Below are 48,442 nucleotides of genomic sequence, written 5' to 3'. Positions count from 1 at the left end.
CCCGTCTACACCCTCGATTGTGAAGAGCCCCTATTGATGGCCCGGGGCTGGACCCACGGCCCATCGTCCCCTACCCACGGCCCATCGTCCCGGACCCACGGCCCATCGTCCCGGACCCACGGCCCATCGTCCCGGGCCAACACCCCACCGTCCCCCGGACCGACACCCCACTCCACGGTGACGAGGGCTGGCAGGCGAGGGGCGTCGTCGTGATTCCACAGGCCATCCGCCCTTGTCAGACCCCCGTCACCGTCCCGTAGCGTCGCACTCATGACGAATCCGAAGCCTGCAGGCACGCCCGCGACCGCCTCCACCGCCCGCCAGTGGGAGGGCGACGACCCGCGCGCCCGCCACCCGCGGCATCACGCCCCGGAGCAGCACCAGCCCGAGCCGGGCCTGGACGTGAAGACCGATCCGGTCCCGGACATCGGCCTGGACTCCTATACCGGCCTGGGCCGGCTCGAGGGCCGCAAGGCGCTGATCACCGGCGGCGACTCCGGCATCGGCGCCGCCGTGGCCGTCGCCTACGCCCGCGAGGGCGCGGACGTGGCCATCGCCTACCTGCCGGACGAGCAGCCGGACGCTGACCGGGTGATCGCCGCGATCGAGGAGGCTGGCCGGAGGGCCGTCGCCCTGCCCGGCGACCTCACGGACACCGACTACACCGCCGGCCTCGTGGACGCCGCCGCCGAACAGCTCGGCGGGCTGGACATCCTCGTGAACAATGCCGGCAAGCAGCTCGTGGCCGACACCCCGGAGGAGCTCACCGACGAGCAGGTCGCCACCACCTTCCAGATCAACGTGCTCGCCATGTTCACGCTCTCCCGTGCTGCCCTGAAGCGCATGGGCCCCGGCTCGGCGATCATCAACACCACCTCGGTGCAGGCATACAACCCGAACCCGCTGATCCTGGACTACGCCGCCACCAAGGCCGCCATCAACAACTACACGAAGGGCCTGGCCCAGGCCGTCGGCCCGCGCGGCATCCGCGTCAATGCCGTCGCCCCCGGCCCGGTGTGGACCGTCCTGCAGGTCTGCGACGGCCAGCCCAAGGAGCGCCTGCCCGAGTTCGGCCACGATTCCCCGCTGGGCCGTGCCGGCCAGCCCATCGAGATGGCGCCGGCCTACGTGTTCCTCGCCAGCGGCGAGTCCAGCTATGTCAACGGGGACACCCTCAACGCGAACGGCGGCACCCCCACGCCGTGACCGGCCCCGTGACCGGTCGCATCGCCAGGCCGCCTCACCCGGCCCGCCTCGCCCGCCTCGACCGGCCCCGTGACCGGCCGCCCCGCCCGCCGCGCCCGGCCACCCCGCCCGCCGCGCCCGGCCGCCTCGCCCGGCCCGCCTCGCCCGGCCCGCCTCGCAGCAGTCGCCACTGCGGTCTGTGACGGATCCCTCACCGTGAGATGACATCCTTCACACCGGCCGCTACGGTGGACGAGTTTGCGCTCCGCCCGGCCCTTCCCACCCGCCCACCAGCGCGGGGGAGAGGGGCCGGGCGGTGCCCTGTCATCCGACCGCACTCCCGAAGGGACTCTGCACATGGCCGCTGACTCGGCTGGCTCGCGCGGCACCACCGCCGCCGACGCCGCGGAGACCGTCACCACCCAGGACGGCTCCGCCACCCACGCTTCCGACCAGAACGCCCCCGACCGTCCGCGACGGGGCGGCATCGGCAACCGGGCGCTCGACTTCGTCGAGAAGGCCGGCAACGCCCTGCCCCACCCGGCCACCCTGTTCGCCGCGCTCGCGGTGCTGGTGGTCCTGCTGTCCTGGCTGTTCTCCACGCTCGGCGTCACCGCCGAGGATCCGGTGGAGGGCGGCCAGATCGAGGTCTTCAACCTGCTGTCCCCGGAGGGCGTCCAGTGGATGTTCTCCTCGGCCGTGGACAACTTCGTGGGCTTCGCCCCGCTGGGCGTCGTGCTCGCCACCATGCTGGGCATCGGCATGGCTGAGCAGTCCGGTCTGATCGGCACGGTGCTGCGCCAGTTCATCCTGTCCGTGCCGAAGTTCCTCATCACCGCGGGCATCGTGTTCGCCGGTGTGATGTCCTCCGTGGCCTCGGACGCCGGCTACGTGGTGCTCCCGCCGCTGGCCGCGATCCTGTTCATGGCCGTCGGACGTCACCCGCTGGCCGGCCTGGCCGCCGCCTTCGCCGGCGTCTCCGCAGGCTTCTCGGCGAACCTGCTGCTCTCCGGCACGGACGTGATGCTCGGTGAGCTGACCATCGAGGCCGCCGCCACCGTGGACGGCGCCTACGCGGACGGCATGAACCTGGCCATGAACTACTGGTTCATCATCGCCTCCACCTTCCTGCTGACCATCGTCGGCACCCTGGTCTCCCAGTTCATCGTGGAGCCGCGCCTGGGCCCGTGGAAGGGCGAGGGTCGCATCGAGGACGAGGACGTCCAGCTCTCCGCCGTGGAGAAGAAGGGCCTCGTCTGGGCCACCGTCTCCGGCGTGGTCACCGTGGCGCTGCTGGCCCTGCTGATCGTCCCGGAGTGGGGCCTGCTGCGCGGCGAGGACGGCGGCGTGGTCCAGTCCCCGTTCATGGACTCGCTCGTGGTGGTCATCATCATCGCGTTCTTCGTCCCGGGCCTGGTGTACGGCATCGTCACCAAGGTCATCCGCAACGACACCGACGTGGTGGACCAGCTCTCCCAGACCCTCGCCGGCATGGCCGTGTTCCTGGTGCTGGCGTTCACCGCCGGCCAGTTCATCGCCTACTTCAACGAGTCGAAGCTGGGCCTGCTGCTGTCCGTGCTGGGCTCGCAGTTCCTGGAGTCGATCAACCTGACCGGTATCCCGCTGGTGGTCGCGTTCATCGCGTTCGTCTCGGTCGTGAACCTCTTCGTGGGCTCCGCCTCGGCGAAGTGGGCCATGCTCGCGCCGATCATGGTGCCGATCATGATGCAGCTGGGCATCTCGCCCGAGTTCACCCAGGCGGCCTACCGCGTGGCCGACTCGTCCACGAACATCCTGTCTCCGCTGATGACCTACTTCGCGCTGATCATCGCCGTGGCCCAGAAGTACGACAAGAAGATGGGCATCGGCTCCCTGATCGCCACGATGCTCCCGTACTCGATCGCCTTCCTGGTCACCTGGAGCATGATGACCATGGGCTGGTACTGGCTGGACCTGCCGCTGGGTCCGAACGCTCCGGTCACCTACACCCCGTGAGGCACTGACGGCGCCTCCTGACGGGGCCGCCTGACCTGCTTCCCGACGTCGGCCGCCCGCCTTCCGCACCGAAGGCGGGCGGCCGTCGTCGTTCCTCCCCGTCCTCTGGCAGGGGTCGAGTGGGCAGCTGTTCCACGATGTCGCTCGATTCCGTGGAACAGCTGCCCACTCGACTCGGGGCGACGCTCTCAGGGGCCCTGTGGCAGGGTGACTGACATGAAGACCACGAACCCCAGCCGTGTCTCCGAGCAGCTGGCCCGCCTGATCTCCACGGTCAAGGAGGATCGCAACGGGGCCCCGTCGGAGTACCTCGAGGACGTGGAGGACCGTCCGGTGGACGGCTTCGCCGTGGCCGTGTGCACCACGGACGGCGTGGCCGTCACCGAGGGCGACACGCAGCAGGCGTTCGCGCTGCAGTCCGTGTCCAAGGCGCTCACCTACGCGGTGGCCCTGCAGGAGCGCGGCATGGACGCCGTGCTCGAGCGTGTGGGCGTGGAGCCTTCCGGGATGGCGTTCAACGAGCTGTCCCTCCACTCGGACGGCCGCCCGTACAACCCGCTGATCAACGTCGGCGCGATCATGACCCACGGGCTGATCCCCGGGGACGACGAGGACGCCCGCCTCGAGCTCCTGCTGGACCGCTACTCGCAGCTGGCCGGGACGGACCTGACGATCTCCGAGGACGTCTGGGACGCCGAGACCGCCCGTGCCCACCAAAACCTGGGCCTGGCCCACATGCTCGCTGCTTCGCAGATGCTCCCGGACGACGCACACGAGGTGGTCCGCGGCTACCTCGGCCAGTGCTCGGTGGAGGTCACCGTGGAGCAGCTGGCCACCATGGGCGCCACCCTGGCCTCAGGCGGCGTGAACCCGGTGACCGGCCGGCGCGTGCTGGCGGAGTGGGTCTGCCAGCAGGTGATGTCCGTGATGCTCTCCTGCGGGATGTACAACGCCTCCGGGCAGTGGATGGCGGAGGTCGGCATCCCGGCCAAGTCCGGCGTCTCGGGTGCGCTGCTCGGTGCGGTCCCGGGCGCCCTCGGCATCGCCAGCTGGTCCCCGCGCCTGGATGAGCAGGGCACGTCGGTGCGCGGCATCGGCGTGTTCGAGGCGCTCTCCGCGGACTGGGACCTGCACGTGCTGCGCCACCGCGACGCCATGGCCGGCCTGCGCGAGGCCGCCGGCGACGGGTCCTGACACCCCGGACACCCGTGTCCCGACGGCGGCCCCCGCCTCATGCCCTGACCCACCCGTCCGCTCGGCCGGGTGAGGAGGAGAAAGCGAGGGGCAGTCGTCGTGACAGGACACACGTGGATGGCCGATCTTCGGCTCATGCCCTGGGTGGAGGCACAGTGCTAGCGTGGAGCCGACATCGCTGTGCAGTGGCGCGCCCTGACGCACCTGCGCAACCCGAAACGACCACGCCGACCCAGGAAGGCACCCACTGATGGCCCCCACGGCAATCCCCGTCTCTGCGCAGACCCGCGCGAGCTCGCTGTCCGACCTGCTCGCGGCCCTGATCCGCCTGCTGCCCCTGCAGATCAAGGACGAGCTCACCCTCGCCCTGAACCAGGCCAAGTCCAAGGGTGTGAAAGTCGGCGTCGCCGCCGGTCTGATCCTCGCGGGCCTGTTCATGCTGTTCTGCATGCTGGTGTCCCTGATCGTCACCCTGATCGGCGCCTTCGCGAACCCGTCGTTCTGGTTCCCTGCCCTCATGGTGGCCGCCGCGTTCCTGCTGCTCGGCATCATCCTCGCCGCCGTCGGCGGTCTGATGATCAAGGGCGCCATGCCGCTCATCCCGGCCGAGACCGTCCGCAACATCGAGTACGACCTCGGCTACCTCAAGGAGGGCAACGCCTTCGACCCGGCCGAGTACGACCGCGTGAAGGCCGAGCGGGCCGAGCAGAAGCGCATCGAGAAGCAGCGTGAGGCCGAGCGCAAGAAGCTCGAGAAGGAAGAGAACAAGAAGGCGGTCAAGAACGGCGAGGCCGCCCCGTACCCGGAGAAGGAGACCGCCTCCGAGGACGAGATCCGCCGCCGCGCCGAGCTGCGCCGCCGCCACCTGGCGGACATCCGCTCCGGCCTGGGCGAGCGCGCCTCCGTCAAGGGCCAGATGAACGCGTTCGCCGCCCAGCGCAAGGGCCGCGGCGCCACCCCGGAGTCCGCCGGCTCCACCGACGTCACCGCCCCGTACTCCGGCGCCGCCCGCGCCGGCGAGAAGGCCGGTGCGGCCGAGGACTACGTGAAGGAGCGGTGGCAGCCGCTGGCCCTGCTCGGTGTCTCCGGCACCGCCTTCGCCGTCCTGGGCTCCATGCTCGGCAAGAAGCGCAAGGGCTGATCCGGCCGCACGCCGACTGCCCGTCCACGGCGCCCCGTCCCTCACCGAGGGGCGGGGCGCCGTGCTGTGCGCGGGCGGGGGAAGCGGTGGTGAGGACGTCCGACCCACGGCGACATGCCACCGTCCGGCCACGTGGCCTCGCCCGAGGCCTGTGCAGGCCACAGACGCCGGTAGACTGGTCCGGCCCCCGCAGTCCCCGCCTGTGCCGCCCCGAAGGAGCCCCGTATGCGCGTGATCGATGTCGGCCTCCGCGAGGGGTACGAGTACACCGTCCGGGACACCTTCTGGACCCTGCCGAACGTCATCACCCTGGCCCGGTTCGCGCTGATCCCGGTGTTCGTCTGGCTCACCGCCACCGAGCAGTACCTGGCCGCGTTCTGGGTGCTGGCGGCCCTGTCCAGCACGGACTGGGTGGACGGGTTCGTGGCCCGCCGGTGGGACATGATCTCCACCACCGGCACGTGGCTGGATCCGCTGGCGGACCGGCTGTCCATGATCATCGTGGCCGCCACCCTGGTGCTCACCGGCGTGGCCCCGGACTGGATCGTCTGGGCGATCGTGGTGCCGGACCTCGTGCTGAGCACGGTGTCCCTGGCGCTGTTCCGCGGCAGCCCCGAGCTGGACGTCTCCGTCCTCGGCAAGGTCCGTACCGCCCTGCTGCTCGTGGCCGCACCCGTGCTTCTGCTGGGTAACGTGCCGGGCCTAACGGACACCGCCTGGGGCAGTGCCGGCCTGTGGCTGCTCTCCCTCGGTGCGATCGCCCACATGCTCGCCGCCGCGGACTACCTCCGCCGGTTCCGGGCCAAGGCCGCCGAGTTACGGGCCCGCGGGATCGATCCGCGGGACCGGACCGCCTGGTCCGAGCAGTCGGCGGAACGGCGCGAGGCCTCCGGCGCCGTCCGCGTTGCTAGGCTGAGCCGGTCTGAGCCTCCTGAGGGCCGGTGTCCACGGGGCGCCGGCGACGGGGGGAGAGGCCCCAAGACCACCCACCACCCAGGAGCACCGTCCTCGTGACCGACGCCCCGCAGGCGCATGACGCCCGTCCCCTCACCGTGATGATCGCGGCGGACACCTATCCGCCGGACGTCAACGGCGCCGCAACCTTCTGCTTCCGCCTCGCCACGGCGCTGCACGAGCGTGGCCACGACGTGCACGTGGTGGCCGCCCGCAACGACGACGGCCCGGACTTCGTGGAGCACCGCCCCGAGGCCACCGTGCACCGCCTGAAGTCCTGGCGGCCGCCCACGCACGAGTACTACCGGCTGGTGTTCCCGCCCCTGGCCCGCCGCGCGATGCGCCGCATCATGGCCGAGGTACAGCCGGACGTGGTGCATGTGCACTGCCACTACATGATCGGCGCCGCCGCGATCACCGAGGCCGAGCGCCGCCGTGTCCGCACGATCTCCACCAACCACTTCATGCCGGAGAACCTCGAGCCGTTCCTGCCGTTCCCGCAGTGGTTCCTGGACCGCTACTCCCGCTACTCCTGGTGGCAGATGGGCCGCCTGATGGGCAAGGGCGCCGTGGTCACCACCCCCACCGCCCTGGCCGCGCGCGCCATGGCCGAGCGGGCCGGGCTGCAGAACGTGCTGCCGGTGTCCAACGGCATCGACGCCTCCAAGTACGAGCAGGCCGCCGGCGAGGTCATCACCCCGCACGCGCACCCCACCGTCCTGTTCGTCGGCCGCCTGGCCGTGGAGAAGAACATCGACGTGCTGCTGCGAGCCGTCGCGCACCTGAAGGACACCCGCCCGGAGCTGGACGTGCACGCAGAGATCGTCGGCGACGGCGAGCAGCGCGACGTCCTCCGCGAGCTCGTGGCCGAGCTCGGCATCGAGGACCGTGTGGCGATGCGCGGCCACGTCACCGAGGAGGAGCTGCACACCGCCTACCTGCGGGCAGACGTGTTCTGCCAGCCCGGCACCGCCGAACTGCAGTCGCTGGTGTCCCTGGAGGCGATGAGCGCCTCCAAGCCAGTGGTGCTGGCCGACGCGCTGGCCCTGCCGCACCTGGCGGACGACGGCGTGAACGGCTACCTCTTCGTCCCCGGCGATCACGAGGACCTCGCCGAGAAGCTGGCCCGGGTTCTCGGCGCGAGTCCCGAGGAACGCGTCCGGATGGGCGAGGCCTCCCACGCCAAGGCCCTGCGTCATTCGGCGCAGAAGACCGTGGACATCTTCGAGGCGCTCTACCGCGGGGCCACACCGGCCGAGGTCCGGGCGCGGCTCTGAGCGACTCCTCGCTAGACTTGACCGACGCGTGCCACGCGCGCGGGGCGTTAGCTCAGTCGGTCAGAGCAGGGGACTCATAATCCCTTGGTCACGGGTTCAAGTCCCGTACGCCCTACCTCTCTGTGGCCTTCGGTCCGGTCCACGCCGGCACGGGGGCCGCAGCCATGACCGACCTCTCAGGCCCGCCGAACCGGGGGCCGCGGCACCGCAGACGACGACGGTCCGGCACCTTCCGTGCGGAAGGTGCCGGACCGTCGTCGGGCCTGGGCCGTGGACGCCGTGACCGGAGGGGGCCGGCGCGTGTCTGCGGCTCAGTAGCGGCCGGCCACCGAGAGCATGTTGGCCGGCATGTAGTCCACCGAGGTGATCATGAGGCCGCGGTGCGGATTCAGGGCGTGGGCCATCTTGCCGTCGCCGATGTACATCGCCACGTGGTAGACGCGGCCGGTGGAGGAGTTGCGCCAGAAGAACAGGTCGCCGGGCTGGGCCTGGGACTTCGGCACGAAGGACTTGGCGTTCCGGTACTGGTCGTGGGAGACCCGCGGCAGGGAGAAGCCGGACTTGGCCATGGCCTCGCGGACCAGGGCGGAGCAGTCGTAGCCGTACGGGCCGTTGCCGCCCCACTGGTAGTAGGTGCTCGGGTCGTTGACCTTGGAGACGATGTGCTTGACCGCGGCGGTCTTGGAGGACGGGGCCGGGGCCGGGGCAGGAGCCGGGGCAGGGGCCGGAGCCGGGGCAGGGGCGGAGGAGGAGCCCGAGACCTTCAGGACGTCGCCCACGTACATCGGGCTGTTGATGGTCTTGCCGTTCAGCGAGGCCAGGGCATACATGTCCATGCCGTGGTTGTTCGCGACGCGCCACCAGCTGTCGCCGGCCTTCACGGTGTAGGTGCCGGTGGACGGGGCAGGGGCAGGGGCCGGAGCCGGGGCAGGGGCCGAGCTGCCGTTGCTGACCTTGAGGACGTCGCCGACGTAGATGGTGGCGTCGATGGTCTTGCCGTTCATGGCGGCGAGGTCGTACATGTCCATGCCGTGGTTGTGGGCGATGCGCCACCAGCTGTCGCCGGCCTTGACGGTGTAGGTCGCCGGGGCTGCGACGGCCTCGGTGGCGGTGGAGACGGCGCCTGCACCGACGACGGTGCCGGCGCCCAGGGACAGGGCCAGGGAGGCGACGAGGGGACGACGACCGCGGCGAGCGGTGCGGGGGTGCTTCTGGGTCTCAGACATAGCGAATCTTCCAGTCGGGGACCGGCAGGTGGCATGGAGCCGCCAGGGCTTTCCGGCAGGAAGGTGCCCAGGGGTGGCCGGTACGAGAGTGAATCGGTGTGGTGAGGCCGGGAGCCGCGGGAGCGGACGGGGAAGGTCCGGGATCCGGACGATGTCCGCATCGTTATCGAATATACATGTTCGTTATCTAAACGCAACTATTGCTGTGACGGGTGTCTCCGGCGTGTCGCGCGGGGCGGGCCGCTGTCCCGCCGGCGCGATCCGGCCGGTAGCGTGGGCACCGTGACAGACCGCCCCCTGCGCCTGCTGATGGACGCCCGTTACACGCGCACCGACTTCCATGACGGCATCTCGCGCTACGGCGCCAGTCTCATCGCGGCCGTGCACCGGCTGACGACTGCGGGGGAGTGGGCCGGCCGTGTTCAGATGCACATGCTGGTCAGTGACGAGGCGCAGCTGCGCCTGCTGCCGGCCGGCGTCCCGTGGCACCGCGCCACCGGGCCCACCTCGCCCCTCGAGCCGACGCTTCCCGTGCAGGTGAACCGGCTGCGTCCGGACGTGGTGTTCTCCCCGATGCAGACGATGGGCTCCGCCGGCCGCCGCTACGGGCTGATCCTCACGCTCCACGACCTCATCTACTACGAGCACCGCACCCCGCCGCGGAACCTGCCCGAGCCGGTGCGTTGGCTGTGGCGGCTCTACCACCTCGGCTACGGACCGCAGCGGCTGCTGCTCAACCGCGCGGACCGCGTGGCCACCGTCTCCCAGACCACGGCCGGGCTGATCGCCGAGCACGCGCTGACGCGACGCCCCGTGGACGTGGTGCCCAATGCGCCGCAGCCGGTGGCCGAGCCCCGGGACCCAGACGCGGCGCCGGCCCGCTCGCTCGTCTACATGGGCTCCTTCATGGACTACAAGGACGTGGACTCGCTCGTGGCGGCCATGCCGCTGCTGCCGGGGTACACGCTGCATCTGCTCTCGAAGGTGCCGGCCGAACGCCGGGCGGAGCTGGAGGCGCTGCTGGCGCGGCGGCGCGCCGAGACGGGGGCCGGGACAGCGACCGGAGCGCACGGCGCGGGGGCCGGAACCTCCGGTGAGGTGGTCTTCCACAACGGCGTCACCGACGAGGAGTACATCGCCCTGCTCCGCGAGGCCACGGCGCTGGTGACCCTGTCCCGGGCCGAGGGCTACGGCCTGCCCGTGGCCGAGGCGATGTCCCACGGCACTCCGGTGATCGGCTCGGACATGCCGATCTTCCGCGAAGTCGCCGGGGGAGCCGAGCCCGCCTTCCTCCCGGTTCCGCTCGACGGCGACCGTCCCGCCGCCTTCGCCGCGCAGGTCCGCACCCTCACCGCGCCCGGCGCCTGGGCCGCGGCCTCGCGGGCCGCCGTGGGGCGTGCCGCCCGCTACCGCTGGGAGGACTCGGCGGCGCGGCTGCTCGCGGCAGTGGAGTCCGTCGCCGATGAACGCGCTCAGTCCCGCTCCCGCCGCGGCTGAGCCCCGTCCTCACCGGCATCGTCCTCCCTCCCGGCGCCGCCGTCCTCGCCGAGCGGCCACAGCACCGAGGGGCCGGACAGCCCCAGCAGCAGCGCCGGGTCCAGATAGCGATCCCGCAGCGTGCGGCCCACCAGCCAGCCGTCCAGCACGCGCACGCCCAGGTGCACGCACGGCTCGGCGCAGTGCTCCGCCGCCGGGTCCAGCCGGCCGACCGGCTGTCCCGCCGTCACCGTCTCCCCCTTCCCGACGACGGCCACCACCGGCTCCATCGAGCTCACCACCTCCTGTCCGTGGTCGATCGACAGCACCGGCCGCCCCGCCACCATGCCGACGTGCCGGACCGTCCCGTCCGCCGGAGCCAGCACGACGTCCCCGCGCAGCCGCAGGTCCACGCCGCGGTGACCGGGATCCCAGGGCTGTTCGGGGGCGTCGAAGGCGCGCAGCAGGTCTCCGGCACCCGCGCCGGGCGCGGGGGAGGACCAGCGCAGCCCCGCCGGGATCGGTGTGGGGTCGGGTGCGGAGGCGGCGGTGCCTGCAGCGGACGACGCCGCCGGTGGGCCGGCACCGGCCGGTGCGGCGCCGAGCAGCACGGTCAGCAGCAGCACCGTCGCCGGGCGGCGCAGGCCGGGGCGGCGGAAGGGCGCCCGCCTGCTCGGGCGGGGCGAAGCGGTGAGTGACGTTCCCATGGGGCCAGGGTGCGCAGAAGACGGAGGCCGGTGCCGTCGTCGAGAAGCGAACTGTGGAGGGAACCGGGCAACCGGTCCGCTGTGCAGGAGGGGACGAGCGGGCGGAAGAGGTGCCGGGCGGGCTGGGGTACGATGGTCACAGCGGTGACGTGTGCTGTGCCCGGAAACGGGAGGCGACGTCATCGACTACGCACACCACGGTGCGGCTGCGGGGCCCCGGTCCCACAGCGGCAGACCCCACCGACGGTCCCGTCCCCACGGACGGGTTTCGGCGGCGGTCCGGCGGCACCGCCGTCGTGGTGTCAGGGACCGCCCGGCCGGGCGGTCGAAGAACCGTGAAACAACGATCGGCAGCCGCCTGCGCACAGACGCGCGGGGTCCTACGGCCGCCACAGAAGGGATTCGACATGTCGTCCGTCGTGACCATGCGCCAGCTCCTCGACTCCGGTGTCCACTTCGGCCACCAGACCCGCCGCTGGAACCCCAAGATGAAGCGCTTCATCTTCACCGAGCGCAACGGCATCTACATCATCGACCTCCAGCAGTCGCTGACCTACATCGACCGTGCCTACGAGTTCGTCAAGCAGACCGTCAAGCACGGTGGCACCATCCTGTTCGTCGGCACCAAGAAGCAGGCCCAGGAGGCCATCGCCGAGCAGGCCAACCGCGTCGGCATGCCGTACGTGAACCACCGCTGGCTGGGCGGCATGCTCACCAACTTCCAGACCGTCTCCAAGCGCGTGCAGCGCATGAAGGAGCTCGAGGAGATCGACTTCGAGGACGTGGCCGGCTCGGGCCACACCAAGAAGGAGCTCCTCCTGCTCTCCCGCGAGCTGCAGAAGCTCGAGGCCAACCTGGGCGGCATCCGCAACATGTCCAAGACCCCCTCCGCCGTGTGGGTCGTGGACACCAAGAAGGAGCACCTCGCCGTGGACGAGGCCCAGAAGCTGGGCATCCCGGTGGTCGCCATCCTCGACACCAACTGCGACCCGGACGAGGTCACCTACCCGATCCCGGGCAACGACGACGCGATCCGCTCCGTCGCCCTGCTGACCCGCGTGGTCGCCGACGCCGTCGCCGACGGCCTGATGGCCCGCTCCGGCAAGGGCGGCGACGCCTCCGCCGAGCCGATGGCCGAGTGGGAGCGCGAGCTGCTCGAGCAGCACAACGCCGAGAAGGCCGCCGAGGCCGAGCAGACCGAGGGTGAGGCCGCTGAGGCCGCCGCTCCGGCCGCCTCCGAGGACGCCGCCAAGGGCGAGTGACCCCGGACCGCCCCGGCGGGCGCCCAGCCGCACCCGCCGGGGTGGACCCCAGACATCAGCATCCCGCAACCACCCCATCCAACGGGAAGGACCGAACGAGCATGGCGAACTACACCGCTGCCGACATCAAGGCCCTGCGCGAGCGCACCGGCGCCGGCATGATGGACGTCAAGAAGGCCCTCGACGAGGCCAACGGCGACACCGACAAGGCCATCGAGATCATCCGCGTCAAGGGTCTCAAGGGCGCCACCAAGCGCGAGGGCCGCGCCGCGGCCGAGGGCCTCGTCGCCGCCACCGTCGAGAACGGCGTCGGCGTGATGGTCGAGCTGAACTGCGAGACCGACTTCGTGGCCAAGGCCGAGAAGTTCATCACCCTGGGCGACGTCGTCCTGAAGACCGCCGTCGACTCCGGCGCCGCCGACCTCGAGTCGCTGCTGGCCGCCGAGTACGAGGGCCGCACCCTCGGCGACCACGTCACCGAGGAGGGCGCCCTGATGGGCGAGAAGGTCGTCGTGCGCCGCATCGCCCGCGTCGAGGGCGCCTTCGTGGACGCCTACCTCCACAAGACCTCCAAGGACCTGCCGGCCCAGGTGTCCGTGCTCCTGGCCGTGGACTCCGACTCCGACGAGGCCAAGACCGCTGCGCACGACATCGCCGTGCACACCGCCGCCTACTCGCCGACCTACCTCACCCGTGAGGACGTCCCGGCCGAGACCGTGGAGAACGAGCGCCGCATCGCCGACGAGACCGCGCGTGCCGAGGGCAAGCCGGAGCAGGCCCTGCCGAAGATCGTCGAGGGCCGCCTGACCGGCTTCTTCAAGGAGATCGTCCTCGAGGACCAGCCCTTCGCCAAGGACCCGAAGACCACGGTGGGCAAGGTCGCCTCCGAGGCCGGCACCAAGGTCACCGGCTTCGCTCGCTTCCGCGTCGGCAACTGAATCACGCCGCGGCGCCTGCCGCTCGGTCCGCCCCTGATTCGGGGGTAGGATCGTAGCGATCCGAGCCCGCGCCGGTCCGCATGCACCGCATGCGGCCGCCACCGATGGCGGGGTGGTCACCAGCTCGGTGACCACCCCGCCGTTGTGTGCCCACACCTGGACAAGCCCGAGACGACGCCCCGAGGAGTCCCGCACATGGAGACGAACACCCACACCCAGTCCCTGCCGACCGTGACCGACGCCGCCACGGGACGCCGCCGCGTGCTGCTCAAGCTCTCCGGCGAGGTCTTCGGCGGCGGCAAGGTCGGCGTGGACCCGGACACCGTCCGCGGCATCGCGGAGCAGATCGCCGAGGCCGCCGAGTCCGTCGAGATCGCGATCGTGGTCGGCGGAGGCAACTTCTTCCGCGGCGCCGAGCTGTCCGAGAACGGCATGGACCGCCGTCGCGCCGACTACATGGGCATGCTCGGCACCGTCATGAACTGCCTCGCCCTCCAGGACTTCCTCCTCCAGGCCGGCGTCTCCACCCGCGTGCAGTCCGCGATCTCCATGGAGCAGGTCGCCGAGCCGTACATCCCGCTGCGCGCCATCCGCCACATGCAGAAGGGGCGCGTGGTGGTCTTCGGCGCCGGCACCGGCCTGCCCTACTTCTCCACGGACACCGTGGCGGCGCAGCGCGCCCTCGAGATCGGCGCGGACGAGGTCCTCATGGCCAAGTCCGGCGTGGACGGCGTCTACACCGCCGACCCGAAGAAGGACCCGAACGCCGAGCGTCTGGACCACCTCACCTACGACGAGGCCCTGCAGCGGGACATCCGCGTCATGGACCTGACCGCCATGACCATGTGCAAGGACAACGGCCTGCCCATGCGTGTGTTCGGGATGGAGGGCCCCGGCAACGTCACCGCTGCTCTGCGCGGCGACGGCATCGGCACCACCGTCACCCCCTGAGCCGGGGCCCGCCCGAGTCCGAGTCCCTGAATCCCACGTAGGATGGAGGGCAGCCACTCACCCACACGTCAGGAGACATCGTGATCCAGGAGACCCTGCAGTCCGCCGAAGAGCAGATGGGCCGCACCATCGAGGCCACCCGCGAGGACTTCGCCTCCGTGCGCACCGGCCGCGCCAACCCGGGCCTCTACTCCAAGGTGATGGTGGACTACTACGGCGCCATGACCCCGCTGCAGCAGCTGGCCTCCTTCACCACCACGGACGCCCGCACCCTGCTGATCACCCCCTTCGACGTGTCCGCGCTGCGCAACATCGAGAAGGCCCTGTCCGAGTCGGAGGTCGGTGCCAACCCGTCGAACGACGGCAAGGTCATCCGCGTGGTGATGCCGGAGCTCACGGAGGAGCGCCGCAAGGAGTACGTGAAGCTGGTCAAGCAGAAGGCGGAGGAGCACAAGATCTCCGTCCGCAACGCCCGCCGCAAGGCCAAGGAGGCCATCGACAAGGCCGTCAAGGACGGCGACGTCGGCGAGGACGAGGGCGCGCGCGGGGAGAAGGAGCTCGACGCCATGACGAAGAAGCACGTGGACCTCATCGAGGACATGGCGAAGAACAAGGAAGCCGATCTGCTCGAGGTCTGAGGCCCCGCCCGGGCCCCAGCGACGCCCCACCGGAAGCATCCAATGACCACAGCCGCGGAGACCCCCGCACCCCCACGCGGCGGCCGAGACCTCAAATCCGCCGTCCTCGTGGGGGTCGTGCTGTTGGGCGTCGCCCTGGCCGGCCTGATCCTGTGGGACTGGCTGCTGGCGCTGCTCATGGTGGTGCTGCTGGTCGCCGGCGTCACCGAGGTCGCGAATGCCGTCCGAGGCATCGGCCTGGACGTCCCCAAGCCCCCGCTGTGGATCGCGGCCGTCGCCCTGCCGCTGGCCGCGCTGCTGTGGGGAGTGGAGGCGCTGTTCATCGCCCTGCTGGGGTCGTTGATGCTGGTCTGCCTCTGGACGGAGGCCACTCGCCGCAGACCCACCGGCCAGATCATCCTGGCCGGCGTGTTCGCCGTGATGTGGGCCCCGTTCCTGCTCTCCTTCGGCGTCGCGCTGCTGGACCAGCCGCGCGGCAACTTCATGGTGGCCTGCCTGCTGCTGATGGTGATCGCCAACGACACCTTCGGCTACATCGTGGGCTACCGCTTCGGCAAGAACCCCATCGCGCCGCGCATCAGCCCGAAGAAGTCGTGGGAGGGCCTGGTGGGCTCGCTCCTCGGCGCGGTGCTGGTGGGCGTGGTGGCGGTGCCACTGCTGGTGGGCCAGCCCTGGTGGGTCGGCCTGCTGCTCGGCGTGTTCGCGGTGGTCGCCGCGACCGCCGGCGACTTCTCCGAGTCCATGGTCAAGCGTGAACTCGGAATCAAGGACATGTCCTCCCTGCTGCCGGGCCACGGCGGGGTCATGGACCGCCTGGACTCACTGGTGTTCGCCGCACCGGTGGCCTACACCCTCTTGGCCCTGCCCATCGCCTGAGCGGCGCCCCTGCCCAGGCACCTTCCCCTACGGCCGCCCCAGCGGCCCCTGACACCACAGGAGTGCGGATGTCGAAGAAGTCGCCTGATGACCTGAAGACCACCGTCGACCAGCCCTTCGAGCGCGTGGAGTCCGACGAGATCGGCTATGAGCCCAGCCACGTGGACGCCTTCATGGTGCGTGCCCGCAAGGCCTACGAGGGCGCCGGCGAGCTATCCGTCGAGGACGTCCGCCAGGCCCGCTTCGCCACCGTCAACGGCGGCTACGCCACGGACCAGGTGGACGACGCCCTGGACCGCCTCGAGGACGCCCTGGCGGACTCCGAGCGCGAGGCCTTCGTCTCCGAGCGCGGCGACGAGGACTGGGCCGTGATGCTCACCGAACGCACCGAAGAGCTGCTCGGCCGTGCCGACCGCGCCCCGGGCGAGCGGTTCCGCCGCCCGTCGCGCGCCGATGCCCAGTCCTATGACGTGGACCAGGTGGACGAGTTCTGCGACCGCCTCGCCGAGGCGCTGCGCGCCCCGGAGGGGGAGTCCGAGCTCGATGCGGACGACGTGCGCCGCGCCGCCTTCGCCGCCGCGGAGGGCCGCAAGGGCTACGAGGAGGGCCAGGTCGACGCGTACCTCGACGCGGCCGTGGACGTTCTGCTCCGCCGCGGCTGAGCCGCACACGAACTGTCCGGCAGCCCTACGCGGAGGGCTTCCGGCTGCCTCCGCGCGTGTTGTCAAGTCCTGTCCATGTGACTAGACTCACCCGGAGTCATCGGAGGTGACTGAGGCCACAACCGCGCCCGTGTCACCCGCCCCCGGACGGCGCCGAACACCTCCGGTGCCCGGTCACGAGAGTTGAGGACATGACGCAAGTCGATCTCCCCGCTGAGGCGGACATCCCGCAGTCAGAGCACCGCGAGTACCTGCAGGTGCTGGACGCCCAGGGCGTGCGCAGCGCCGAGCCCGAGTTGGACCCGTGGCTGGAGGACGTCGACGACGACGCCCTCTCCCAGCTGTACCGGGACATGGTCCTGATCCGCCGCCTCGACACCGAGGCCACCCACCTGCAGCGCCAGGGGCAGCTGGCCCTGTGGCCGCCGCTTCTCGGCCAGGAGGCCGCGCAGGCCGGCTCGGCCGCAGCGCTGCGCGAGGACGACTTCGTCTTCCCGTCGTACCGGGAGAACGGCGTCGCCCTGCTCCGCGGCGTGGACGCCCTCGGACTCATCCGCCTGTGGCGCGGCTCCACCTTCTCCGGCTGGGACCCGAAGGCCCACAAGGTGGCCGCCCAGCAGATCATCATCGGCGCGCAGGCTCTGCACGCCACCGGCTACGCCATGGGTGCCGCCATGGACGGGGACAAGTCCGCCACCATCGTCTACTTCGGCGACGGCGCGACCTCCCAGGGCGACGTCAACGAGGCCATGGTGTTCGCCGCCACCTACAAGGCGCCGGTCGTCTTCTTCTGCCAGAACAACCACTGGGCCATCTCCGAGCCGGTGACGCTGCAGTCGCCGCGGCACCTGGCCGACCGCCCGTGGGGCTTCGGCGTCCCGTCCCTGCGGGTGGACGGCAACGACGTGCTCGCCGTGCTGGCCGCGACCCGCCGTGCCGTGGAGCGCGCGGCGAACGGCGGCGGCCCGACCTTCATCGAGGCCGTCACCTACCGCATGGGCCCGCACACCACCGCGGACGACCCGACCCGCTACCGCTCGGACGAGGAGGTCGAGTCCTGGAAGGCCAAGGACCCGATCGACCGCGTGGCCGCCCACCTGCGGGCCAACGGCGTGGACATGGATGCCCTGGAGGCCGAGGCGACGAAGGAGGCCGACGCTCTCGCCGCGGACGTCCGCGCCGCTCTGGAGGTTCTCGAGGAGGCCGGCCCAGACGCCCTGTTCACCGAGGTCTACGCCGAGCCGCACCAGGAGCTCGCCCGCCAGCGCCGGGAGTCCGCGCTGTACCACGCCATGTTCGATGAGGAGGGCCAGGCATGAGCACCGAGAAGATGACCTTCGGCAAGGCGATCAACCGGGCCATGCACCGCGCGATGACGGACGACCCGAAGGTCGTCCTGATGGGCGAGGACATCGGCACCCTCGGCGGCGTCTTCCGCATCACCGACGGCCTGATCGACGAGTTCGGGGCCCAGCGCGTCATGGACACCCCGCTCGCCGAGTCCGGCATCATGGGCACTGCGCTGGGCCTGGCCTACCGCGGCTACCGCCCTGTCGTGGAGATCCAGTTCGACGGCTTCGTGTACCCGGCCTTCGACCAGATCGTGTCGAACCTGGCGAAGATGCGTGCCCGCACCGCCGGCAACGTGCAGCTGCCGGTCACCATCCGCATCCCGTTCGGCGGCGGCATCGGCTCCCCGGAGCACCACTCGGAGTCGCCCGAGGCCTACTTCATGCACACCGCCGGCCTGCGCGTGGTCTCGCCGTCCACCCCGCAGGAGGGCTACGACCTGCTCCGCGCCGCCATCGCCTCGGACGACCCGGTCGTCTACCTCGAGCCGAAGCGCCGCTACCACGACAAGGGCGAGGTCGACCTGGACGCCGAGATCCCGCCGATGGCCCCGGCCAAGATCGTGCGCGAGGGCAAGGACGTCACCCTGGTGGCCTACGGCCCGCTGGTCAAGACCGCCCTGCAGGCCGCCGAGGTGGCCGCGGAGGAGGGCATCGAGATCGAGGTGATCGACCTGCGCTCGATCGCCCCGATGGACTCCGGCCTGGTGGAGTCGTCCGTGCGCCGCACCGGCCGTCTGGTCGTGACCCACGAGGCCGGCCGCTCCGGCGGCGTCGGCGCCGAGCTCGTCGCCACCGTCACCGAGCGCTCCTTCCACTGGCTGGAGTCCCCGCCGGTGCGCGTGACCGGCTTCGACATCCCGTACCCGGCTGCGAAGCTGGAGGACTACCACCTGCCGGACCTGGACCGCATCCTCGACGGCGTGGACCGTGCCATGGGCCGACCCCACTCGCTCGACTCCGTGGACATGTTCGCCGCCCCCGAGACCGCCGCCGACTTCCTGGCCGCCCAGGCCCAGCAGGAGGGAACCCGATGACGAAGAAGATCTTCACGCTCCCCGACCTGGGCGAGGGCCTCACCGAGTCCGACATCACCTCGTGGCGCGTCTCCGTCGGTGACGCGGTCGAGGTGAACCAGGTGCTGGCCGACGTCGAGACCGCCAAGGCCGTCGTCGAGCTCTCCAGCCCCTATGCCGGCACCATCGCCGCGCTGCACGCCGAGGAGGGCGACACGGTGGACGTGGGCGCCCCGGTGGTGACCTTCGACCTCGGCGGCGACGACGGCGGCGACGACGCCCCCGCCTCCGACGGCGCCGAGGAGTCCGGCTCCGGTGACGGCCGCGTCCCCACCCTCGTGGGCTACGGCGCCGCCGCGGAGAAGGGTCGCCCGGCCCGCCGTGCCCGTCGTGGAGTCGGACAGGCCGCTTCGGCCGCCGCCACAGCCTCGGCCCCGGCCGCTCCGACCGAGGCCCCGGCCACGGCGCCCGCAGCCCCGGCCGCTGCCTCCGGCTCCGGCGAGCGTCCGCGCTCCACTCCGCCGGTGCGCCTGTACGCCAAGCAGAACGGCGTGGACCTGGAGACTGTGACCGGCACCGGCGCCCACGGCGTGATCACCCGTGCCGACGTCGAGGCGGCCATCAACGGCGGCTCCGCTGCCGGCCCGGCAGGCCCCGCGTCCGCCGCCGCACCGGCCGCCGCTGCCGCCGTGGGCGCAGCGGCCGGAGCCGTGCGCACCCTCGGCGGTCGCGAGCGCGAGGTGTCCGTCCCGGTCAAGGGTGTCCGCAAGGCCACCGCCGCGGCGATGGTGAACTCCGCGTTCACGGCCCCGCACGTGACCGAATTCCTGCAGGTGGACGTCACCGAGACCATGGAGCTACTCGCCGAGCTCAAGGCCTCCCGCGAGTTCCGCGACGTGAAGCTCACCCCGATGACCCTCACCGCCCGCGCCTGTGTGCTCTGCATGGAGCGCACCCCGGACGTCAATGCCCGCTGGGACGAGGCGGCCGGCGCCATCGTGCAGCAGAACTTCGTGAACCTGGGCTTCGCCGCGGCCACCCCGCGCGGGCTCATGGTCCCGAACGTCAAGGATGCCCAGGCCATGGACCTGCGCGGCCTGGCCGATGCGATCCGCGACCTCACGGACAAGGCCCGAGAGGGCACGCTGGCGCCGGCCGAGCTGACCGGCGGCACCTTCACCCTGACCAATGTGGGCGTGTTCGGCGTGGACGCCGGCACCCCGATCATCAACCCGGGTGAGGGCGCGATCCTCGCCCTCGGCCAGGTCCGGAAGATGCCGTGGGAGCACAAGGGCGAGATCGCCCTGCGCGACGTCATGACGCTCTCCCTGTCCTTCGACCACCGCTTCGTGGACGGCGAGCAGGGCTCCCGTTTCCTCGCGGACGTCGGCGCCATGCTGCGCCGCCCGGGCATGACCCTCGCCATGGTCTGACCCGCACCGACTGCGCTCCATCCCGCGCACCGTCAGAGCGAAGGGCCCCGGAACCGTGTGGTTCCGGGGCCCTTCCGTGTCCGTTCCGGCCCGCCAGGGTCGGGGAGGAAAAGCACGACGACGGCCGCCCGCCCCGCGCTCCCGCCTCACCGGGGTCGGAGGGCGGGGCTCACTCTCCGGTGAGCTCGAGGATCTCCTCGGTGACGATTTCGGCGCGGGCGTTGGAGAAGACCTTCTCCTGGCCGACGACCTCGAAGCCGCGGCGCTTCAGGACCTTCTGGGAGCCGACGTTGTCCGTGGGCACGTGGGCGCGGACCGGGCGCTCTGCGAAGTCGGCGAGGAACTCGTCCACGGCCGCGGTGGTGAGGCCTCGGCCCCAGTATTCGCGGGCGGTCCAGAAGGACAGCTCCGGGATGCCGTCCTCGCGGGAGCAGACGAGGGCTCCGGCGGCGCGGCCCTGTTCGTCCTGGATGGTCTTCACCTGCGTCTTCTCGTCGTTCAGCAGGTGGTCCCAGTGGTAGTCGAACACGCCCCGATCCTTCGGATTGCGCGGGGCGAACGCGGACATCACGTTGGCCTCGTCGTCCTGCTGGTGGGCGAAGAACTCGTCCAGGTCCTCGGGGCGGACATCTCGGAGCGACACGGCGGTGGACCTCTCTGTCACGGTGCGGTCTGCGGTCGCCGTCCGTCGGCACGGACGGGTGCGGCGGGTGCTGATCACGCTACCACCGCGGACCGGGCGCGCAGGGCGCCCCAGGCCATGGCGATCAGGGCCGGGCGGCGGGTGCGGCGGTCCGCGGGGGAGCGGCGCACAGAGCGCGGGGTGGAGTTGAGCAGGCCGAAGACGGCCTGGGCGCGGAAGACGGCGGCGGCCTCGTCCTCGTCCGGGTGGAGGACGCCGATGTGCTCCGCCCAGAGGTCGATGTACGCGCGCTGCACGCGGATCAGGTCCTGGCGCTCCTCGTCCGGCACCGAGCCGAGGTCCCTGTCCTGGACGCGGATGACGTCACGGCGGTGCAGGGCGAAGTCCGTGTGGAACTCGACGAGCGCCTCGAGGGCGTGCTCGCCGGGGCGGCGGCCGGCCACGGCGGCGCGGCCTCCGTCCAGCAGGCCGTGGGAGGCGCTCTCCAGGATCTGCGTCAGCACGGCGGCCTTGCCGCGGAAGTGGCGGTAGATGCCCGGGCCGGAGATGCCGCAGGCCGCGCCGATGTCCTCCAGGCGGACGGACTCGAAGCCGCGCTCGGCGAAGAGCCTCGCGGCGGCGTCGAGCAGGTCCTGGCGTCGCTGGGCCTTGGCCGCCTCCCGGGCGGTGACGGGCTCGGCGACGCTGGAGCTGCGGGGCGTGGGCATGCGGACCATCGTAACGGGCACGTCGGCGCGGCCCGGCGGGCGACGGTCGGGCGGTCCGGCGGTCCTCACGGGCCCGGCGCCCGGCATGCTGTGATGTGGACGACATGGGCATCGGGACAGTAGACTCGACCCTGGTCTTCCAGTTAATCGCAATTCACTGAGTTGGAGGTCGGGCATGTCCGTCCTGTCCACGCGCGCCGTCCCCGAGTCCGCGGAGTTCGCGGACAACGTGGCCGGTCACGCCGAGCTCGAGAAGAGCCTGCGCGAGATCGTCGCGCGCACGGCCCTCGGCGGCAGCGAGAAGTCCCGTCAGCGCCACGTCTCCCGCGGCAAGCTGCTGCCCCGCGAGCGCGTGGACCTGCTGCTGGACGAGGGCTCGCCGTTCATGGAGGTCGGGGCGCTGGCCGCCCACGGCATGTACGACGGCGACTCCCCGGGGGCCGGCATGGTCGCCGGCATCGGCCTGGTGCACGGCCGGACCGTGATGGTCGTCGCCAACGACGCCACCGTCAAGGGCGGCACGTACTACCCGATGACCGTGAAGAAGCACCTGCGCGCCCAGGAGATCGCCCTCGAGAACGCGCTGCCCTGCGTGTACCTGGTGGACTCCGGCGGCGCCTTCCTGCCCCGTCAGGACGAGGTCTTCCCGGACCGCGAGCACTTCGGCCGCATCTTCCGCAACCAGGCGCTGCTGTCCTCGAAGGGCATCCCGCAGATCGCTGCGGTGTGCGGTTCCTCCACTGCCGGCGGCGCCTATGTGCCGGCCATGTGCGACGAGACCGTGATCGTCCGCAACCAGGGCACGATCTTCCTCGGCGGCCCGCCGCTGGTGAAGGCCGCGATCGGCGAGGACGTCACCGCCGAGGAGCTCGGCGGCGGCCGGCTGCACGCCGAGGTCTCCGGCGTGGCCGACCACCTGGCGGACGACGACACCCACGCGATGCAGATCCTCCGGGACATCGTGGCGACCCTGCCCCGCCCGAACGAGCCGGCCTGGACCGTGGTGGACCCTGTCGAGCCCGCCGTGGACCCGGAGCAGCTCACCGGCGTCGTCCCCGTGGACGTCAACGCGGCCTATGACGTGCACGAGGTCATCGCACGGATCGTGGACGGCTCCGAGTTCCACGAGTTCAAGGCCGGCTACGGCACCACTCTGGTCACCGGCTTCGCCCGGATCGACGGTCACCCGGTGGGCATCGTGGCGAACAACGGCATCCTCTTCGGCGAGTCCGCCCGCAAGGGCGCGCACTTCGTGGAGCTCTGCGACCAGCGCGGCGTGCCGCTGCTGTTCCTGCAGAACATCTCCGGCTTCATGGTCGGCCGGGACGCGGAGGCCGGCGGCATCGCCCGCGACGGCGCCAAGATGGTCACCGCCGTGTCCACCTGCCGGGTGCCCAAGCTGACCGTGGTGATCGGCGGCTCCTTCGGTGCCGGCAACTACGCGATGTGCGGCCGCGCCTACTCGCCGCGCTTCCTGTGGATGTGGCCGAACGCCCGCATCTCCGTCATGGGCGGCACCCAGGCGGCCTCCGTGCTCACCCAGATCAAGCAGGACGCCCGCGAGAAGGCCGGGGAGGAGCTGATGAGCGCCGAGGAGTCCGAGGCCTTCGCCGCCCCCATCCGCGCCCAGTACGAGGACCAGGGCAACCCCCTGTACTCCACCGCCCGCCTGTGGGACGACGGCATCATCACCCCGGGCCAGACCCGCCGCGTGCTGGCCATGGCCCTCGACGTCGTCTCCCGCCAGCCCCTGCCGGACACCCAGTTCGGCCTGTTCAGGATGTGATGCCCGTGTCCGAGAAGCTCTTCGACACCGTCCTGGTGGCCAACCGCGGCGAGATCGCGGTCCGCGTCATCACCACCCTGCAGCGCCTGGGCATCCGTGCCGTCGCCGTCTACTCGGATGCGGACGCGGACGCCGCCCACGTGCGCCTGGCGGACGAGGCCGTGCGGCTCGGCCCCGCCCCGGCCCGCGAGTCCTACCTGGACATCGACGCCGTGGTGGCGGCGTGCAGGGCCACCGGCGCCCAGGCCGTCCACCCCGGCTACGGCTTCCTCTCCGAGAACGCGGACTTCGCCCGTGCCCTCGATGCCGCCGGCGTGGTCTTCATCGGCCCGCCGGTGTCCTCCCTGGACGCCATGGCGGACAAGATCCGCGCCAAGGAGACCGTCTCCGCCTACGGGGTGCCCGTGGTCCCGGGCATCGCGGACCCGGCCCTCACCGACGAGCAGATCATCGCCCGGGTGGACGAGGTCGGTTTCCCGCTGCTGATCAAGCCGTCCGCCGGCGGTGGCGGCAAGGGCATGTTCGCCGTCCACTCCAAGGACGAGCTGCCCGGCGCCCTGGCCTCGGCCCGCCGCACCGCGTCCAACGCGTTCGGCGACGACACCCTGCTGCTCGAGCGCCTCATCACCTCCCCACGTCACATCGAGGTGCAGGTCTTCGCGGACTCGCTCGGCACCACCGTGCATCTGGCCGAGCGCGAGTGCTCCCTGCAGCGCCGCCATCAGAAGGTCATCGAGGAGGCACCGGCCCCGCTGCTCACCGCCCACGCAGACGGCGAGGCCCTGCGCGCCCGCCTCGGTGACGCCGCCGTGCAGGCCGCCACCTCCGTCGGCTACGTGGGCGCCGGCACCGTCGAGTTCCTCGTCTCGGACGACAACCCGGACGAGTTCTTCTTCATGGAGATGAACACCCGCCTCCAGGTGGAGCACCCGGTCTCCGAGGAGGTCGTCCGGGTCCGTGGCGAGCAGCAGGACTTCGTCGAGCTGCAGGTCCGCGTCGCCGCCGGCGAGCCGCTCGGCTTCGTCCAGGAGGACGTGACCGTCGAGGGCGCGGCCGTCGAGGCCCGCGTCTACGCAGAGGACCCGGCGAACGGCTTCCTGCCGTCCACCGGGCAGGTGCTCACCTTCGTGGCCCCGCAGGGCGAGGGCGTCCGCGTGGACTCCCTGATGCATGTGGAGGACCCGGACTCCCAGCCCGAGGTCACCGGCTTCTACGACCCGATGATCGCCAAGGTCATCACCCGCGGCGCCGACCGTGCCGAGGCCATGGAGCGCCTCGACGCGGCCCTGAAGGACACCGTCCTCACCGGCGTCACCTCCAACCTCGCCTGGCTGCGCCACCTGGCGGCACTGCCCGAGGTGCGGCAGGGCCGCCTGACCACCACGATGATCGACGGCATGGACGAGTGGTCCGCCCCCGAGCTGGACGCGGACACCCTCGCCGCCGCGGCCGGCGCGCTCGCCGAGGTGGACGTGGACACCGCCCACGAGGGCGCGGCGAGGCAGACCTTCGCCCGTCCCCGCGGCGGCCACGGCGCCTGGGCCGCGGGCGACGCCTGGCGCTCCGTCGGCGCCCCGGCCCCGACCCTGTCCGTCGAGGTCGACGGCGTCCGCCACAGCATCAGCCCGGTGCCCGTCGTCGCCGAGGAGGCGGACGAGCACGGCGCGGCCACGGACGCCCCGGAGCCGGCCGTGGACGCCGCGGAGATCCTGGTGCACCCGGCCGACCCGCGCACCGCCTGGGTCCGCCGTGACGGGTTCACCTGGCGAGTCCACCGCCAGACCCGCGCCGAGCGCCTCGAGTCCGCCCGCTCCGCCGCGGCCGCCCGCCTCGTCCCGGGGGGCGCCGGCTCCCCGGAGGCCCGGACCCCGATGCCGGGCACCGTGGTGGCCGTGCACGTGGCCACCGGCGACCGCGTGGAGGCCGGTGCGCACCTGGCTGACGTCGAGGCCATGAAGATGGAGCACCCCATCACCGCTGCTCTCGCCGGCACCGTGACCGTCCACGTGTCCCAGGGCGACTCCGTCCCGGCCCAGGGCCTCGTGGCCACCGTCGAGCCGGACGCCGCCGAGGCCCCGGCCCAGGACGCCTGACCCGACCGGGACGGTCCGCGGCCCCGCCGTCGCGGACCGTCCTGCCACCAGCACACCCCATCGACCAGACCGACCCGGCGCCCCGGCGCCGCACGGACGAGAAGAACAAGGAGCAGCCCCATGGCCAGCCCGAACCATCGCACCCTGCCCGCCCTGGACGAGGACTACCAGGCCCTCTCCGACACCGTCCGCGAGTTCGCGGACGAGGTCGTCGCCCCGGTCTCCGCCGAGCTCGACGAGAAGCACGAGTTCCCGTACGAGATCGTCGCCCAGATGGGCGAGATGGGCCTGTTCGGCCTGCCGTTCTCCGAGGAGTACGGCGGCATGGGCGGCGACTACTTCGCCCTGGCCCTCGCGCTCGAGCAGCTCGGCCGCGTGAACCAGTCCGTGGCCATCACCCTCGAGGCCGGCGTGTCCCTCGGTGCCATGCCGCTGTACAAGTTCGGCACCGACGAGCAGAAGCAGACGTGGCTGCCGGACCTCGTGGCCGGCAAGCGCCTGGCCGGCTTCGGCCTCACCGAGCCGAACGCCGGCTCGGACGCGGGCGGCACCCAGACCACCGCGAAGCTGGAGGACGGCAGCTGGCGCATCAACGGCGCCAAGGAGTTCATCACCAACTCCGGCACCGACATCACCTCGCTGGTGACCGTCACCGCCGTCACCGGCACCGTCGAGGGCAAGACCGGCCCGGACGGCAAGCCGGTCAAGGAGATCTCCACGATCATCGTCCCGTCGGACACCGAGGGCTTCACCGCGGCCAAGGCCTACAACAAGGTCGGCTGGAACTCCTCGGACACCCACCCGCTGCACTTCTCCGACGCCGTCGTGCCGGAGGAGAACCTGCTGGGCACCCGCGGCCGCGGTTTCGCGAACTTCCTGTCCATCCTGGATGAGGGCCGCATCGCCATCGCCGCGCTCGCCACCGGCGCCGCCCAGGGATGTGTGGACGAGTCCATCGCGTATGCGAAGACCCGCACCGCCTTCGGCCGGAACATCGGCTCCTACCAGGCCGTGTCCTTCAAGATCGCCCGCATGCAGGCCCGCGCCCACGCCGCCCGCCTGGCCTACTACGAGGCCGCGCAGAAGATGCTGGCCGGCAAGCCGTTCAAGACCGAGGCCGCCATGGCCAAGCTGATCGCCGGCGAGGCCGCCATGGACAACGCCCGCGACGCGACCCAGGTGTTCGGCGGCTACGGCTTCATGAACGAGTCCCTGGTGGCCCGCCACTACCGAGACTCGAAGATCCTCGAGGTCGGCGAGGGCACCACCGAGGTGCAGCTGATGCTGATCGCCCGCGAGCTGGGCCTCTGACGTGGCCGAGCAGATGAAGCACGACGACGGCCGCCCGGCTGCCGAGGACCCCTCGCCCACGGCGGAGGGCACTGAGGGCGCCCGGGGCGCCGGGAGCGCCCCGGCCGGGCCCGAGGTGATCGAGCAGCGTGGCCGCTACGCGGACGAGATGGCGGTCGGCCAGGTGTACCTGCACCGTCCGGGCCGCACGCTCACCGAGGCGGACAACGTCCTGTTCACCACGCTGACCATGAACCCGCAGGCGCTGCACCTGGACCACGCGTTCGCGCAGTCGCAGCCGTTCGGCAAGCCGCTGATGAACTCGATGCTGACGCTGTCCACGCTGATCGGCCTGTCCGTGGGGCAGACCACGCAGGGAACGCTCGTGGCGCAGCTGGGGCTGGGGGAGATCTCCTTCCCGCACCCGGTCTTCCCCGGGGACACCCTGTACGCCCGCTCCACCGTGACGGCGATCCGCGAGTCCTCCTCGCGTCCCGGACAGCGGATCGTGACCTTCGACCTCGAGGGGACGAACCAGGACGGCACGGTCGTGGCCAAGGCCCAGCGCACCTGCCTGATGTGGACACGGCAGGCGCACTGCGCCACCGAGTCCGACGCCTGAGCGCACGGGGCGCCGCCCGGAAGCCGGGCGGCGCCCCGCCTCCTGCCCTCCCACCGACCTCTGCGAAGGAGCAGACCGATGACCGAGATCGCCGCGAAGGCCTGCACCCTGGGCCCGGCCGTCATGTTCACCCCGGCGGACCGCCCGGAGCGGTACGCCAAGGCCCTGGATCGCGCGGACGCGGTGATCCTGGACCTCGAGGACGCCGTCACCGCGGCGGACCGTCCCGCCGCCCGCGAGGCCGTGGCCGCAGCGTGGACCGAGCGGGCGTCCCAGGGCATCGACGCGGACCGCGTGGTGGTCCGCGTGAACCCGGTGGACACCGAGGACCACGCCGCGGACGTGGCCATGCTGAAGGAGACCGGCTGGCGGACCCTCATGCTCGCCAAGGCCGAGTCCGCCGCCCAGGTGGACCGTCTGGTGGAGGCGCTGGGGGAGGACACCCGGGTGGTGGCCCTCTGTGAGACCGCCCGGGGCGTGCTCGCCGCCGCCGAGCTGGCCGCACACCCGCACGTGACCGCCCTGATGTGGGGAGCCGAGGACCTTGTGGCCTCCATGGGAGGCACGTCCTCCCGCACCGTGGACGGCGCCTACCGTCAGACGGTGGCCCACGCCCGCTCCACCGTGTTGCTGGCCGCGGCCGCGCACGGCGCCGCCGCCTGGGACGCGGTCTACCTGAACCTCAAGGACCCGGACGGCCTGGCCGCCGAGGTCGAGGACGCCGTGGCCGTCGGCTGCCGCGCCACCGTGTGCCTGCACCCGAACCAGGTGGCCGTCGTCCGCCAGGGCTACCGTCCCACTCACGAGCAGGTCGCCCGTGCCGAGGCGATCCTCGCCGAGGCGCGGAACCACCCGGGCGCCTTCGCGTTCGACGGCGGCATGGTGGACGAGGTCGTCCTCGCCCAGGCCCGTATCACGCTGGCCCGCGCCGGCCGCTGAGGCCCGGCAACGCCCCTGGTGGGTGCCGTGAGGGTGGGGCACGTCACGACGGCGTCACATGAATACATATTCTTGACTCGGGAAATGGGGTATTTCAGGATGACCGTGATCCGGGTCACATGAACCGGAGGCTCGCACACCTTTGGAGGAGCACCCTCATGGCCCCACCTGACACCGCAGCGTCCGCCCCCACGCCGGCCCAGTTCCGTGCCGCCCAGAGTTCAGAGGAGTTCGGCGAGCTGCGCCGCACGCACCGCAGCTTCGTCTGGCCGATGACCGTGGCCTTCCTGGTCTGGTACGTCCTCTTCGTGGTGCTCGGCGCCTTCTTCCACGACGTCATGTCCATCCGCCTGATCGGCAACATCAACCTGGGACTGGTCCTGGGCCTGCTTCAGTTCGTCAGCACGTTCGCCATCACCGCGGCCTACGTGCAGTTCGCCAACAAGAAGCTCGACCCGCGCGCCGCCGCGATGCGCGAGCGGCTCGAGGCCGAGGCCGGCGACGGCCGCCACGGTGAGGAGGAGATCCGATGAGCACCGTCATGCCCCTGCTCGCCGGCGAGACCGTCGGCACCCCGTGGGTGAACATGCTGATCTTCGGCATCTTCGTCGCCGGCACCCTCGTGATCGTCCTGCGGGCGTCGAAGAACACCGCCACCGCGGCGGACTACTACGCCGGCGGACGTGCCTTCACCGGCACCCAGAACGGCACCGCGATCGCCGGCGACTACCTGTCCGCCGCGTCCTTCCTGGGCATCGTGGGAGCCATCGCCCTCTACGGCTACGACGGATTCCTCTACTCCATCGGCTTCCTCGTCGCCTGGCTGGTCGCCCTGCTGCTCGTGGCCGAGCCGCTGCGCAACACCGGCAAGTTCACGATGGCCGACGTGCTCTCCTTCCGCCTGCGCCAGCGCCCGGTGCGCATCGCGGCGTCCCTGAACACCCTGGCCGTCTGCCTGTTCTACCTGCTGGCCCAGATGGCCGGCGCGGGCGCCCTCGTCTCGCTGCTGCTGGGCATCGACTCGAAGCTCGGCCAGTCCCTGGTCATCGTCATCGTCGGCGCGCTGATGATCCTCTACGTGCTGGTCGGAGGCATGAAGGGCACCACCTGGGTGCAGATCATCAAGGCGATCCTGCTGGTCACCTCGGTGATCGTCATGACCGTCTGGGTCATGGCCCTGTTCGGGTTCAACCTCTCCGCGCTGCTCGGCGGCGCCGTGGACGGCCATGGTGGCGACGAGGCCATCCTGGATCCGGGCCTGCAGTACGGCGCCTCGGCCGTGTCCCAGCTGGACTTCGTCTCCCTGGGCCTGGCGCTGGTGCTCGGCACGGCCGGCCTGCCCCACGTGCTGATGCGCTTCTACACGGTCCCCACCGCCAAGGAGGCCCGCAAGTCCGTGGTCTGGGCGATCATCCTGATCGGCCTGTTCTACCTGTGCACCCTGGTGCTCGGCTACGGCGCCGCCGCCATGATCGGTCCGGAGCGCATCTCCGCGGCCCCGGGCGGCCAGAACTCCGCGGCCCCGCTGCTGGCCTTCGAGCTCGGCGGCTCCCTGCTGCTCGGCATCGTCTCGGCCGTGGCGTTCGCAACGATCCTTGCGGTGGTCGCCGGTCTGACCATCACCGCCGCGGCCTCCTTCGCCCATGACATCTACTCCTCGGTGATCGCCAAGGAGCATGTGAGCCCGGAGAAGGAGGTGAAGATCGCCCGCCGCACCGTGCTGGTGATCGGTGTGCTCTCGATCCTCGGCGGCATCGGAGCCCAGGGGCAGAACGTCGCCTTCCTCGTGGCGCTCGCCTTCGCCGTGGCCGCCTCGGCGAACCTGCCGACCATCGTGTACTCGCTGTTCTGGAGGGGCTTCACCACCCGCGGCGCCCTGTGGTCCATGTACGGCGGCCTGATCACGGCCCTGGTGCTGATCGTCCTCTCGCCGGTGATGTCCGGCTCGGAGACCTCGATGATCCCGGGTGCCGACTTCGCGGTCTTCCCGCTGAAGAACCCGGGCATCATCTCGATTCCGCTGGCCTTCTTCCTCGGCTGGCTCGGCTCCGTGACGGAGAAGCGCACCGAGGATCCGGCCAAGCAGGCCGAGATGGAGGTCCGCTCCCTCACCGGCGTCGGTGCCGAGAAGCCGGTCGACCACTGATCGCCTGACCGGGCCCACGCCCGCCACGACCCGCGGGGTCGGACCGTCACGGTCCGGCCCCGCGGGTCGTGCCAGGAAGGATCCGTAGGATGGCCGGGTGAGCATCGCCGACGTCTCCTCCGCAGCCGCCCCGTCCGCCTCCGCCTCCGCCGAGGGGGCGTCCGCCGCGTCCGTGCCGGCCTTGCGCCGGGTGGCACTGGTGGGCTCGACCGGGTCGATCGGCACGCAGGGCCTGGAGGTGATCGCCGCAGCCCCGGAGCGCTTCGCCGCCGTCGCGCTCGCCGCGGGCACGAATGTGCAGCTGCTGGCCGAACAGGCCGTGGCCACCGGCGCGGAGGCCGTCGGTGCGGCGTCCGCCACCGAGGAGCAGGTGCGCTCCGCGCTGGCCGCGGCCGCCGCCCGGGCCGGTGCCCCCGTTCCGGACCCCGAGGTGTTCGTCGGGCCCGAGGCCGCCGAGCGGATCGCCGCCTGGCCCGGCGCGGACACCGTGCTCAACGGCATGACGGGCTCCATCGGCCTGCGGCCCACCCTGGCCGCCCTGCACGCAGGCCACCGCCTGGCCCTGGCCAACAAGGAGTCCCTGATCGTCGGCGGCGCGCTGGTGAAGCAGGCCGCCGCGCCCGGGCAGATCGTCCCGGTGGACTCCGAGCACTCCGCCCTGGCCCAGGCGCTGCTGGGCGGCACCCCCGCCGAGGTCCACCGCCTGGTGCTCACCGCCTCCGGCGGCCCGTTCCGCGGCCGCACCCGCGCCGAACTCGAGCACGTGACCCCCGCCGAGGCGCTGGCCCACCCGACCTGGGACATGGGCCGGGTGGTCACCACCAACTCCGCCTCCATGGTGAACAAGGCGCTCGAGGTGATCGAGGCCCACCTGCTCTTCGACGTGCCGCTGGAGAAGATCGACGTGGTGGTCCACCCGCAGTCCGTGGTGCACTCCATGGTCGAGTTCGTGGACGGCTCCACCCTCGCCCAGGCCTCCCCGCCGGACATGCGTCTGCCGATCGCGCTCGGCATGGGCTGGCCCCACCGGGTGCCCGGAGCCGCCTGCGGCTGCGACTGGACACAGGCGACCTCCTGGACGTTCGAGCCGCTCGACGAGGAGGCGTTCCCGGCCGTCGCCGCCGCGAAGGCCGCCGCCGCGGCCTCGCCCACCCACATGGCCGTGTTCAACGCGGCGAACGAGGAGGCCGTGGACGCCTTCCACGACGGGCTGCTCTCCTTCCCCGCGATCGTGGACACCGTCCGCGCCGTGGTGGACTCCTACGACCCCGCCGCCGTCCCTGGCGTGGGGGAGGAGCTCACCGTGGAGTCCGTGCTGGCGGCCGAGGCGTGGGCCCGCGAGGCCGCGCGCGGACGGTGGTGAGCATGGAGATCCTCTGGTTCGTGGTCGGCGTGCTGGCCATGGCGGTCGGCCTCGCCGCCTCCATCGCCCTGCACGAGGTCGGCCATCTCGTGCCCGCCAAGCTCTTCGGCGTGCGCGTCACGCAGTACATGATCGGCTTCGGCAGGACGATCGTCTCCTGGCGCCGCGGGGAGACCGAGTACGGCTTCAAGGCCATCCCGCTCGGCGGCTACGTCTCCATGGTGGGCATGCTGCCGCCGCCCAAGGACGGGCAGGCGGCCCGCACCGCCTCCACCGGACTGGTGCAGCAGATGGGCCAGCTGGCCCATGACGCCCGCACCCAGGCCGCCGAGGAGCTCACCGCCGCGGACGAGGGCCGCCAGTTCATCCAGCTGCCGGTGTGGAAGCGCATCGTCATCATGCTCGGCGGACCGTTCATGAACCTGCTCATCGCCCTCGTGCTCATGACCGTCCTGGTCATGACCGTCGGCACAGCGACCCCCACCACCACGGTCTCGGAGGTCTTCCGCTGCGTGGTGACCGCGCAGGAGCAGCAGTCGCGCGCCGAAGCCGGCCAGGCGGAGTGCCGTGACGGGGACCCGGTGGCCCCGGCCCACGCCGCCGGCCTCGAGCCGGGGGACACCGTGACCAGCTTCGACGGGCAGCCGGTCCACACCTGGGACGAGCTCTCCGCCGCCATCCGCGCCCGCGCGGACCAGCCCACCGCCATCGAATGGACCCGGGACGGGCAGGCCATGTCCGGCACCCTGACCCCGCGCCTGACCGAGCGTCCCGTCACCGACGCCCTCGGCCGCCCGGAACGGGCCCCGGACGGCACCGCCAAGACCGAGCAGGTCGGGTTCATCGGCATGGGCTCGCAGATCGAGAACGTGCGCGGCACCCCGCTGGACGCTGTCGAGCAGGTCGGCGTGCAGATCCGCGGCGTCGTGGACGTCGTCCTGGTGCTGCCGCAGCGCCTCTGGGACACCGCCGTCGCCGTGGTCACCCCGGTCGAGCGCGACCCGGACGGCCCCATGTCTGTGGTGGGCGTCGGCCGCATCGCCGGCGAGGCCGCCGCCCTCGAGGACGTGCCCCTGCAGGACAAGGGGGCGCTGCTGCTGTCCCTGCTCGCCTCCGTGAACATCGCACTGATGGTGTTCAACCTCATCCCGCTGCTGCCCCTGGACGGCGGCCACGTGGCCGGCGCCCTCTGGGAGAAGCTGCGCCGCGGGTTCGCGAAGCTCACCGGACGTCCGGACCCCGGCCCCTTCGACCTCGCCACCATGCTCCCGCTCACCTACGTGGTCGGCGCGGCCATGCTCGTCATGGGCGTCATCCTCATCGTGGCGGACATCGTCAAGCCGATCCGGCTCTTCTGAGCCGGCCCCGCGTCCACGGCGCGCCGCCGCGGACGGCGGGCGGCCGTCGTCGTGAAGCCGCCGGTGGGACACGGAGAGGCGAGGGTCACCCGGGGCCTGCCCTGCGGCCCCACAGCCCCTAGGATGGGTGGGCACGGTCCCACGGGACCGCCAGTGAAACACCACACCTGCGTCTGAACTCTTAGGAGCCGAAGTGCCCGTCAGCCTTGGAATGCCGTCCGCCCCGCCGCCCGTGCTGGCCCCGCGCCGGCAGACCCGGCAGATCCAGGTCGGCTCCGTGGGCGTCGGCTCGGACCACCAGGTGTCCGTGCAGTCGATGACCACCACCAAGACGCACGACATCGGCGCGACCCTGCAGCAGATCGCCGAGCTCACCGCCGCCGGGTGCGACATCGTGCGCGTGGCCTGCCCGACCGACAAGGACGCCGCGGCGCTGAAGGTGATCGCGCAGCAGTCCACCATCCCGGTCATCGCGGACATCCACTTCCAGCCGAAGTACGTCTTCGCCGCGATCGAGGCCGGCTGCGGCGCCGTCCGTGTGAACCCGGGCAACATCAAGAAGTTCGACGACAAGGTCAAGGAGATCGCCCAGGCCGCCTCGGACCACGGCACCTCCATCCGCATCGGCGTCAACGCCGGCTCCCTGGACCCGCGCCTGCTGAAGAAGTACGGCAAGGCCACCCCGGAGGCCCTCGTCGAGTCCGCCGTCTGGGAGGCCTCCCTGTTCGAGGAGCACGGCTTCAAGGACTTCAAGATCTCCGTGAAGCACAACGACCCGGTGATCATGGCCCGCGCCTACGAGCTGCTCGCCCAGGAGGGCGACTGGCCGCTGCACCTCGGCGTGACCGAGGCCGGCCCGGAGTTCCAGGGCACCATCAAGTCCGCCACCGCCTTCGGCTACCTGCTCGGCCAGGGCATCGGAGACACCATCCGCGTCTCCCTCTCCGCCCCGCCGGTGGAGGAGGTCAAGGTCGGCCTGCAGATCCTGCAGTCGTTGAACCTGCGCGAGCGCAAGCTCGAGATCGTCTCCTGCCCGTCCTGCGGACGCGCCCAGGTGGACGTGTACACGCTGGCAGACGAGGTCACCGAGGGCCTGAAGGACGTCACCGTCCCGCTGCGCGTGGCCGTCATGGGCTGCGTGGTGAACGGTCCGGGCGAGGCCCGCGAGGCCGACCTCGGCGTGGCCTCCGGCAACGGCAAGGGGCAGATCTTCGTCAAGGGAGAGGTCATCCGCACCGTGCCGGAGGACCAGATCGTGGAGACCCTCATCGAGGAGGCCCGCCGCATCGCCGCGGAGATGGGCCTTGAGGAGGACGGCGGTGACGACGCCGCAGCCGGCGCCCCGGTGGTCAGCGTCCACTGACCTGGACGTCCGGGCCGCCACCGGCGGCGCCGCCCGGCTCCTGACCGACGCCGACACCCCGCAGGTGGCGGAGCTGGCCGACGCGGACCCGGTGGCGAACGTCTTCGTCGCCTCCCTGCTGCAGGCTGGACGCCGCACCGGACCGCGGGGCCGCACGGCCGCCACCTGCTTCCTGGGCGTCGCGGACCCCGACGACGGCCCCGCCGCTGCATTGCGAGCGGTCGCCTGGGTCGGGTCGAACGTCGTGCCCCTGGCGATCCCGGGTGCCGCCCGCCACGCCCTCACCCTGGGCCGGGCCGCCGCCGCACTGCGGCGCCGCTTCGGCTCCCTCTACGGGCCGGCGGACCAGGTGCTCGGCATCGAGGCGATGCTCGCCTCCCACGGACACCGGCCCCGCTCCGTGCGCCCGGACCAACCGCTCATGGTGGCCCGCGGACCGGGCACGGTGCAGCCCAGCCCGACGCTGCGGCAGGCACAGCCGGCGGACCTGGACACGGTGCTGCCGGCCTCCGCGGCGATGTTCGAGGAGGAACTCGGCTTCTCCCCGCTGCGCCAGGGCGCGGCGTCCTACCGGGACCGTGTCCACCGGCTCATCCAGGCCGGGCGCGTGCTGATCGAGCCGGGGGAGGACGACGGCCAGGCGCCCCGGCGGATGCCGCTGTTCAAGGCGGACCTCGGCGTGCTCAGCATGGACTGCGTGCAGGTGCAGGGGGTCTGGGTGCGCCCGGACCGCCGCGGCGAGGGGCTGGCGGCACCGGCCATGGCGGCCGTGGTGCAGTACGCCGCGCGCACCGCCGACCATGTGAGCCTCTACGTCAACGCCTACAACGAGCCGGCCGTGCGCACCTACGCGCGGGTCGGATTCGAGCAGGTCGGCACCTTCGCCACGGTGCTGTACTGACCGGACGGGCGATAGGATCGCCCGGAGAATCCCTCGCCCGGAGAACGGGCGCTCCGACCGCACGACTCGAAGGAGTCCCACGCATGGCACTGCGCATGTCCACCCTGTTCCTGCGGACCCTGCGCGACGACCCGGCCGAGGCCGAGGTCGCGAGCCACAGGCTGCTCGTCCGCGCCGGCTACATCCGGCGCGCCGCCCCCGGCATCTACACCTGGCTGCCGCTGGGCCTGAAGGTGCTGTCCCGGGTCGAGCGCATCGTGCGCGAGGAGATGGACGCGATCGGCGGCCAGGAAGTCCACTTCCCGGCCCTGCTGCCCCGCGAGCCCTACGAGGCCACCGGCCGCTGGGACGAGTACGGCGACGGCGTCTTCCGCCTCAAGGACCGCAAGGAGGCCGACTACCTGCTGGCCCCCACCCACGAGGAGATGTTCACCCTCCTGGTGAAGGAGCACTACTCCTCCTACAAGGACCTGCCGGTGTACCTGTACCAGATCCAGACGAAGTACCGCGACGAGGCCCGTCCGCGCGCCGGGCTGCTGCGCGGCCGCGAGTTCGTCATGAAGGACTCCTACTCCTTCACCGTGGACGACCAGGGCCTGCAGGAGGCCTACGACGCGCACCGTGCCGCCTACCTGCGGATCTTCGAGCGGCTCGGCCTGGAGGTCGTGCCTGTGCAGGCGACCGCCGGCGCCATGGGCGGCTCGCGCTCCGAGGAGTTCCTGCACCCCTCGCCGATCGGCGAGGACACCTACGTCGAGTCCCCGGGCGGCTACCGCGCCAACGTGGAGGCCGTGACCTCCGTGGCCCCGGATCCGCTGTCCGAGGAGGCCATGGCCGCGCTGCCGGCCGCCGAGGTCAAGGACACCCCGGTCTCCACCACCATCGCCGCCCTCGTGGACGTGGCCAACGACCTCGCCCCGCGCGAGGACGGCCCCTGGACCGCGGCCGACACCCTCAAGTGCGTCGTGCTCACCGCCGTCCTGGACGGCGACGAGCGCCGCCAGTTCGTGGTGGCCGTCCCCGGCGACCGCGACGTGGACCTCAAGCGCCTCGAGGCGTCCGTGGGCGAGGCCCTGGGCGTGCACGGCGAGCCGACCGTGGAGGCCGCCACCGAGGCGGACCTGAAGCGTCACCCTTCCCTGGTCAAGGGCTACATCGGCCCCGGCGAGGGTCCGGACGGACGGAAGGTCCTCGGGGCCGAGGACTCGGTCTCCGGGCTCGCCTTCCTCGTGGACCCCCGCATCGCTGCCGGCACCACCTGGATCACCGGAGCCAACGCGGACCAGAAGCACGTGTTCGGCCTCGTGGCCGGCCGCGACTTCACCTGGGACGGCGTGGTCGAGTCGACCGTCGTCCGCGAAGGCGACGCCTCCCCGGACGGCACCGGCGCCCTGACCACCCGCCGCGGCATCGAGATGGGTCACATCTTCCAGCTGGGCAGGAAGTACGCCGAGGCCCTGGACCTGAAGGTCCTGGACCAGAACGGCAAGCAGGTCGTGGTGACCATGGGCTCCTACGGCATCGGCGTCACCCGCAGCGTCGCCGCGATCGCGGAGACCCACCACGACGAGAAGGGCCTGGTCTGGCCGCGCGCCGTCGCCCCGGCCGACGTGCACGTGGTGGTCGCCGCCAAGGGCGCCGACGCCTTCGCCTACGCCGAGCAGCTCACCGCGCGGCTCGAGGAGGCCGGCCACACCGTCCTGCTGGACGACCGCACCAAGGTCAGCCCCGGCGTGAAGTTCAAGGACTTCGAGCTCATCGGCATCCCGACCGCCGTCGTGGTCGGCCGCGGCCTCACGGAGGGGCTGCTCGAGCTCAAGGACCGCGCCACCGGCGAGACCCGCGAGGTCTCGGTGGACGAGGTCGTGGCGGCCGTGTCCGCCGTCGTCGCCGCCGACCCGGAAGCCTGAACGCGGTGGACCTGTTCGGCCCGGTCGAGCTCACCGTCGGCCTGCTGCTGATGGTGGTGCTCGCCGGGCTGGCCGCCGGCTGGATCGACGCCGTCGTCGGCGGCGGTGGGCTGCTGCAGCTGCCGGTGGTCATGCTCATCCCGGGCCTGACGCCGGTGCAGGCGCTGGCCACCAACAAGATGGGGTCGGTGTTCGGCACGGCCACCTCCGCCGCCACCTACGTCCGCCGCGTCAGACCGGACCTGCGCACGGCCGCCGCCACCGCCGCGGTGGCCCTGGCCGCCAGCTTCGGCGGGGCGCTCGTGGCCGCCGTGCTGCCGGCCGCCGTCATCCGCCCCGTGACCCTCGTCGCCCTCGTGGGCGTCGCCGTGTTCACCGCGGTGCGCCCCCAGCTCGGTCATTCCCAACAGCTGAAGTTCACCGGCGCAGCCCACCTGGTGCGCGCGCTGCTCATCGGCCTGGTGATCGGCTTCTACGACGGCGTCCTGGGCCCGGGCACCGGCACGTTCCTGATCATCGCGCTGGTCACCGTGCTCGGCTACGACTTCCTCCACGGCTCGGCCACCGCGAAGATCGTCAACCTCTGCACGAACCTCGGCGCGCTGGCGTTCTTCCTGCCCCAGGGGCACGTGGTCCTCGGCATCGGCCTGGTCCTGGGCGTCTCCAACCTGCTGGGCGGGTACATCGGCGCCCGCATGGCGATCGCCCGCGGCTCCGGGTTCATCCGCGTGGTCTTCCTCGTGGTGGTCGCCGCGCTCATCCTCCGCCTGGGCTGGGACACCCTCGCCCCGCTGCTGGGCTGATCCGGCGCCGGCGGCCTCTGCACCGTGTCCGGCCGGTGCGGGTACAGTGTCCAGGTCCCCGCACCGGCCGCCCGGGCCGGAACGGAGCCGAGAAGGTGAGGAGCGCACAGCCGTGCAGGAGCAGAACCAGTCCGCCGCCGGGTCGCCGCAGCAGGCCCTCGAGCAGATCGTGGCCGCGGCCGTGGAGCCGGAGGGCTTCGTGGTGGAGAAGGCGGTCGTCGTCGGTGCCGCGGACGTGCCCACCGTCCAGGTGACCCTGGACCGCGCCCACGGCGCCGAGGGTGTGGACATGGACGCCGTGGCCCGCCTGTCGCGCCTGGTCTCCGCCGCCCTGGACGACTACGGCGAGTCGGTGCCCGGCGTGGGCACGGGGGAGTACCTGCTCGAGGTCTCCTCGGCCGGCGTCGACCGTCCGCTCACCGAGCGCCGACACTGGGCGCGGAACGTCGGCCGGCTCGTGGAGGTCTCCGTGGACGGCGCCGCCCCGATCACCGCCCGGGTGCTCGAGGTCGGTGCGGACGGCGTGGAGCTCGCCGAGCACCGACCCGGCGCGAAGAAGGGCATGCCGGCCAAGACGCTGGCCCCCGTCCGCGTCCCGTTCGCGCAGCTCGGCACCGGAGCCGTCCAGGTAGAGTGGGGCGGAAGTCAGCAGTCCACCGGCGCCGCCCGTGACGGGAAGGGCCCGGCAGATACGACGGAGGCATAAGTGGATATCGACATGAGCGCGCTGCGCATGCTGGAGAAGGAGCGGGAGATCCCGCTGGACAAGCTCGTCCCCACCATCGAGCAGGCGCTGCTGACGGCATACCACCGTACGCCGGGCGCCGTGAAGCAGGCCCGCGCGGAGATCGACCGCAAGTCCGGACGCGTGACCATCTGGGCCACGGAGGTCGAGGAGGACGGCACCGCGATCGGCGAGTTCGACGACACCCCGAACGGCTTCGGCCGCATCGCCGCCTCCACCGCCCGCCAGATCATCCTGCAGCGGCTGCGCGACGCAGACGACGAGAGGGTCCTCGGCGAGTTCCGCGGCAAGGAGGGCGAACTCGTCTCCGGCGTCATCCAGCAGGGCAACAACGCCCGCATGATCCAGGTGAACCTCGGCACCCTCGAGGCCGTCCTGCCCCCGCCGGAGCAGGCCCCGGGAGAGGACTACCGCCACGGCCGTCGCCTGCGCGCCTACGTGGTCTCCGCGGTCCGCGGAGCGAAGGGCCCGTCCGTGACCCTGTCCCGCTCCCACCCGAACCTCGTCCGCAAGCTCTTCGAGCTGGAGGTCCCCGAGATCGCCGACGGCGCCGTGGAGATCACGGCGCTGGCCCGCGAGGCCGGCCACCGCACCAAGATGGCGGTGAAGGCCACGCGTGCGGGCATCAACGCGAAGGGCGCTGCGATCGGCGAGATGGGCACCCGTGTCCGCGCCGTCATGACGGAGCTGAACGGCGAGAAGATCGACATCGTCGACTACTCGGACGATCCGGCGACCATGATCGCCAACGCGCTGTCCCCGGCGAAGGCCGTGTCCGTGGAGATCGTGGACGAGGCCGCCCACTCGGCCCGCGTCGTGGTCTCGCAGCACCAGCTGTCCCTCGCCATCGGCAAGGAGGGCCAGAACGCCCGCCTCGCCGCCAAGCTGACCGGATGGCGCATCGACATCGTCGGTGACGGGGCGGAGCCCGATCAGGCCTGAGCGCGCACCGCGCGAAGGCCGCCTGCCGGCGGCCACGCTGTGACGGCCCGCACACGAGGATGTGTGCGGGCCGTCGTCCTGATGTGCGACGGCACCCCGGAGGGCGAGAATCCGCCGCGGACGCGCTAGACTCGTAGAGGTCCACCTTCGGGCACCCCTGCAGGCAGGGGTTCGTCCCCGCAGTGCAGAGGAGTCCCGCATGACGTCGCAGACGCCCGTGCGGACCTGCGTCGGGTGCCGGGAGAAGGCGGATCAGACAGAGCTGGTGCGCGTGGCCCTGGACCGCAGCACGGACCCCCCATCCGTGCAGTGGGACGAGGCACGCCGGCGCCCCGGCCGCGGTGCGTGGGTGCATCGCGACCCGGAGTGTGCGGCACGCGCCCTCGCCCGCGGCGGCTTCGCCCGGTCCTTCCGGACCCGGGTGGACACCGCCGCCCTCGAGGAGGCGCGCCGGCTGAAGAGACAAGAAAACGAAGGCGGGTCAGAGATCTGATGCGTACCCGATGAGCACTGAAGCATGAGTGCCCAACGATGAACATCACCCCCTGCTGTCAGGCAGGCCGTGCGGCGTCGACCATGATGCACGCCCCGGTCTGGGACACCACCGACGGTCTCAAGGCGGGCTGAACGAGGACCACATCTGTTCCGTTCGGCCTCGCTGAGGAGGCCAGAACAGGAGAAACGTGGCCAAGGTCCGCGTCCACGAGCTCGCCAAGGAGCTCGGCATCCCTTCCAAGGAGGCCTTGAGCAAGCTCAAGGAGCTCGGCGAGTTCGTCAGCTCGGCCTCCTCCACGATCGAGCCCCCGGTCGTGAAGAAGCTCCGCAACGCCTACGCCGGCTCCGCGCCGGCCGGCGATGCCAAGAGCTCCGCCGCGAAGCCCGCGGCCGGAGCATCCAAGCCGGCGGCCGCCCCGCAGGCTTCGGCATCCTCGGCCCCCAAGCCGGGTGCCGCCGCCCCGAAGCCGGGTGCCCAGGCCCCCCAGGCCGGCACGCCGAAGCCGGGTGCCGCGGCTCCGAAGCCGGGTGCCGCCGCCCCGAAGTCTGGTGCCCCGAAGCCGGGTGCGCCGACGCCGGCCTCCTCGGCTCCGAAGCCGGGGGCCGCCGCGCCGAAGCCGGGTGCCCCGAAGCCGGGTGCCGCCGCGCCGAAGCCAGGTGCCCCGAAGCCGGGAGCCCCCCGTCCGGGCAACAACCCGTTCACCTCGAAGGCCGGCTCCGCCGGTCCGCGTCCGGGCGCCCGTGGCGGCCGCGGCGGCCCGCGCCCGGGCAACAACCCGTTCTCCTCCAGCCAGGGCATGCGCTCCGGCCGTGAGGACCGCGCCCCGCGCCCCGGCGGCCCCCGCCAGGGTGCCGGTGCCGGTGGTCCGCGTCCGGCCGCAGGCGGCCCCCGTCCGGGTGCCCCGCGTCCGAACCCGGGGATGATGCCCAAGCAGATCACCCCTGCCCCGGCCCCGTCTCGCGGCGGTGGCCGCGGCCGTCCGGGCGGCGGCCCCGGCCGTCCCGGCGGCTTCGGCGGCCGTGGCCGCGGCAACGCCCAGGGTGCCTTCGGCCGTGGAGGCGGCCCGCGCAAGGGGCGCAAGTCCAAGCGCGCGAAGCGCCAGGAGTTCGAGCAGCAGCACACCCGCGAGATCGGCGGCGTGAAGATCCCCAAGGGCGACGGCAACACCGTGCTTCGCCTGCGCCGGGGCGCTTCGCTCGCCGACTTCGCCGAGAAGATCCGCGCGGACGTCGCGGACCTGGTGAAGGTGCTGTTCACCCTGGGTGAGATGGCCTCGGCCAACCAGTCCCTCGACGAGGACACGTTCCAGCTGCTGGGCGAGGAGCTCGGCTACAAGGTGCAGATCGTGTCCCCGGAGGACGAGGACAAGGAGCTGCTGGAGGCGTTCGACATCGACCTCGAGGCCGAGGAGGCCGAGGAGGACGACGAGGACCTCGAGCCGCGTCCGGCCGTCGTGACCGTCATGGGCCACGTGGACCACGGCAAGACCCGCCTGCTCGACGCCATCCGCTCCTCGAACGTCATCGAGGGCGAGGCCGGCGGCATCACCCAGCACATCGGCGCGTACCAGGTGCCGGTGGACCACCAGGGTGAGCGGCGTCGCCTGACCTTCATCGACACCCCGGGCCACGAGGCGTTCACCGCCATGCGTGCCCGCGGTGCCAAGGTCACCGACATCGCCGTGCTCGTGGTCGCCGCGGACGACGGCGTCATGCCGCAGACCGTGGAGGCCCTGAACCACGCGCAGGCCGCCGACGTGCCGATCGTCGTCGCCGTGAACAAGATCGACAAGGACACCGCCGCCCCGGACAAGATCCGCGGCCAGCTGACCGAGTACGGCCTGGTGCCGGAGGAGTACGGCGGAGACACGATGTTCGTCGACGTCTCCGCCCGCCAGAACCTGCACATCGACCAGCTGCTCGAGGCCGTCCTGCTCACCGCGGACGCCGCCCTGGAGCTCCAGGCCAACCCGGACAAGGACGCCCGCGGCGTCGCCATCGAGGCCAACCTGGACAAGGGGCGCGGCGCCGTGGCGACCGTCCTGGTCCAGACCGGCACCCTGCGCGTCGGCGACACCATGGTCGTCGGCTCGGCGCACGGCCGCGTCCGCGCCATGTTCGACGAGAACGGCGAGGCCGTGGAGGAGGCCCTGCCCTCCCGTCCGGTCCAGGTCCTGGGCCTGTCCGCCGTGCCGCGCGCCGGTGACTCCTTCCTGGTGACCAACGACGAGCGCACCGCCCGTCAGATCGCCGAGAAGCGCGAGGCCGCCGAACGCAACGCCCAGCTGGCCAAGCGCCGCAAGCGCATCACCCTGGAGGAGTTCGACCAGGCGGTGGCCGAGGGCAAGCTGGACACCCTCAACCTCATCATCAAGGGCGATGCGTCCGGTGCCGTCGAGGCGCTCGAGGACTCGCTGCTCAAGATCGATGTGGGCGAGGACGAGGTGCAGCTGCGCGTCATCCACCGCGGTGTGGGTGCGATCACCCAGAACGACGTCAACCTGGCCACCGTGGACAACGCCATCATCATCGGCTTCAACGTCCGTCCCGCCGAGCGCGTGGGCGAGCTGGCCGACAAGGAGGGCGTGGACATGCGGTTCTACTCGGTGATCTACGACGCGATCGACGACATCGAGGCCGCCCTGAAGGGCATGCTCAAGCCGGAGTACGAGGAGGTCGAGCTCGGCTCGGCCGAGATCCGCGAGGTGTTCCGCTCCTCCAAGTGGGGCAACATCGCCGGCTCTCTCGTCCGCTCCGGTCTCATCCGCCGCAACGCCCAGGCCCGCCTGGTGCGCGACGGCGTGGTGGTGGCCGACAACCTCAAGATCGACTCGCTGCGCCGCTTCAAGGACGACGCCACCGAGGTCCGCGAGGGCTACGAGTGCGGTATCGGCCTGGGCAGCTTCAACGACATCAAGGAAGGCGACGTCATCGAGACCTTCGAGATGCAGGAGAAGCCGCGCGACTGACCTGCGCCGGACGCAGGACAGCCCCGCATCCACAGGAAGGAAGTGAGCTCATGGCCGATCCGACACGTGCAGCCAAGCTGGCCCAGCGCATCAAGGTCCTCGTGGCCGAGGCGCTGCGGCGCAGTGTGAAGGACGACCGTGTGGAGCCGGTGACCGTGACGGAGGTCCGCGTGACCAACGACCTCCAGCACGCCACCGTCTACTACACCGTGCTGGGCGACGACGACACCGTCGCCGCCGCCCACCAGGGCATCCAGGACAACCGAGGGATCCTGCGCCGCGAGGTCGGCCGGAACCTGACGATCCGCCTGGTGCCCACCCTCGAGTTCGTCGCGGACACCGTGCCCGAGGCGGCCGCCCACCTCGAGGAGGTGCTGCGCGCGGCCCGGGAGCGGGACGCTCAGATCGCCAAGTCCAGCGAGGGCGCCGCCTTCGCCGGCGAGGCGGACCCGTACCGCCACGCGGACGAGAACGACGGCGAGCGAGCCTGAGGCCCCACCGACCGTGAGCTCTCAGCGCACCGCAGCAGCCCCCGACGCCCCGGGCACCGAGGCGTCGGGGGTTGTCCTCGTCGACAAGCCCGGCGGCTGGACCTCGCACGACGTGGTCGGGCGCATCCGCCGCCTGGCCGGGACCCGCAAGGTCGGCCACGCCGGCACCCTCGACCCCATGGCCACCGGCCTGCTCGTGGTCGGGGTCAACAAGGCCACCCGCCTGCTGACCTCCATCACCGGCACGGACAAGGTCTACGAGGCCACCGTGCGGCTCGGGGTCTCCACCGTCACCGACGACGCCGAGGGCGAGGTCGTCCAGACCCGCCTGGCGAACGCCGTCACCGAGGAACGTGTGGCCGAGCAGGTCGCCCTCCTCACCGGGGACATCGAGCAGGTTCCCTCCGCCGTGTCCGCCGTGAAGGTGGCCGGCCGCCGTGCCTACGACCGCGTCCGCGCGGGTGAGGACGTGCAGCTCGACGCCCGCCCCGTCACCGTGCACTCCTTCGACGTGCTGCAGATGCGCCGCCTGGATGACGGGCGGGTGGTGGACCTGGACGTGCGCGTCCACTGTTCGTCCGGCACCTACATCCGTGCCCTGGCCCGGGACCTGGGGGAGGCCCTCGAGATCGGCGGCCACCTCACCATGCTGCGGCGCACGAGGGTCGGTCCGTTCGACGTGGCCGACGCCCACAGCCTCGAGGCCCTCGCCGCGGGCTTCGCGATGACCGAGCTCTCCGCCGCCGCCGCGGACCTGTTCCCGGTCCGGGATCTGACCGACCACGAGGCCGAGGAGCTCTCCTTCGGGCGCGCCATCGCACCGACCGGCACCGACGGGCAGCTCACCGCGGCCCGCCGCACCGACGGCACCGTCGTCGCCCTGGTCAAGGATGCCCGCCGCCGTGGGCAGGACATCGCCCGTCCGCACCTGGTGTTCGCCCCGGCCGAGGGACCGGGCACCGGTTCGGCGTCGAAGGAGGCCCGCCCATGATCCTGGACGCCTGGTTCTGGACGGGCACCGTCATCGGCGTCCTGTCCCTGCTGATCTGCCTCGTGGCGGCGGTCGTGCGCCGCCACCCGGCGGACTCGGCGATCCTCTCGGCCGCCGCCGTCGAACTGTTCCTGATCGTCTACGCCGTGGCCGGCGCGATCCGGCAGTTCTCCGGGGACACCCTCAACGGTCCGGGCTGGGAGTTCTGGGGCTATGTGATCACCGCCCTGCTGATCCCGCCGCTCGCCGTGGCCTGGGCGATCACGGACAAGACCCGGTGGGCCAACGTGGTGCTCGCCGTCGCCGGCCCCACCGTGGTGGTCATGCTCCACCGCATGCAGGTCATCTGGTACGGACAGTGGTGAGGAGGACCATGAGCACCGAACTGCAGACCCCGCCGCGCCGCAACCAGGGGCTGGGCCGCATCATCGTGATGGTCTACGCCGTCTTCGCCCTCTCGGCGCTGGCCCGCAGCCTCTTCCAGATCCTCAGCCACTTCGACCGCGCTCCTGTGGCCTATGTGCTCTCGGCGTTCGCAGCGATCGTGTACATCGTGGCCACCGTCTCCCTGGCGCGGATCGGCCGCACCGCGTGGCTGGTCTCCCTGGTGGCCGTGCTGATCGAGCTGGTCGGCGTGGTGGGCGTGGGCCTGGCCACCGTCCTGCACCCGGAGCTGTTCGCGGATGCCACCGTGTGGTCGCACTTCGGCGCCGGCTACGGCTACGTGCCGCTGGTGCTGCCGATCGTGGGCCTGGCCTGGCTGCTGACCCACCGCGAGCCGAAGGAGTCCTGAATGAAGCTTTGGACCTCGCTGGACCAGGTGCCGGCGGACCTGCCGAGCACGGTCGTCGCGCTCGGGAACTTCGACGGCGTGCACCGCGGCCACCGTCAGGTGCTGGCCTCCGTGGTGGAGCGCGCCCGTGCCGGCGGCCATGCCGCGGTGGTGGTGACCTTCGCCCCGCACCCGCGCGCCGTGCATCTGCCGCACGTGGCGCACGAGGACATCGTCAGCCCACGCCAGCGGATCGCCCTGCTCGAGGCCGCCGGCGTGGACGCCGTGCTCCAGCAGCACTACTCGCTCGAGTTCGCCCGGCAGACCCCGGAGGAGTTCGTGCGCTCGATGTTCGTGGACGGCCTGAACGCCGCCGCGGTGGTGGTGGGTCATGACGTCCGCTTCGGCCGGGACAACTCCGGCGACTTCGACACGATGGTGCAGCTGGGCCGCGCCCACGGCTTCGAGGTGATCGCGGTGGACGAGTATCCCGCGGACCTGCCGGAGCACCCGGACCGCCGCTGCTCGTCCACGTGGGTCCGCGAGGCGCTGGCCGCCGGCGAGGTCGCGGAGGCGGCCGCGGTCCTGGGCCGCAACCACGTGGTCTCCGGCGAGGTCGTGCACGGCTGCGCCCGCGGCCGCGAGCTGGGCTTCCCCACCGCCAACCTCGCCGCCGACTCCGAGGGCATGATCCCCGCGGACGGCGTCTACGCCGGCCGGGTGCACGAGGCCGACGGCCGCGTCTGGCCTGCCGCGATCTCCATCGGCACCAACCCGACCTTCGAGGGCGTGCGCCGCGTGGTGGAGGCCCACGTGATCGACCGCCCGGACGAGCGCGTCGAGGACTTCGACCTCTACGGCAAGCACATCGACGTCGAGTTCGTCGCCCGCATCCGCGGCATGGTCGCCTACGAGGGCGTGGAGAAGCTGATCGCCCAGATGCACGAGGACGTGGACCAGGTCCGCGCGATCCTCGCCGCCGCGTGATCCTTCCCAACGACGGACCCCCACCCGCCGCGGGGCATCTCGCCTCCGACCGGGGCGGGGATGCGGCGGCCGGTGCCGGCGGCACCGGTGACGCACCCGCCGTCCCGTCCCTGCCGGGCCGGGCCGCGATCACCCGCACGCACGGGGTGAACCCTTTCGACGTGACCGCGGAGGAGGGCGAGCACTACGACGCCGTCCGCCCGTCATACCCCTCCGCCGCCGTGGACTGGATCCTCGCGGGCCTGGAGGCGCCGCTGGACGTGGTGGACCTGGGCGCGGGCACCGGTCTGTTCACCCGCCTGCTCGCCTCCCGTCCCGTCGACGAGGTCCGTTCGGTGGCGGCCGTCGAGCCGTCGGAGGCCATGCGCGCCGTCCTCGCCCGGGACGTGGCGGACGGGGTGCGCGTGGCCGAGGGCACGGCGGAGCGGACGCACCTGGCGGGGGCCAGCGCCGACGTCGTGGTGGCCGCCCAGGCCTGGCACTGGGTGGACGTGGCCGCGGCGTCGGCGGAGGCGGCCCGGGTGCTGCGGCCGGGCGGGCGGCTGGCGGCCGTGTGGAACCAGCTGGACGTCACCGTGCCGTGGGTGCACCGGCTGACCCGGATCATGCACGCCGGGGACGTGCACGCCGCCGCCCCGGAGCGCCGCCGGTTCGCCGCGCCGTTCGGCCCGGAGGAGCACGCCCGCTGGCCGTGGCAGACCGTCATGACGCCGGCGCAGCTGCACGGCCTCATGGCGTCGCGATCCTACTGGCTGCGTTCGGATGACCGGATCCGCGCCCGGATGCGGGCGAACCTGGACTGGTACCTCCACGAGCACCTGGGCCACGCCGCGGACGCGCAGCTGACGGTGCCCTACGTGACGGTCGCCTGGCGGGCCCGCGCCACGCGGCGTCGCTGACTCAAGACAGCCCTTGACAGTGATCTGCGCAACACCGTAACGTGTCTCACGTCCTATCGACTGGAGCATTGCCGTTGTTTCGTTGGACGCCGGGTTCCCTTCCTGTGCAACTGACCCTGTCATCCGAGAATATGTCCGGGTGGACGTTGACTACGGAGGGATTGGAACCTTGTAGCCAGCAGTAATCTATCCTTAGTCCGTCGGATGCGGTGGTTTTCTACTCCACTACCCCAGATGGAGGATCGCGTAATCGGGGCGAAGGGTGGCATGTGAGTGTGGAGACCCGGTATCAGCCTGCGAATGACTTCATGGAACGATCCGCATTGGAGCCCTATGACGGTTCCTCGTGGAGTGACCCAGAGTGGACATGGAAGAGACGATCTGTCGAACGACTTTTCGGGCAAGACATTAATTTAGTGGACTTTGATCCAGTATTCGAGGATTGGCGTGCTATTGAGGCGCTTCGCTTGGGCCAGATCGGCGACGAATCCGCGTTTCGCGCCTTGGAGAACGCGACGCTTCACCGGAGTCCCCTGATCGCACGTCAGGCATAGGAGCTGATCGAGTGGAGCGGTTGGAGGTGAGATGCCAGTCACGCGTTTATCCCTGGGCTCACGAAGGTTTCGCTGGGTACTGAGCGCTACATGCCTCACCTCCTTCGCGGAGTTCCTGGTTGAAGCAATCGTTTACGCGTGGATTGCCACGAGTCCCTCTTTCGATGACAGTCAGAGGCCTGTGCTTATCGGGGCGTACATCGTTTTCTCAACGACTCCGAGGATTCTTAGTGGAATCCTTCTTGGAGTCACTGTTGACCGGGTCGGCGGCACTCGTGCGCTTCTGATTTCATCGCTTGGACGCACGGGAGTCTTGCTCGCTTCCCTCTGTATGATGATCGTTTCAGGGCATGATGAGCACTTAACTGGCTCTTCACAATCGAGGGTGTAGAC

44 protein-coding genes and 1 tRNA gene are annotated in these 48,442 nt (G+C 71.5%); 40 read left to right on the top strand and 5 right to left on the bottom strand.

The window, feature by feature from the left end:
• Positions 1-270: 270 nt before the first annotated feature.
• The 7 genes from HMPREF2863_RS05020 to HMPREF2863_RS04990 all read left to right on the top strand — a co-directional run bounded on the left by HMPREF2863_RS05020 (position 271) and on the right by HMPREF2863_RS04990 (position 7,861).
• Positions 271-1,206, top strand: a complete 936-nt coding sequence (locus tag HMPREF2863_RS05020; RefSeq protein ID WP_070638484.1) for an SDR family oxidoreductase — start codon at positions 271-273, stop codon at positions 1,204-1,206.
• A gap of 336 nt (positions 1,207-1,542) precedes the next feature.
• Positions 1,543-3,180 carry an AbgT family transporter gene (locus tag HMPREF2863_RS05015; protein ID WP_083315233.1) on the top strand — a complete coding sequence of 546 codons (1,638 nt, stop codon included), beginning with the start codon at positions 1,543-1,545 and terminating at the stop codon, positions 3,178-3,180.
• Between the two features lie 216 nt (positions 3,181-3,396).
• Positions 3,397-4,374: a glutaminase A gene (gene glsA, locus HMPREF2863_RS05010; RefSeq protein WP_070638481.1), complete on the top strand. Its 978-nt coding sequence runs from the start codon at positions 3,397-3,399 to the stop codon at positions 4,372-4,374.
• 250 nt (positions 4,375-4,624) lie between these two features.
• A complete protein-coding gene (locus HMPREF2863_RS05005) occupies positions 4,625-5,515 on the top strand; it encodes a phage holin family protein (protein WP_070638478.1) in 891 nt (296 codons plus the stop codon).
• Between the two features lie 225 nt (positions 5,516-5,740).
• On the top strand, positions 5,741-6,529 hold the full coding sequence (locus tag HMPREF2863_RS05000; RefSeq protein ID WP_070638475.1) for a CDP-alcohol phosphatidyltransferase family protein: 789 nt from the start codon (positions 5,741-5,743) through the stop codon (positions 6,527-6,529).
• 41 nt (positions 6,530-6,570) lie between these two features.
• Positions 6,571-7,746: a glycosyltransferase gene (locus tag HMPREF2863_RS04995; protein ID WP_070638512.1), complete on the top strand. Its 1,176-nt coding sequence runs from the start codon at positions 6,571-6,573 to the stop codon at positions 7,744-7,746.
• Positions 7,747-7,787: 41 nt separating this feature from the next.
• Positions 7,788-7,861 (top strand) — tRNA-Ile (locus HMPREF2863_RS04990).
• A 196-nt stretch (positions 7,862-8,057) separates the two neighbouring features.
• Here the strand turns inward: HMPREF2863_RS04990 and HMPREF2863_RS04985 are convergent.
• A complete protein-coding gene (locus HMPREF2863_RS04985) occupies positions 8,058-8,972 on the bottom strand; it encodes a C40 family peptidase (protein ID WP_070638472.1) in 915 nt (304 codons plus the stop codon).
• 309 nt (positions 8,973-9,281) lie between these two features.
• Here HMPREF2863_RS04985 and HMPREF2863_RS04980 point away from each other — a divergent pair, with 309 nt between their 5' ends.
• A complete protein-coding gene (locus tag HMPREF2863_RS04980; RefSeq protein ID WP_070638509.1) occupies positions 9,282-10,469 on the top strand; it encodes a glycosyltransferase in 1,188 nt (395 codons plus the stop codon).
• On the opposite strand, the gene HMPREF2863_RS04975 is transcribed toward HMPREF2863_RS04980, so the two are convergent.
• Complete coding sequence (locus HMPREF2863_RS04975; RefSeq protein WP_167635515.1) at positions 10,445-11,155, bottom strand: M23 family metallopeptidase; 711 nt, start codon at positions 11,153-11,155, stop codon at positions 10,445-10,447. The two genes, HMPREF2863_RS04980 and HMPREF2863_RS04975, sit on opposite strands and share 25 nt — an antisense overlap.
• A gap of 407 nt (positions 11,156-11,562) precedes the next feature.
• On the opposite strand from HMPREF2863_RS04975, the gene rpsB reads away from it, so the two are divergent.
• The 9 genes from rpsB to HMPREF2863_RS04930 all read left to right on the top strand — a co-directional run bounded on the left by rpsB (position 11,563) and on the right by HMPREF2863_RS04930 (position 20,280).
• Positions 11,563-12,417, top strand: a complete 855-nt coding sequence (gene rpsB, locus HMPREF2863_RS04970; protein WP_067189775.1) for a 30S ribosomal protein S2 — start codon at positions 11,563-11,565, stop codon at positions 12,415-12,417.
• Between the two features lie 101 nt (positions 12,418-12,518).
• On the top strand, positions 12,519-13,355 hold the full coding sequence (tsf, locus tag HMPREF2863_RS04965; RefSeq protein ID WP_070638471.1) for a translation elongation factor Ts: 837 nt from the start codon (positions 12,519-12,521) through the stop codon (positions 13,353-13,355).
• A gap of 195 nt (positions 13,356-13,550) precedes the next feature.
• Positions 13,551-14,306 (top strand): UMP kinase, encoded by a 756-nt coding sequence (gene pyrH / locus HMPREF2863_RS04960; RefSeq protein WP_067189779.1) that lies wholly within the window; start codon positions 13,551-13,553, stop codon positions 14,304-14,306.
• An 80-nt stretch (positions 14,307-14,386) separates the two neighbouring features.
• Positions 14,387-14,944, top strand: a complete 558-nt coding sequence (gene frr / locus HMPREF2863_RS04955) for a ribosome recycling factor (protein WP_067189781.1) — start codon at positions 14,387-14,389, stop codon at positions 14,942-14,944.
• A 42-nt stretch (positions 14,945-14,986) separates the two neighbouring features.
• Positions 14,987-15,820 (top strand): phosphatidate cytidylyltransferase, encoded by an 834-nt coding sequence (locus tag HMPREF2863_RS04950; RefSeq protein WP_070638466.1) that lies wholly within the window; start codon positions 14,987-14,989, stop codon positions 15,818-15,820.
• A gap of 68 nt (positions 15,821-15,888) precedes the next feature.
• A complete protein-coding gene (locus HMPREF2863_RS04945) occupies positions 15,889-16,482 on the top strand; it encodes a DivIVA domain-containing protein (protein WP_070638463.1) in 594 nt (197 codons plus the stop codon).
• A gap of 191 nt (positions 16,483-16,673) precedes the next feature.
• Complete coding sequence (pdhA, locus tag HMPREF2863_RS04940; RefSeq protein ID WP_067189787.1) at positions 16,674-17,801, top strand: pyruvate dehydrogenase (acetyl-transferring) E1 component subunit alpha; 1,128 nt, start codon at positions 16,674-16,676, stop codon at positions 17,799-17,801.
• Positions 17,798-18,868 carry an alpha-ketoacid dehydrogenase subunit beta gene (locus tag HMPREF2863_RS04935; RefSeq protein WP_067189789.1) on the top strand — a complete coding sequence of 357 codons (1,071 nt, stop codon included), beginning with the start codon at positions 17,798-17,800 and terminating at the stop codon, positions 18,866-18,868. Before pdhA ends, HMPREF2863_RS04935 begins: the two co-directional genes overlap by 4 nt.
• Positions 18,865-20,280: a dihydrolipoamide acetyltransferase family protein gene (locus tag HMPREF2863_RS04930; RefSeq protein WP_070638460.1), complete on the top strand. Its 1,416-nt coding sequence runs from the start codon at positions 18,865-18,867 to the stop codon at positions 20,278-20,280. The genes HMPREF2863_RS04935 and HMPREF2863_RS04930 overlap by 4 nt, the downstream gene beginning before the upstream one ends.
• 169 nt (positions 20,281-20,449) lie before the next feature.
• Here HMPREF2863_RS04930 and HMPREF2863_RS04925 read toward each other — a convergent pair whose 3' ends face one another.
• Both HMPREF2863_RS04925 and HMPREF2863_RS04920 read right to left on the bottom strand, forming a co-directional pair.
• Positions 20,450-20,923 carry a GNAT family N-acetyltransferase gene (locus HMPREF2863_RS04925; RefSeq protein WP_082739721.1) on the bottom strand — a complete coding sequence of 158 codons (474 nt, stop codon included), beginning with the start codon at positions 20,921-20,923 and terminating at the stop codon, positions 20,450-20,452.
• 74 nt (positions 20,924-20,997) lie between these two features.
• The gene (locus HMPREF2863_RS04920) at positions 20,998-21,630 is read right to left on the bottom strand and encodes a TetR/AcrR family transcriptional regulator (protein WP_067189792.1); all 633 of its coding nucleotides are present in this window, start codon (positions 21,628-21,630) and stop codon (positions 20,998-21,000) included.
• Positions 21,631-21,805: 175 nt separating this feature from the next.
• Here HMPREF2863_RS04920 and HMPREF2863_RS04915 point away from each other — a divergent pair, with 175 nt between their 5' ends.
• The 23 genes from HMPREF2863_RS04915 (at position 21,806) to HMPREF2863_RS04805 (ending at position 47,495) form a co-directional block, all read left to right on the top strand.
• Positions 21,806-23,416 carry a carboxyl transferase domain-containing protein gene (locus tag HMPREF2863_RS04915; protein WP_067189794.1) on the top strand — a complete coding sequence of 537 codons (1,611 nt, stop codon included), beginning with the start codon at positions 21,806-21,808 and terminating at the stop codon, positions 23,414-23,416.
• Entirely contained in the window at positions 23,416-25,509 is a 2,094-nt protein-coding gene (locus tag HMPREF2863_RS04910) for an ATP-binding protein (RefSeq protein ID WP_070638457.1), read from the top strand. Before HMPREF2863_RS04915 ends, HMPREF2863_RS04910 begins: the two co-directional genes overlap by 1 nt.
• A gap of 120 nt (positions 25,510-25,629) precedes the next feature.
• A complete protein-coding gene (locus tag HMPREF2863_RS04905; protein WP_070638454.1) occupies positions 25,630-26,820 on the top strand; it encodes an acyl-CoA dehydrogenase family protein in 1,191 nt (396 codons plus the stop codon).
• Between the two features lies 1 nt (position 26,821).
• Positions 26,822-27,421, top strand: coding sequence for a MaoC family dehydratase (locus tag HMPREF2863_RS04900; RefSeq protein WP_371327619.1), 600 nt, complete (start codon positions 26,822-26,824; stop codon positions 27,419-27,421).
• A gap of 78 nt (positions 27,422-27,499) precedes the next feature.
• Positions 27,500-28,360 (top strand): HpcH/HpaI aldolase/citrate lyase family protein, encoded by an 861-nt coding sequence (locus tag HMPREF2863_RS04895; RefSeq protein ID WP_067189800.1) that lies wholly within the window; start codon positions 27,500-27,502, stop codon positions 28,358-28,360.
• A gap of 158 nt (positions 28,361-28,518) precedes the next feature.
• Entirely contained in the window at positions 28,519-28,893 is a 375-nt protein-coding gene (locus HMPREF2863_RS04890) for a DUF485 domain-containing protein (protein ID WP_070638451.1), read from the top strand.
• Entirely contained in the window at positions 28,890-30,506 is a 1,617-nt protein-coding gene (locus HMPREF2863_RS04885; protein WP_070638449.1) for a solute symporter family protein, read from the top strand. Before HMPREF2863_RS04890 ends, HMPREF2863_RS04885 begins: the two co-directional genes overlap by 4 nt.
• Before the next feature lie 172 nt (positions 30,507-30,678).
• A complete protein-coding gene (dxr, locus tag HMPREF2863_RS04880) occupies positions 30,679-31,869 on the top strand; it encodes a 1-deoxy-D-xylulose-5-phosphate reductoisomerase (protein WP_087133666.1) in 1,191 nt (396 codons plus the stop codon).
• Between the two features lie 2 nt (positions 31,870-31,871).
• Positions 31,872-33,227, top strand: coding sequence for a M50 family metallopeptidase (locus tag HMPREF2863_RS04875; RefSeq protein WP_070638503.1), 1,356 nt, complete (start codon positions 31,872-31,874; stop codon positions 33,225-33,227).
• A 211-nt stretch (positions 33,228-33,438) separates the two neighbouring features.
• Positions 33,439-34,590, top strand: coding sequence for a flavodoxin-dependent (E)-4-hydroxy-3-methylbut-2-enyl-diphosphate synthase (gene ispG / locus HMPREF2863_RS04870; protein WP_070638445.1), 1,152 nt, complete (start codon positions 33,439-33,441; stop codon positions 34,588-34,590).
• Complete coding sequence (locus tag HMPREF2863_RS04865) at positions 34,547-35,491, top strand: GNAT family N-acetyltransferase (protein ID WP_083315231.1); 945 nt, start codon at positions 34,547-34,549, stop codon at positions 35,489-35,491. The genes ispG and HMPREF2863_RS04865 overlap by 44 nt, the downstream gene beginning before the upstream one ends.
• A gap of 83 nt (positions 35,492-35,574) precedes the next feature.
• Complete coding sequence (locus HMPREF2863_RS04860; protein WP_070638442.1) at positions 35,575-37,401, top strand: proline--tRNA ligase; 1,827 nt, start codon at positions 35,575-35,577, stop codon at positions 37,399-37,401.
• Positions 37,402-37,451: 50 nt separating this feature from the next.
• Positions 37,452-38,204 carry a TSUP family transporter gene (locus HMPREF2863_RS04855; protein WP_070638497.1) on the top strand — a complete coding sequence of 251 codons (753 nt, stop codon included), beginning with the start codon at positions 37,452-37,454 and terminating at the stop codon, positions 38,202-38,204.
• A gap of 112 nt (positions 38,205-38,316) precedes the next feature.
• Entirely contained in the window at positions 38,317-38,910 is a 594-nt protein-coding gene (gene rimP / locus HMPREF2863_RS04850) for a ribosome maturation factor RimP (protein WP_246828830.1), read from the top strand.
• Positions 38,911-39,891, top strand: coding sequence for a transcription termination factor NusA (gene nusA, locus HMPREF2863_RS04845; protein WP_070638439.1), 981 nt, complete (start codon positions 38,911-38,913; stop codon positions 39,889-39,891). It abuts the gene before it with no gap.
• A 199-nt stretch (positions 39,892-40,090) separates the two neighbouring features.
• Entirely contained in the window at positions 40,091-40,384 is a 294-nt protein-coding gene (locus HMPREF2863_RS04840) for a YlxR family protein (RefSeq protein WP_070638436.1), read from the top strand.
• Between the two features lie 190 nt (positions 40,385-40,574).
• Positions 40,575-43,355, top strand: a complete 2,781-nt coding sequence (gene infB, locus HMPREF2863_RS04835) for a translation initiation factor IF-2 (RefSeq protein WP_070638433.1) — start codon at positions 40,575-40,577, stop codon at positions 43,353-43,355.
• Between the two features lie 50 nt (positions 43,356-43,405).
• Positions 43,406-43,846 (top strand): 30S ribosome-binding factor RbfA, encoded by a 441-nt coding sequence (gene rbfA, locus HMPREF2863_RS04830; RefSeq protein WP_070638427.1) that lies wholly within the window; start codon positions 43,406-43,408, stop codon positions 43,844-43,846.
• Positions 43,847-43,859: 13 nt separating this feature from the next.
• Positions 43,860-44,837 carry a tRNA pseudouridine(55) synthase TruB gene (gene truB / locus HMPREF2863_RS04825; protein ID WP_083315230.1) on the top strand — a complete coding sequence of 326 codons (978 nt, stop codon included), beginning with the start codon at positions 43,860-43,862 and terminating at the stop codon, positions 44,835-44,837.
• Positions 44,834-45,202, top strand: a complete 369-nt coding sequence (locus HMPREF2863_RS04820) for a hypothetical protein (RefSeq protein ID WP_083315229.1) — start codon at positions 44,834-44,836, stop codon at positions 45,200-45,202. The genes truB and HMPREF2863_RS04820 overlap by 4 nt, the downstream gene beginning before the upstream one ends.
• Before the next feature lie 8 nt (positions 45,203-45,210).
• Positions 45,211-45,630 (top strand): hypothetical protein, encoded by a 420-nt coding sequence (locus tag HMPREF2863_RS04815; RefSeq protein ID WP_070638424.1) that lies wholly within the window; start codon positions 45,211-45,213, stop codon positions 45,628-45,630.
• Positions 45,631-46,596, top strand: a complete 966-nt coding sequence (locus tag HMPREF2863_RS04810; protein ID WP_070638419.1) for a bifunctional riboflavin kinase/FAD synthetase — start codon at positions 45,631-45,633, stop codon at positions 46,594-46,596. It abuts the gene before it with no gap.
• Entirely contained in the window at positions 46,593-47,495 is a 903-nt protein-coding gene (locus HMPREF2863_RS04805) for a class I SAM-dependent methyltransferase (protein ID WP_246828829.1), read from the top strand. The genes HMPREF2863_RS04810 and HMPREF2863_RS04805 overlap by 4 nt, the downstream gene beginning before the upstream one ends.
• Positions 47,496-48,220: 725 nt before the next feature.
• Here HMPREF2863_RS04805 and HMPREF2863_RS12145 read toward each other — a convergent pair.
• Positions 48,221-48,442 (bottom strand): hypothetical protein (locus tag HMPREF2863_RS12145; RefSeq protein WP_210386723.1); only part of this gene is annotated, 222 nt, incomplete at its 5' end.

The sequence above is a fragment of the Micrococcus sp. HMSC067E09 genome, from assembly GCF_001812555.1.
GTDB lineage: Bacteria > Actinomycetota > Actinomycetes > Actinomycetales > Micrococcaceae > Micrococcus > Micrococcus lylae.
The sequence above is the reverse complement of the archived record's forward strand: the minus strand, read 5'-3'. Positions and strand labels throughout refer to the sequence as shown.

Excerpts from the sequence above, each read along its gene's own strand:
- HMPREF2863_RS04820 (WP_083315229.1), top strand. The coding sequence starts at position 44,834 with ATGATCCTGGACGCCTGGTTCTGGACGGGCACCGTCATCGGCGTCCTG.
- HMPREF2863_RS04840 (WP_070638436.1), top strand. The coding sequence starts at position 40,091 with ATGACGTCGCAGACGCCCGTGCGGACCTGCGTCGGGTGCCGGGAGAAG.
- HMPREF2863_RS04945 (WP_070638463.1), top strand. The coding sequence starts at position 15,889 with ATGTCGAAGAAGTCGCCTGATGACCTGAAGACCACCGTCGACCAGCCC.
- HMPREF2863_RS04930 (WP_070638460.1), top strand. The coding sequence starts at position 18,865 with ATGACGAAGAAGATCTTCACGCTCCCCGACCTGGGCGAGGGCCTCACC.
- HMPREF2863_RS04975 (WP_167635515.1), bottom strand. The coding sequence starts at position 11,155 with ATGGGAACGTCACTCACCGCTTCGCCCCGCCCGAGCAGGCGGGCGCCC.
- HMPREF2863_RS04890 (WP_070638451.1), top strand. The coding sequence starts at position 28,519 with ATGGCCCCACCTGACACCGCAGCGTCCGCCCCCACGCCGGCCCAGTTC.
- HMPREF2863_RS04980 (WP_070638509.1), top strand. The coding sequence starts at position 9,282 with ATGGACGCCCGTTACACGCGCACCGACTTCCATGACGGCATCTCGCGC.
- HMPREF2863_RS04885 (WP_070638449.1), top strand. The coding sequence starts at position 28,890 with ATGAGCACCGTCATGCCCCTGCTCGCCGGCGAGACCGTCGGCACCCCG.
- HMPREF2863_RS04860 (WP_070638442.1), top strand. The coding sequence starts at position 35,575 with ATGGCACTGCGCATGTCCACCCTGTTCCTGCGGACCCTGCGCGACGAC.
- HMPREF2863_RS04855 (WP_070638497.1), top strand. The coding sequence starts at position 37,452 with ATGGTGGTGCTCGCCGGGCTGGCCGCCGGCTGGATCGACGCCGTCGTC.
- HMPREF2863_RS04905 (WP_070638454.1), top strand. The coding sequence starts at position 25,630 with ATGGCCAGCCCGAACCATCGCACCCTGCCCGCCCTGGACGAGGACTAC.
- pyrH (WP_067189779.1), top strand. The coding sequence starts at position 13,551 with ATGGAGACGAACACCCACACCCAGTCCCTGCCGACCGTGACCGACGCC.
- HMPREF2863_RS05005 (WP_070638478.1), top strand. The coding sequence starts at position 4,625 with ATGGCCCCCACGGCAATCCCCGTCTCTGCGCAGACCCGCGCGAGCTCG.
- glsA (WP_070638481.1), top strand. The coding sequence starts at position 3,397 with ATGAAGACCACGAACCCCAGCCGTGTCTCCGAGCAGCTGGCCCGCCTG.
- HMPREF2863_RS04920 (WP_067189792.1), bottom strand. The coding sequence starts at position 21,630 with ATGCCCACGCCCCGCAGCTCCAGCGTCGCCGAGCCCGTCACCGCCCGG.
- HMPREF2863_RS05015 (WP_083315233.1), top strand. The coding sequence starts at position 1,543 with ATGGCCGCTGACTCGGCTGGCTCGCGCGGCACCACCGCCGCCGACGCC.
- HMPREF2863_RS04810 (WP_070638419.1), top strand. The coding sequence starts at position 45,631 with ATGAAGCTTTGGACCTCGCTGGACCAGGTGCCGGCGGACCTGCCGAGC.
- pdhA (WP_067189787.1), top strand. The coding sequence starts at position 16,674 with ATGACGCAAGTCGATCTCCCCGCTGAGGCGGACATCCCGCAGTCAGAG.
- HMPREF2863_RS04895 (WP_067189800.1), top strand. The coding sequence starts at position 27,500 with ATGACCGAGATCGCCGCGAAGGCCTGCACCCTGGGCCCGGCCGTCATG.
- HMPREF2863_RS04950 (WP_070638466.1), top strand. The coding sequence starts at position 14,987 with ATGACCACAGCCGCGGAGACCCCCGCACCCCCACGCGGCGGCCGAGAC.
- HMPREF2863_RS04915 (WP_067189794.1), top strand. The coding sequence starts at position 21,806 with ATGTCCGTCCTGTCCACGCGCGCCGTCCCCGAGTCCGCGGAGTTCGCG.
- tsf (WP_070638471.1), top strand. The coding sequence starts at position 12,519 with ATGGCGAACTACACCGCTGCCGACATCAAGGCCCTGCGCGAGCGCACC.
- HMPREF2863_RS04875 (WP_070638503.1), top strand. The coding sequence starts at position 31,872 with ATGGAGATCCTCTGGTTCGTGGTCGGCGTGCTGGCCATGGCGGTCGGC.
- HMPREF2863_RS04910 (WP_070638457.1), top strand. The coding sequence starts at position 23,416 with ATGCCCGTGTCCGAGAAGCTCTTCGACACCGTCCTGGTGGCCAACCGC.
- HMPREF2863_RS04935 (WP_067189789.1), top strand. The coding sequence starts at position 17,798 with ATGAGCACCGAGAAGATGACCTTCGGCAAGGCGATCAACCGGGCCATG.
- HMPREF2863_RS04815 (WP_070638424.1), top strand. The coding sequence starts at position 45,211 with ATGAGCACCGAACTGCAGACCCCGCCGCGCCGCAACCAGGGGCTGGGC.
- ispG (WP_070638445.1), top strand. The coding sequence starts at position 33,439 with ATGCCGTCCGCCCCGCCGCCCGTGCTGGCCCCGCGCCGGCAGACCCGG.
- HMPREF2863_RS04985 (WP_070638472.1), bottom strand. The coding sequence starts at position 8,972 with ATGTCTGAGACCCAGAAGCACCCCCGCACCGCTCGCCGCGGTCGTCGT.
- rbfA (WP_070638427.1), top strand. The coding sequence starts at position 43,406 with ATGGCCGATCCGACACGTGCAGCCAAGCTGGCCCAGCGCATCAAGGTC.
- HMPREF2863_RS05000 (WP_070638475.1), top strand. The coding sequence starts at position 5,741 with ATGCGCGTGATCGATGTCGGCCTCCGCGAGGGGTACGAGTACACCGTC.
- HMPREF2863_RS04995 (WP_070638512.1), top strand. The coding sequence starts at position 6,571 with ATGATCGCGGCGGACACCTATCCGCCGGACGTCAACGGCGCCGCAACC.
- rpsB (WP_067189775.1), top strand. The coding sequence starts at position 11,563 with ATGTCGTCCGTCGTGACCATGCGCCAGCTCCTCGACTCCGGTGTCCAC.
- HMPREF2863_RS05020 (WP_070638484.1), top strand. The coding sequence starts at position 271 with ATGACGAATCCGAAGCCTGCAGGCACGCCCGCGACCGCCTCCACCGCC.